The sequence below is a fragment of the Acinetobacter sp. YH12094 genome, assembly GCF_013419295.1.
GTDB lineage: Bacteria > Pseudomonadota > Gammaproteobacteria > Pseudomonadales > Moraxellaceae > Acinetobacter > Acinetobacter amyesii.
Genome location: NZ_VPAK01000022.1, coordinates 1 through 55,834 on the forward strand (window position 1 = coordinate 1; position 55,834 = coordinate 55,834).

A 55,834-nucleotide genomic window follows, 5' to 3' on the forward strand; every position below is an offset into this window, starting at 1 on the left:
CGCGACTCATGAGTGCTCGGTTATATGCGGGCCAATTGGTTGTGCGGTAGATTTTGTGTGTAGGCTTCTTCATTTGAAAATTATATCGCTGAAAAACCCTTTACAGATAGGTTTGTGCAACAAAGCCCATTAAAGGTAAAACAAAAATTAAAACAATAAAATTAGAAACTTAAATTAATTTAAATTTTATTGACTGTTTATTTTAAATCGCACTTTTCGCGTTTTATTCAAACTAAAAACATGACCAAAAGAAATATTCATTTACATAAGACCTAAAAAACTGGGTTTAATTTTCTTTAAATACATCACAAAAAATAGTGAGTTTTATGACTATTCTATGACCAGATTACTCATCAGGATGCTCGTTTCAGTCAGCTACACTAAATGAATCTATTATTAATCCTTTCTATTAGACTAATTTATTAGTTTTTATCAGTTGTGTGTGTCATTTGAGCATTAAACCATACTTGCTCGCTTTTACTTTATTAAACTGAGCTAAACATTCGTTTCATGCTTCTAATGCACATGAACTCATTCACCCAAATGACTGAAGCTGAAAAAGTGCCATGCCTTATTCATCAGATATATAAGTTATCGCATAAACATTCAGCGACCGTTCAAAGTCAAACGGAGCATCAAACTCACGTCGTTCTTTAATAAAGTCCCCAATCCTGACTAATTTTCGAACTTCTGCACCAAATCTACACCTAAAAGTTAAGGCATTCGGTTTGACCTATCAAACGCTTTGCTTTACAACTAAAACTTGAACGAGCCATAAAGAACAGATCAGCCCCAAAAAAATGATATAAATTTAATTGTTCAATAGCTTTAAGCTATGAATAACAAGCTTTCAATATTTCCCTTCTCGGTTTTGCGCTAAAATTGGGCGTCAAACTGCACTTCTTTTGTATCATTTTTCTACGAAATGACCACATCACAGGATCTTGCGTTGACTGAAAAGCAATGAACCCCGATACTTTCATAGTTTTATTTAAGCAAATCGGTTCATAGAGGCGAGCCACAAGCTCGGACCTCAAAGACACAATCTAAAGCAAGGGGCTATATATGGCTGGTGGAAAGTCAACTATCATCTACACACTGACCGACGAGGCGCCATTATTGGCGACTTACTCTCTGCTGCCGATCATTGAAACCTTTACTAAACCTGCTGGCGTTGAAATCGTTAAACGCGATATCTCAGTTGCAGCACGTGTACTCGCTGAATTTTCAGACTATCTAAGCGAAGAACAAAAGGTGCCAAATAACTTGGCAGAGCTTGGACAATTAACCCAAGATCCAAGCACAAACATTATCAAACTTCCGAACATCAGTGCTTCAGTTGGCCAATTAACTGCTTGCATTAAAGAATTACAGTCCAAAGGTTTTGCAATTCCGAACTACCCAGAAAACCCAGCGACTGAGGAAGAAAAAGAAATCAAGGCACGTTATAGCAAATGCCTAGGTTCTGCTGTAAATCCTGTACTTCGTGAAGGTAACTCTGACCGTCGTGCGCCTACTGCAGTAAAAAATTACGCGAAGAAACATCCGCACTCTATGAGCGAATGGAAACAGTGGTCACAAACTCACGTTTCTCACATGGACGAAGGTGACTTCTATCACGGCGAAAAGTCGATGACTTTAGACCGCGCTCGCAATGTAAAAATGGAATTGATCACGAAGTCTGGTGAAACTGTTGTTCTTAAGCCAAAAGTTGCGCTTCAAGAAGGCGAAATCATCGACTCAATGTTCATGAGCAAAAAAGCACTTTGCGACTTCTATGAAAAAGAATTAGATGATTGTAAAGAAGCAGGCATTTTGTTCTCTCTACACGTAAAAGCGACCATGATGAAGGTGTCTCACCCAATCGTTTTCGGTCACTGTGTGAAGATTTACTACAAAGATGCATTCGAAAAACACGGCAAATTGTTTGATGAGTTAGGTATTAACATCAACAACGGTATGTCTGGTCTTTACGAAAAAATTGAAACTCTTCCGACTTCTCTTCGTGAAGAAATCATTGCTGACTTACATGCTTGCCAAGAACACCGTCCTGCACTTGCAATGGTTGATTCTGCAAAAGGCATCACTAACTTCCACTCACCTAATGACGTAATTGTAGATGCATCTATGCCTGCAATGATCCGTGGTGGCGGTAAAATGTGGGGTGCTGACGGCAAACAGTACGACTGTAAAGCTGTAATGCCTGAATCTACTTTCGCGCGTATCTACCAAGAAATGATCAATTTCTGTAAATGGAATGGTAACTTTGACCCACGCACTATGGGTACTGTACCTAACGTTGGTTTGATGGCGCAAAAAGCTGAAGAATACGGTTCACACGACAAGACTTTCGAAATTCCTGAAGCGGGTGTTGCCAACATCACGGATCTGGAAACAGGTGAAGTGTTGATGTCTCAAAACGTGGAAGAAGGCGACATCTGGCGTATGTGTCAGGTGAAAGACGCTCCGATCCGCGACTGGGTGAAACTTGCAGTAACTCGTGCACGTAACTCTGGCATGCCTGCGATCTTCTGGCTTGACCCATACCGTCCACACGAAAACGAATTGATCAAGAAAGTTCAAACTTACTTGAAAGACCACGACACTACTGGTTTAGACATTCAAATCATGTCTCAAGTACGTGCTATGCGTTATACACTTGAACGTGTTGCTCGTGGCCTAGATACAATTTCTGTAACTGGTAACATCCTACGTGACTACCTAACAGACTTATTCCCGATTATGGAATTGGGTACTTCTGCGAAAATGCTTTCTATCGTTCCTCTAATGGCTGGTGGCGGCATGTACGAAACTGGTGCGGGTGGTTCTGCGCCTAAACACGTACAACAACTTGTAGAAGAAAACCACTTACGTTGGGATTCTTTAGGTGAGTTCTTGGCGCTTGCTGTTTCTCTAGAAGAAATGGGCATCAAAGAAAACAACGCGAAAGCGAAACTTCTTGCAAATACGCTTGATGCTGCAACTGGTAAATTGCTTGACAATGACAAGTCTCCATCACGTCGTACTGGCGAACTTGACAACCGTGGCAGCCACTTCTACCTTGCTAAATACTGGGCTGAAGAACTTGCTGCGCAAGACGAAGATGCAGAGCTTAAAGCAAAATTCGCTCCTCTTGCTCAAGCACTTGCTGAAAACGAAGAAAAAATCGTTGCAGAACTTGCTGAAGTTCAAGGTAAAGCCGCAGACATCGGTGGTTACTACGCTGTAGATACAGCAAAAGTAAATGCTGTAATGCGTCCAAGCGCAACTTTAAATGCTGCTCTTGAGGCTGCTCAATAAGTTGATGCAAAACTAACTTAAGTTAGTGATGTAAAAAAACCAGCGCTTCGGCGCTGGTTTTTTTATACCCTCATTTATATAGTGTTATGCCAACTATTTCATTTAATGCTTAGATCTAAATTTTATGAATGTGAGTGATCAAAGATTAGGATTTTTCATTCAACTATAGTTTTTTTGGTGTTTCGGTAGTCATGTTATGTATTCGACTCAATAAATTGTTTTATTCCTATGACAGTAGGTTATCAAACCAATTAAATGATTAAAACAGAGATATTATTGCTAAAGTTGATCGAATTCAGCTATATGAAATTAAAGAATATTAGGTAATATTAGCCAATATAATTTTAGAATTTACGCAGAATTAAAATGGTAAAAAAAGACAGAATAGCTATCGTCATAACTGTAATATATTCACTGTTTCCTTTACTGCTTCTATTTGATGGAACTACGGAAGAATTTGTAATTTTTCTGCTACCAATTTTTCTATACTGGGGATTTAGATTCATAAAAGGCGATATTAGCTTTCTCAAACAGAAAGACGATTAATAAAGAATGATTGGATATTGATATGAAAAGAGCAATTTTTTTCCTAATAGTCTTAAGTGCTGTAAGTTTAGAAGTAGCCGCAGGAAACTCCCTATTGACTGAATTTAATAAAGAAATAGCACCTTATCAAAAAGGTATAAAATACAATTCAGCAGCTATGGATCGTCTAGCAGATAAAGAGTTAAGTGGTGCTAAATTAACTGATTCTGACTATAAAAAAGTCTTCTTTTTGAGTTGTAGCTCTTTAACATATATGAATAAAACAACTGCGGTAACAAAAAAAGCTAAATATAAAAATTTAGAAAAAGCTAAAAAACTTCAGAAAATAATTTCAAATTCTAAAGCTGTAATGGATGTGACGGAAAGAGATTGTAATAAAGCAGGTATGCCTGTTTCTTAACAAGAGTTAGCTACATGAATAGGAATTAATTTGAATGGTAGTAGTACTGTTTCATTTACATAGAGAGAGTATATACGGCATTGGCGGAGATGCTTAACTACACTAAAAAGTTAGTAAATATATCATTGGACTACAGCCATAAAATAAGGAAAACCTAAAATGGCAAATTCATGGGGAATACCAAAGCACATAGAAGATGCGGTCTCGGAGCGAGACCTGTGCTGTGTATATTGCGGCAAAAAGTTTGGCACTGAAAGAGCCAACAAGAAGTCTTGGGAACACATTATCAACGATATAAGAATTACAACCTTAACCAATATTGCATTGTGCTGTGTTGGCTGCAATGCATCTAAAGGCAATAAAGACTTAGCAACTTGGTTCCACTCTGAGAATGCTCGAAAAAGAGGTGTCAACACTGAGACAATTGCAGATGTCATCAAAGTAGCTTTAGATAGTTAATAAAGCTTTTAAATACTACAAGCCCTATAAGACACCCAATCAATCACATTTGATTATTGTATTGATCTAATAATTTAAGCTTAGCATCTGATTCCACCATGAGCACCCAAACAAAATTCAGGTACTCATCCAAGTACTCATTTTACGAAGTGACAACCTGAAACGTGGCTAGTGAAATCATTGGAAATTTTCTAGGAATTTTATATATGTCATTACTTTTAGACATAAAAAACCCCAAGTCTTAATAAGCTTGGGGTCTTTTAGAATTTTGGTCCCGAGGGTCGGACTCGAACCGACACATCATCTCTGATAGTGGATTTTGAATCCACCGCGTCTACCAATTTCACCACCTCGGGAAGGTGTTGAAACGTATAATAAACTGTTTCAAAAACTTGTCAACGCATGATGTTCTCATTTGATTAAAAATAAACCGTATAAGAATTTTTAGATGGATAATCCATCAATTTCAGCGTTAAAACCTAAAAAAGCTTATACTAAGCCAAATTTCATTATCTCCTTTTCAGATTTCTTAACATGCAACTTTCTGACTTTAACTTCAATCTCCCTGACGAACTCATTGCCCGCTATCCGCTTGAAACACGTAGTGCATCACGCCTGCTCCATCTCGACCTCAATGGCGAATATCACGACCATCATTTCACTGACATTTTAGACTTGCTCAATGAAGGTGACTTATTGGTACTAAACGATACCAAAGTGATGAAAGCCCGCTTGAAAGGCAAACGAGCAACTGGCGGTGCAGTTGAAGTCTTAGTTGAACGTATTCTTGACCCAAAAACCGCACATTGCCACATTAAAGCCAGTAATACGCCTAAAGAAGGTGCGGAGTTATTTATTGGTCCAGACGAAGTTAAAGTGACCGTTCAAGGCCGTCATGAAAACTTATTTGTTGTGGAATTTTCACAGCCTATTTTACAAGTTTTAGATTTATACGGTGCTTTACCGATTCCGCCTTACTTTAACCGTGAAGCAGAAGCGATTGATACCGAACGTTACCAAACTGTTTTTAACGATCCGACCAAATTGGCTTCAGTTGCAGCACCAACAGCAAGCTTACATTTTGATGAAGCGCTACTCAAAAAATTGGCGGACAAAGGGGTAAATAAAACCTTTGTTACCTTGCATGTGGGTGCAGGTACATTTTTACCCGTGCGCACCAATGACATTGAAAATCACATCATGCACAGCGAATGGTGTGACGTGTCAGAAGAATCTATGGCTTTGATCCGTGAAACAAAAGCACGTGGCAATAAAGTTATTGCTGTCGGTACTACAGCGACTCGCGCGACTGAAAGTGCAGCTCAAGCCAATGGCGGCGAACTCAAGGGTTGGACTGGTGATACACAGATCTTTATCTACCCAGGTTATGAGTTCAAAGTAGTCGATCGTTTAATTACCAACTTCCATTTACCTGAATCTACCTTGCTCATGTTAGTGTCAGCGTTGTCCAGTCGAGATAATATTTTGAATGCCTATCACCATGCCGTCGAAAGCCAATATCGATTCTTTAGTTATGGTGATGCGATGTTAATTGATAATATTAACCACAAATAAAATTACGCCGAAATCATCCCTATGCCGATCGATTCTGTAAAGCACTCCATCCATATTCGTCGAAAAAAGAATGCTGTGGTTTTTCAGAATATCGCTCGGCTCTGGGATATAGGCCGAAACGCCAAAACTCACCAAGAGCTCCTCGATGGACTGCATCCATGGAATGCTCCCATTACACTCAAATTTGAAAATTTACTCCCCCTAGCTTTAGCCGCACTGGGTATCGGATTCATGCTGTTTATTGTAATTCAGCCCGATCATGGCTGGGCACAGCTCTGCTTTGCTGTGGGGTTGGTCATGGTGTTCTGGGCCTATATCAGCTATGAAAAAGATGACCCGCTCGAAGATGTTATTGCGTTTTTGGAAACCGAATGCATCGCAAAAAAATACCAACTGGCTTTTAACCGACAGCCTCAATACATTTCAATGCCGCTGAATAATCTACAATTTATTGGCAATCTTAAACGTATGTTCCCCGTATTTAAGCAAGGCAGCCTTTCGAATGATATTCAGACCTTCGCGAGCACCGTTTGGGAAGATGAAAATCAGCAACAGCATCAAGTCATGGTCTTTCATTATCACTATGTGAATGAACTGAAAGTACGTGACAAAGACGGTGATGAAGTCACGGTTAAAGAAATTCATAAAGACCTGTGGGGCGTATTTGTTTTTGATATTGGCATCCATGGACTAGCCGTATCTACAACAGGCAAAAACTTTGGCTATCCCTATAGTTTTCCTTGGCACAGCAGCGACATTCAAACCAATCAAAAATTAAAATTTTATGGCGAGAACCAAATGGAAATCGCTAAATTGCTCAGCCCGGGCTTTGTCCTCCGACTAGCGGATTTTTTTCAAAACCGTGAAGGTGATCTGCTATTTCATCCGAGCCACCGAATAATGTGCTATCTTGGCTCTACAGATTTATTTAAAGTCAGTAGTAAAGCAAAACGAATTCAAGATGTTTCGGCATTGCGTGGGCATCTTAGAACCTTTAAATTAAATGCTTTAGAAAATTTGAAAAACGACTTAGCGCAGTTTTTAAAATAGATTTCATACAATAATGTTTTAAATTACGACCTTTTATCTTGAGGATAAAATTTTATGGGGCTTTTGATCTTTGTTTTAATCATCATTGCATTGGTGATTGGTGCAATCATGATTCGCAACAACATTGTCCGACATCACAATGCAACCATTCGTGCATGGTCAGATGTAGCTAGCTATGAACGTCAAAAAATCAAAATTTTAGATGGATTACAGCCTTTGGTTGAGCAATATTCCAATTTTGAACAAGGGACTTTGGCAAAAGTCACTGAACTCCGTCAAAACATTATGAATTTGAACGTAAACAGTACCGATGTCAGCCAATTACAGCGTATTGAAGCCTTAAATCAAGATCTAATGCGCAGCCTGAATGTTGTGGTTGAAAACTATCCAGAGCTCAAAGCCAATGATATTTATCTGAAAATGATGAATGAAATTGAAGAACAAAACGAAAATGTCGGTGCGGCGATTACTATTTTTAACCGCAACGTCGAGTTGTTCAACAACCACATTCAAGTGTTTCCTAACAATATTATTAATACGCTATTGCTGAGTAAAAAAGCGGTTCGCCCTTTCCGCGATCAAGCTGCCAGCCAAAATTTTGATTATCGTCCGAACTTTTAAGTTCGGGCTTTAATGCACAAAAGTAAAAAAAATAATGATGAGGTGCTCAAGTACCTCCAAAACTAGAAAGAAAAATAAAATATGCAAAATCAAATTAATGCACTGAAAAATGTGCTGATTCAGGAGTTTTTCAAACTCTATGAGCAGCACCAAGACGACCATATTTACGCATGTACGTTGGTGTTCAATCCCTATTTTTCCATGGACTATATCGCAGTCTCTACGCAGCGTAGTATTTTTACCGAAGATGAAGATTCTGCTCAATATCTTGCAGCGCATGATCGATGGAATGTCTCGAAATGGCGCTATCGTAGCCTACTGGCTTTAAGTCAAGACTTGGCGCAGTTTAAACTGACATCTGTAAATGAAGTGGGCCATTTAAACCTTGATCCATCTTCTATAAAAATTACGATAAAGTCTGAATCGGCTAACCATCTTTCAATCTTGCTCAATGCCATACAACAAACAAAATTCGACTTGGTTCAGTCCTACGGCATAGAACTGGACAATATTCTGTTTTTTATCACGGTCCCGACACAGCCCGAAATAGAAATTTATTCAGCTCAGGTTTTAAATCCTCCAAGTACACAACTTGACGATTTTCTCAAATCCAAACAACCCCTCAAGCTCGACAGTTTACCCAAGCGTATGAAGCTGTCTCAGTATGATAAAGACCTGCTGATTGATTTAGCACAAATCGTTGAAATACAACCTTATAACTATTTACATGTAGCTAATGAAGTCTATCTTTTAAGCTTAGAAAAAAGCTATGCAACCACGAATCCTTATATTCAAAAGCTTATTGACAGTATCGTGGCCATGACATCGGACCCGAAAGGCACATTTGCGATGGAAAAAGAAGAAATTTTGCAGCGAATTAACCAGTTCTATTTTAATGCCAAGAGTTCAGATGAAGCCTTGTCACAAGACGCAATCTATAAATTTACAGACTTAACACCCGACAAAGCTAGCGTTTAACCGCAGAATCAAGGAAAATAGAGCACTTTTAGCACTCTTACCATCAGCGAACTGTTTTTTCGCCTTGATCTGGACCTTGTATGAAGTTTGAAAAATTGGCGCAATCGGGCCGTGCTCGTCGCGGCCGTTTAACCCTTGAACATGGTGTTGTTGAAACACCTATGTTCATGCCTGTCGGTACTTACGGTACTGTAAAAGGCATGCTCCCACGTGACATTAAAGAAATTAAATCCCAAGTTATTTTGGGCAATACCTTCCATTTATATCTTCGCCCAGGCCTAGATGTCATTCGTGAACATGGTGGTTTACACCAATTCATGAAATGGAATAACCCGATTTTGACAGATTCAGGCGGTTTCCAAGTCTTCAGCCTTGGCGCTATGCGCAAAATTAAAGAAGAGGGCGTGACTTTCCGCTCTCCGATTGATGGCTCTAAAGTCTTTTTATCTCCTGAAATTTCGATGGATATTCAGCACACGCTGAATTCAGACATCGTGATGATTTTTGATGAATGTACGCCTTATCCTGCGACACATGAAGAAGCGCAAAAATCACTGCAGCTTTCATTACGTTGGGCGAAACGTTGTAAGACTCAACATCATGACGTGCTGAAAAACCGTAATGCACTATTTGGTATTATCCAAGGCGGCATGTATGAAGATTTACGTGATGAATCTTTAAATGGTCTGAAAGAAATTGATTTTGATGGTTATGCCATTGGCGGCTTGTCTGTTGGCGAACCTAAAGAAGAAATGATCAAAGTATTGGATTATCTTCCAGAGAAAATGCCTGCGGATAAACCACGTTACTTGATGGGAGTCGGTAAACCAGAAGATATCGTAGAAGCGGTTCGTCGCGGTGTCGATATGTTTGACTGTGTAATGCCAACACGAAATGCACGTAATGGTCATTATTTTGTGACTGATGGTTTAGTGCGTATTCGCAATGCCAAATATCGTCATGATCAAAGTCCGCTTGACCCACATTGCGACTGCTATACCTGTACAAATTTCACCAAATCTTATCTCTTCCATCTTGAGAAATGCGGCGAAATGCTCGGTTCGATGCTCGGTACTATTCATAACTTACGTTATTACCTGCGTCTGACTGAAGCGATGCGTGATGCTCTCGATCATGGCACTTTTGATGAGTTTGTTGAAGACTTTTATCGTCGTCGCGGCATGGAAGTGCCACCTTGTCCTCAAGATTAATTCTTTCAGCATTTGCGCTGAAGAAAAAGACAAGGTAAATTGCTGAACAAGTCCAATTTATTTATCAAAGTATTGATAACCAGTTTTTTTAGTTTAGGAAAATGAAATGAGCCTTTTTATTTCTACTGCTCACGCGGCAGGTGAAGCTGCACAGCAACCAAGCATGATGGCAAACCTGTTGATGATTGCGGTATTTGTCGCAATCTTCTACTTCTTGATCTGGCGCCCTCAATCAAAACGTGCAAAAGAACATCGTGCACTAATTGAAAGCCTAGGCGTTGGCAGTGAAGTTGTTTTTGCGGGCGGTTTAATGGGTAAAATCACAAAAATCGAAGGTGATTTTGCAGTTGTTGAACTGAACCGTGGCGTAGAAGTAAAAGTACAACGCGCAAGTGTGATTTCAGTTCTGCCTGAAGGCACTCTAAATAACCTTTAATCAAAAAATAAGTCGTGCACCCGCACGGCTTTTTTCATTTTAAGAAGAAAACGAATGCGTTACCCAGCATGGAAATATCTACTGATTCTAGTGGTACTAGTCATCAGTACATTATATGCCCTGCCAAGTTTGTATCCTGATGAACCTGCTGTTCAAATTTCAGGTGCCAAAGCCGGTACCCAGATTGACCAAAGCATCGTACAAAAAGCAGAGCAGATTTTAAAATCTGAAAATATTGCCAGCCATGACAATAGCTTCACCAATAATGCCGCTTTATTACGTGTTGATTCGAGCGAACAACAATTAAAAGCGAAAGAAGCACTGCGTCGTGGGCTCGGTGAAAATTATGTCGTCGCACTGAACCTTGCGCCTACTACGCCAGAATGGCTACAAAAAATTGGTGCTAAACCAATGAAGCTGGGTCTGGATTTACGTGGTGGTGTACATTTCCTACTCGAAGTGGATATGGATAAAGCCATTTCACAACGTATGGAAACGTCTGCGGCTGACTTACGTCGCCAACTTCGTGACAATAAATTAAAATTCAATAGCTTATCTTTGAACAACAACACCATTACGATGCAATTTGCAAATAATGATGACCGTTCTGCAGCTATGGATTTCCTTCGTCGTAACGGCAATGAATATACTCAACAAGCGGTTGCAACAACTGAAGGTTCGACTCTTCGTCTAAGCTACACAGATACACGTAAACAAGAAATTCAGTCTTATGCTGTCAACCAAAACTTAACAACTTTACGTAACCGTATTAACGAGTTAGGTGTAGCGGAAGCATTGGTGCAAACTCAAGGTAGCAACCGTATTGTGGTTGAATTACCGGGTGTACAAGATACTGCTGAAGCAAAACGTGTACTTGGTCGTACTGCAAACCTTGAGTTCCGCTTAGTTTCTGACTTAAATGATCAATATATCGATCCTTACACAGGTCAAGCAAAAGGCTCATTACCGCCAGGTACAGAAGTATTTGCTTATGAATCTTTGGACAGCGGTCGTCAATTATTGCTTAACCGTAACCGTATCTTAACAGGTGAACGTGTACAAAATGCGTCATCAGGTTTTAGCCAAGATACAGGTGGTGCTGAAGTAAATATTACTTTGGATACTGCGGGCGGTAAGTTGATGTCTGAAGCCACTCGTAATGCTGTAGGCAAACGAATGGCAGTTTTGTTCATCGAGAACAAACAAAAAATTAGTTATGTTGCAGATCCTACAACAGGCACACAAACTGAAGTTCGTACACCTTATACCGAATCTGTGGTCATCAATGCGGCAACGATTCAAGCCGTATTGGGTTCTCAGTTCCGTATTACTGGTCTGGATTCACCTCAAGAAGCGTCTGAACTTGCATTGATGCTACGTGCAGGTGCATTGGCAGCGCCAATGTACTTCGTGGAAGAACGTGTGATTGGTCCGAGTCTCGGTCAAGAAAACATCGATAAAGGCGTATTATCAACTCAAATCGGTTTCTTATTGGTTGCGATTTGGATGGTGGTCTTCTTCCGTGTGTTCGGCTTGATTGCCAACTTTGCACTCGTGGTTAACCTTGCCATGATTTTAACCATCATGTCTTGGATTGGCGCGTCCCTCACCCTTCCGGGTATTGCAGGTATCGTGATTACCATTGGTATGGCGGTCGACGCCAACGTACTGATCTGTGAGCGGATACGAGAAGAAATTAAATGGGGTGCCTCGCCGAAACAGGCGATTGTTGCGGGTTATGATCGTGCGTATAACACCATCTTTGACTCCAACTTAACCACATTCTTGGTTGCTTTCATTCTGTTTGCAATTGGTACAGGCCCGATTAAAGGCTTCGCGGTTACCCTAATGATTGGTATTGTGTGCTCGATGTTCACAGCGATTACCGTGACACGTGCAATCGTACAAATCATTTATGGTAAAAAACGTAACCTGAAGAAGTTGAGCATTTAGGAGATCGAAGATGACTGAAAATACTCAACCGAAACAATACGGCCGTCCGGACAACGAGCGCATTATTCCGTTTATGAAGATTGCCAAATCGGCAGCCTTGATATCGATTGTCTTAACGCTCGCAAGTATCTTTTTTATTTGCACCAAAGGTCTAAACCTCGGTTTGGACTTTACTGGCGGTGTAGCAGCAGAGTTGAACTATAGTCAACCAGTAAAATCTACCGATGTGAGCTCAGCGCTGACAAAAGCTGGTTTTAAAGATCCTGTAGTACAAACCTTAGGATCTGACCGCGACCTGATGGTTCGTATGCCAGTTCAAAAAGACATTGAAGCTGAAGACTTAACCAAAGCCATTACGACTGCTGCTCAATTGCCAGGCAATAAAGCAGAAGTACATAAAGTTGATGTGGTTGGTGGTCAAGTCGGTAACGAACTCTATGTGCGTTCTGCGGGCGCTGTAGGTCTTGCCCTACTGCTCATGCTGGTTTATGTCACTATTCGCTTTGAGTTCAAACTTGCAATGGGTGCTGTATTGTCTTTATTCCACGATATCGTGGTGACCATTGGTATCTTTGCCATGATGCAGTGGCCGTTTGACTTAACAGTTTTGGCTGCGCTACTCGCGATTATTGGTTTCTCGCTCAACGATAACATCGTTGTATCTGACCGTATTCGTGAAAACTTCCGTAAGATTCGCGGTGCTGAACCTCTTGAAGTTGTGAACAGTGCTTTGACTGAAACACTTCGCCGTACCATTCACACCTCTATGACACTGTTACTGGTTGTTGTGGCGATGATGGTACTGGGCGGTGATGGTCTGAAATGGTTCTCTGTTGCAATGTTTGTTGGTGTATTTGTGGGTACATATTCATCAATCTACATTGGTACAGCCTTCGCGCTATGGCGTGGCCTGAACCGTCAAGACTTCATTGTACAAGTGAAGCCTGAATTTGAAGAAGAAGAGATTCCTTAAGCTTTTCGACTTATAGTTCAAATCAAAACCCATCTTCGGATGGGTTTTTTTATGCGACTACCTTAAATAAATGAGCTAGGCAAAATCGCAATAATAGGATGTAACTTTTCAATATCGGATTGCAGGAATTCCACCTGTCGTTTTTGGTCTAGACTTGCAAATTGCCATGTATCATCTGTTTGCTGTATCACGTTTAAAATTAAATTTAAGCCATTTCGCAAATATACACAGGCTAGATCCGATCTCTCTACCCCTCGCCGTTCATCACAGACTACAAGCCAACCCTTTTGTAATACAGGGGCATAATACGATGCTGTGATGCGAATCAAATACAAGTCTTGAATGTTTTTAAATAATGCTGAATATTGAGATGAATCATTTGAAATCAGTTTTAACGAAAATGCCTGTGTCTCAACTACCTGCATTTCAAAAAGAACCAAGCTTTCTTGCTCCTTAGAGCGCTTGCCTTGTTCCATAAACTGAACTTCATCATCTAAACTTCCCTTAATGAGTCCCAATTGTGACTCTAATTCACGTGCAAATTTCTCTCCAATCTGCCGATGACTATTTAATAATTGGGAAATTAAAGGAACTGATAAGCCAAAATGTTCACATACGGCTTTACCATTTTTAAAAGGGCCAATTGACACCCAATGATCGATAGCTCGTGTTAAATTCTGTCGACGCTTTTCAAAAAGCTCTGAAGGCAGCATAAGCACTCAATTTTATAATTTCTCTCTCCCAATATAATAAAAAAACCCGCGCGCAGCGGGTTTTTTATACAACTTTATTTTTAGCTACCTTGTACCAATCGACGTGCGCTAATAATGCCTGGTTGTTGCTCTAAACGTGCCAACAGTTTCGACAACTGCGCCAAGCCTTTCACTTCAATCAACAGCTTCATATTGGCAATACCATCACTCTCGGAAATGGTATTCACCTGACGAATATTGATTTGGTCTGAGAAAATCACTTGAGTCAGATCTTTAAGCAAACCACGACGGTCATAAGCTTCCACCACGATTTGCACACTTTGACCACGAGTTGGCTGCATTTCCCAATCCGCTTCAACCGCACGTTCAGGCTCTTGCCCAATCATACGGATATAATCCGGACATGCGACCTTATGGATACTTACGCCACGATTCAGGGTGATATAACCAGCAATCGATTCACCATGCACAGGCTGACAACACTGAGCAATGTGTAGTTCTACATTGTCCAAACCATCAATCAAAATACCATGCGCCGAAAGCGTATGACTTGCACGTGGGTTCAAGGTTGGTTTTAACACCAGTTCAGGTTCATCCTGATCGAGGTGCATATGACGGTTAACCTGATTGATTAAAGCATGCAAGCTAATGTCACCACTCACCAAGCCAATCAATATATCTTCACCCAATTTCACATTAAAATGATTGCAGTAATCATTCAAATCGATACTTTTCGGGTGAATCGCCAAACGTGACAATTCTTTATTAAGAATCTCACGTCCCACTTCCAAGTTTTTACTACGGTCTTGCTGACGGAACCAATGACGCAACTTATCACGTGCACGAGCCGTCTTGATATAACCCAGCGAGTTTACCAACCAATCTCGGTTAGGCTCACGATCTTTCTTGGTTAAAATCTCGACCTGTTCCCCAGTTTTTAGGGTATAGGTTAAAGGTACATAACGTTGGTTCACCCGTGCTGCATAGCACTTGTTGCCCACTTCAGTATGCACATGATAGGCAAAGTCGAGCACAGTCGAACCGCGTGGTAATTCTTTGATATCACCATCACGACTAAACACATAGATTTTCTCAAAATCTTCAAACTCTTGGATTTGTTCGAAGTTTTCAGAAGCCTCATCTTCTTTATGGGCGCTAGCATCATTTCGTTCTTGATAATGTTCAAGCACTGCACGCAAAGAATGTAAGCGATGATTAAATGAATAATCTGTGGTTTTAGAACCTTCTTTATAGTTAAAGTGCGAACACACCCCGAGCTCAGCTTCTTCGTGCATATTATGCGTACGAATTTGCACTTCTAAAGATTTGTTCTCTGCAATCACGGCCGTATGTAGTGAGCGATAACCATTGGCTTTCGGGTTGGTAATATAATCATCGAACTGATGCGGAATATGACGCCAAATCTGATGAACGATCCCCAGTGTGTGATAACACTCAGGTACATTATCCACCAAAACGCGAACTGCTCGAATGTCATAAAGCTGATCAAAGCTCAGGTTCTTACTCTTCATTTTTCGATAAATCGAATAAATGTGTTTAACCCGACCATTAATCTCGGCCTCAATGCCATGATCTAACAGTTCTTTACGCAACTTTTCTGTTACGAACTGAATATATTGTTCACGCTCTAAACGTTTTTCATTCAGTAAAGAGGCAATTTCTTTATAGCGTTCAGGTGCTAGATAACGGAAAGCGAGATCTTCAAGCTCCCACTTAAGCTGTGCAATCCCTAAACGGTGCGCGAGCGGCGAGTAAATGGTTAAAATTTCTCGTGCGACACGCTCTTGACGCTCTTTGGTTGAGTGCGCCAACTCACGTAATGCATAGGTACGTTCAGAAAGTTTGATTAATACAACACGAACATCTTCGGTCACTGAGATCAACATTTTATAAATGCCGGTCAAATGTTCACGCTGGTTATTATTAAAATGATCTTCTAGACGTTTATTTTGCTCGATCAGGTCAGACAACTTACCCATGGCAAGCGTGCCTTTCACCAAAGCATGCACTTGATCGCCAAATTTGCTTTGGACTTCTTCTAAACTGGTTACGCCTTCACGAACACTTCGATACAGCATAGCTGCTGATAACGTATCTTCATCCGCATACAGATGAGCAAGAATATCCGCCATTTCAATACCGGTATAGAAGGTATTCGAGCGATGGTTGACCGTTGTTTCAAGTTCATTCTGTAAGGTCAGATGGGCAACTTCTTCGAGTTGCTTTAGAGGAGCCCCGTCAAACATGCCACTCACACGCTCTAGCCATTCAGCCAAATCATGCTGTGCTTGCTCGGCATGTTCTACAGTCGTTTCCTGAGACAGCTCATTGAGACGTCCAGGTAATTGTTCACGTACTGTGACCATACCCTACTCCTAGTTTTCTACGCTTCATAACTTTTGATCGTTTATCTGATTTTCTTTTTCGAACAAAGCAATCGATTCGACATGCCCTGTATGGGTAAACATGTCCATGACACCCGCTTTTTTCAAACGGTAGCCTTGTTGTACCAGCATTCCAGCATCGCGTGCTAGTGTTGCAGGATTACATGACACATAAACGATTCTTTTTGCACCAAATTTGAGCACATAACGCATTATTTCTTCTGCACCAGAACGTGGTGGGTCTATCAATAATGCATCAAATCCTTGTTTTGCCCAAGAATGATGCGAAAAATCTTTTGTTAAATCTTGTGAATAAAATTTCAGTTGCGAAAGGCCATTGTTTTGTGCATTTTCTGCACCACGCTGAACCATTTCTTCACTCCCTTCAACTGCAACGACTTGACCCGTTGAACCCACACATTGAGCAAGTGGTAAAGAAAAGTTTCCTAAGCCACAAAACAGATCTAGAACTCGCTCACCCTGTTGTAACTGAAGCAATTCACATGCCAGTTTCACCATTTGCGGATTAATCGTGGAATTCACTTGCGTGAAGTCTTGAGGATTAAAGCCAAATTCCACACCAAAGTCACTTAGACCATAGTGCAGACGCATCGGTGCATCGGGATGATCCACGCGATGTAAGCTGTCTGGCCCTTCAGGTTGTAAGTACAGTTGCCACTCTTTATGTAACGCAAATTTTACTAATTGGTTGACATCTTCCGCGCAAAGTTCCGCCGTATGACGAATTAGGAGGGCAATTTCTTGATCTCCCATGGCCAGTTCCATATGCCCAATATCTGCTTTACCTTGTAGACCTTGTAACAGTTGTTTGAGTGTGGTGATGGAGCCAAACTCACGATCCAACACCATACAACGGTCAATCGAAGTCAGTTTATTTGACTGGCTTTCACGAAAGCCGACCACGAGCTTATCTTTTGCAGGTAGGTAACGCACACCGATACGCGCTTTGCGACGGTAATCTTCACGCAATGAACGTAACGGAGCTAACCATTGATCAGGTTGTATCCCTGCAAAATGTTGCAAATGTGATTGTAAAACGTCTTGTTTTAAACGAATTTGCTCGTCGGGATGAATATGCTGCATGCTACAACCACCACAGACCCCATAATATGGACAGGCTGGTTTTACCCGTAGAGACGACTCTTCACTCAGCAATTCCAGACTGTCTGCTTCTTCAAGACGCTTAACGACATTGGTAATACGCGCACGCACTGTTTCACCCGGCAAGGCATAACGGATAAAGACTTTCTTACCGTGTTTTTCTGCAGGATGATCTGGATGCGTGCCAAAATGCGCTATGCCTCGCCCCTCATGTGAAAGCGATTCAACCTGAAATGTATAAATGGGTTGTTGGGCTTTTTGGGGTTTGGCTTTGTGTTTCATGCGTACCTAATGTGTGGAAGATGGGAAATCAGATTGGGTGAATTCGGTACGTTGCGAGGTTTGCTGCCATACCGATAAAAAATCAGCGTGTTGCGGCTGAGTTTGTAAATATTGAATCGTGCTTTGAATCAGGTGCTGATGATCATTTAACAATAACTGTCCTTTCAGCAACAGCCAGCGTAAATAAATCAACCATGTATTGAGCACATCACCTTCACAGTAGCTGGTCAGTTCCATCCACTGTTGTTCACGCACATATTCAGGCACATGGTAGCCACCATCACCACGTTTACCGGGGAAACCAAGTAAATGTGCTGCATCGTCGAGCTTTTGAAAATGACGACCATGGAACATGGCCATGACATCCATCAAATCTACATGACGATGATGATAACGATTCTGGTAGTTATTATAGCGCTTTTGCGTATCAATCTCGCCCTGATCGAACAAACTTGGTGCAGATAGTCCGTGATACATGGCACGGAACAAAATCACAGGCAAATCAAACTGTGAACCGTTCCAACTGACCAAGGTCGGATGACGCTTTTCAAAAATAGAAACGAATTTTTTTAAAATTTCAGCTTCGCTATTGTCTTCACGGCTAAATGAAAACAACTTCATGCCCTTTTCATCAATCCATAGTCCAGAGATACAGACAATTTCATGCAAGGCCAAACGCTGAAAATCCGTGCCCGCCTCTTGGCGACGCAGTTTATTCAGCGCAGCATCTAGATCCACCTCAGGCAGATCCAGTCCATACAAATGCGCACCTGACTTCAAATCTGTCAGTGTTTCGATATCAAAAATTAAAACAGGTAAACGCATAAGTACTCACCAGTGCCGATCGGCCACTGTAATTATTCAGGATCAACAACAGAGAATAGACCAGTCGACAAGTAACGGTCACCACGGTCACATACGATGCAAACAATCACGGCATCCGGATTTTCTTCAGCCAATTTAACTGAAGCCCATACAGCACCACCCGATGAGGTACCTGCACTGATACCTTCTGTACGTGCTAAACGACGAGCTGTTTTTTCCGCTTCAATTTGCGGAATATCCATAATACGGTCAACGCGTGAAGGATCAAAAATCGTAGGAAGATATTCTTGTGGCCAACGGCGAATACCAGCAATGTTTGAGCCTTCAGACGGTTGTAAACCAACAATTTGAATATCCGGATTTTGTTCTTTTAAATATTTCGAAATCCCCATAATGGTCCCGGTGGTTCCCATTGAGCTGACGAAATGTGTAATTTTACCGCCTGTTTGTTTCCAAATTTCAGGCCCAGTAGTAAGGTAATGTGCTTCCACATTGTCTGGGTTACCAAACTGGTTTAGGACTAAACCTTTGCCGTCTTTTTCCATTTGAAGGGCAAGATCACGTGCTTCTTCCATGTTTTCTGATTCGATCAGTTCAGCACCGTAGGCACGCATGGCATCTTTACGCTCTTGGCTAGAACTTGCAGGCATGATCAAGGTCATTTTATAGCCACGCATTGCTGCAACCATAGCTAAAGCAATCCCTGTATTTCCGCTCGTCGCTTCAATCAACGTATCACCCGGTTTAATCTGACCACGCATTTCTGCTTGCATAATCATGTTATATGCAGGGCGATCTTTGACCGAACCCGCTGGGTTATTGCCTTCTAACTTGGCTAATACTGTTGCTTGAGTATGACTTGCCAGACGCTGTAAACGCACTAACGGCGTGTTGCCGACGTAATGGTCTAATAAAAAATCGTCTGCTTGAAAATCAGGGGTTGTATTACTCATTATTCACACCTATATCGAGGTGCGCCTATTGTATGAAAAAATGCCTTTGCCTGCACCCATTTGCCTCGCTTTTTCGCGAAAGTGATTAAAGCACAATCAGTTTTAAATAATCCATGCTAATATTCGGGGCATAAGGAATAAACTGCTTAAACCATGTCAAATATCAACAAAAAGCTTTTTAAACGCCTACACTTAAATCATGCCTATGGTCAGTTGATTGCACTTATTTTCGTGCCGATCACCATTTTGGCTTGTGTCGGTGCGATGTTGGTAATAACAGAAACCTCCAATGCAGCCAAAGCACAACAAAAACAAATGGCTGTCGCGATTCTGACACGCTATCAACCCACGTCAGAATCTGCGATTGATTTGCTGAATCATTACCCTTGGCAGTTTGATCAAGCTCGTAATGCCATGCAAAGCATGTTGAACGAAAAACATTTGATTCGTGCCGCGATTTTAGATCTCAAAGGTAACAACCGCCTGAGCATTGGCTTTCAAGATCAAGATATTTGGCCTGCTTTTGACAGTAAAGCATCTTTTATCGGACCGATTGCACATCAGGGCAACCATATTTATGCCCTGAAAATTTCAGACTCAACTCAGACGCCGGCATGGTTAAGCATTGAACTGGACAATCAACCGCTGCAAATTGCCCGCTATCGCGTGTTAATCGTGTTGATTGCAACGGGTTTATTGACGCTCTTATTACTTTTGCTGTGTTTGAATTTTTATTCACGTCGTTGGATCGCACCAATGTACGAAATTCGCATGCAGTTACAACGTTTAAATGCCGACACTCTAGATCAGCACATGATCATTAACAGTACTGGAGAACTCCGGTTATTACAGCGTGATATAGCCAATGTGGTTAAACGCTTACATTTCAGTTTCTTAGAGCTACGTGAACATACCGAACAAACGGAAGATGACTTAAGACGCACGCTTGATACTTTAGAAGTGCAAAATATTACCTACCGTCAAGCACGTGACCAAGCAATTCAAGCCAACCAATCAAAATCGGTGTTTTTGGCCAATATTTCCCATGAACTGCGCACACCGCTGAACAGTATTGATGGCTTTATTCATCTTTTACTGCGCCAAGGCAACCTCAGTAATGAACAAAATTTATATCTACAAACGATTCGTAAATCTTCTGCGCATTTATTGGCTTTAATTAATGACGTGCTTGATTTCTCGAAAATCGATGCAGGCAAGCTAGAACTCGAAACTGCGCAATTCGACTTAGAAGAAGCCGTCTTTGATGTGATGGATATGTTGTCGCCATTGGCAGCACAAAAACACATCGATATGACCTTCTACTATGCGGACAATGTGCCGAAATTTGTTGTTGGTGATGTCCTACGCTTCAAGCAAATTTTGACCAACTTAATTTCAAATGCAATTAAATTCACTCCAGATGGTGAAATTATTGTCCGTGTCCGTATGGAGCATGATGACATCGGTCAATGTCTGCTGCACTTTAGTGTACAAGACAGTGGTATCGGCCTAAGCGGTACCGACCGTAAGAAACTGTTTGAATCCTTCTCGCAAGGTGATGCATCTGTTACCCGCCAATTTGGTGGTACAGGTTTAGGTCTTGCCATCTCCAAACAATTGGTCAGCCTAATGCATGGACAAATTGGTTTTGAAGATAACCAAGAACGTGCCCCAACAGAAAAAGGTTCAACCTTCTGGTTTACTGCGCGCTTTGTGGTCGATGAAGAAATTGAAATTGTGCATCCACAATTTAGCAATCTACAAGTCGTTTCCTACTTAGCACATCCAGCAACCGCCAATGTCCTGCGTCATTACTTAGAAAATTATGATGTTGAACATATTGAAACGCAGTCAATCCTAGATTTATTTAGTCGACTCAATCAGCTAAAAACCAATGAAAATACTTGGTTAATTGTTGACCATAGTGGCGACTCTGAAGCTTTACTGAAAGAAATTCGTCATCGTTATAGCGGTAACTTAGCAGTTTATGGCTACCAAATGATACTCGATCCAAGCATGTTGAACGAGTATCGTGCTCGCCCATTGCATCAACCACTTAGCCGTACAGCATTGGTTCATTTATTGAGTAATGAGCCGTGGTTTGATCAGGAGCAACATGAAGAATTTAATGGTCAAGGTCTGCACATTTTAGCTATCGACGACCATTTACCAAACCTGATTGTGCTTGAAGCCCTGCTCTCTGAGCTGAATGTGAAAACCACCAAGGCTTTGAGTGGACAAGAAGCCATTGAAATCATTCAAGCTCGCCAAGAGCAAGGTTTGACGGCTTTTGACCTCATCTTTATGGATATTCAAATGCCAGTGATGTCAGGTGTCGATACCACGCGCGCCATTCGTTCACTTGAGTCGACTTTTGAAAATCATAAGCGCCTTCCAATTATCGCTTTGACGGCACATGCGCTCTCCGATGAAAAACAAAAGCTCCTGCAAAGTGGTATGGATGACTATGTCACCAAGCCCATTCAAATGGATCAAATTATTCAAATCTTGACCCAATGGACTACCGATAACTTTAAGAAAGTGCCGGTTTTAGAGCGCAGTTCAGTGATTGAAGCCCTAGAGCCGAGTATTTTAGATTGGCAACAAAGCTTGCAGCTGGCCGCGAATAAAGAAGACCTTGCAGTCGATTTACTAAAAATGCTCGTCGATAGCTTTGAGCAAGAAATCCATGAAATGGCACAGCTCATAGAAGATGAAGATTTTCCACAATTAGAGCATGTACTACATCGGCTTTATGGCGCAACCCGCTATGTGGGCGCTCCGACCCTCCAAGAGGTTTCAGGTCAATTTGAGCAATTTGTATCGACCTTACGTAAGGAACGCCGTAAAGCGGATGACGCATTTGTTCAAGAAACCCTGAACCGTTTTGATGAGTTAAAAAATGTCATGGCGCAAGTTGAACACGCAGCTCAACAAATCTTAGCCAAACAAAATAATTAAGCGCAGTCCGACTAAAGTCAGTGCCGTCTAGCTTCTGTTGTGACTGCACTGTCATGTATCCTGTCAGGGTGCATGCTATGCTCGGGCGCAGAAACAACGAGAGTAATTACCATGGCTTTATTACGTGTAGAAAAAAATAATGGCATTGCAACGGTTTACTTAAACCGTCCAGAAAAACGTAATGCAATGAGCTTTGCATTGCTCAAAGAATTGGTCAGCACCGCTGAAAAATTAAAAAAAGATCGTAGCTTACGCTGTGTCATTTTAACGGGTGAAGCCAATGTATTTAGTGCTGGCATTGATTTGGCTGACCTCAATGATCCGAAAAATCGTGCCTACGCCGCATGGGAACTATTAAAACCCGGTCAAAGTTTATTTCAAAAAGCCTTCCTGATTTGGCAACAGCTTCCTGTGCCGGTGATTGCTGCACTTGAAGGCTTTTGCTTTGGTGCAGGCATGCAACTTGCCTTGGCTGCCGATATCCGTATTGCCCACCCGAAAACGCAAATGTCGATTATGGAAAGTCGTTGGGGCTTAGTTCCTGATATGGGCTTAACTCGCTCACTCAAAGGTGTGATAGGACTGGATTTAGCCAAAGAATTAACCTTAACAGCACGTATTTTTGACGCAGAATATGCCAAGGAAATTGGATTGGTGACACATTTAAATGAACAGCCTTTGCTTCAAGCGCAGCAGTTAGCCGAAGAATTATCACAACGTTCACCAGATGCCTTGGCAGCGGCAAAACAAGTACTAGATGCCATGGAACATAGTCCAAAACGTTCTTTACGCTTAGAAAAAATCTGGCAATTAAAATTACTGCTCGGCAAAAACAGCCAATTGGCACGTAAAAAAGACAAGAACCCAGAGGTTCAGTTTTTACCACGCCAATATAAGTAAAATAGTCACACAGGATAGATTGAGTACAGCAAATGGCGTTTGATCGTAATACAAAAATTGCATTTCTAGGTATGGGGCTGATGGGTAGCCGTATGGCCACGCGTCTCATTCAGGCAGGATTTGAAGTAGCGGTGTGGAACAGAACTGCTGCTGCGTGTGATGAGTTGATTGCGATTGGCGCGACAGCGCTTCAATTGGAGAAGATTACCCATTATCCTGTGGTTTTATCTTGTCTCGCAGACGATGCTGCTGTTGCTGCGGTATATGCAAGCATCGAAAATCATTTAGCGGCAGGACAAATTATTGTCGACTTCTCGAGTCTTTCTGTGAATCAAACTCATCAATTGGCTCATGCTGCAAAGTTGAAACAAGTCACTTGGATTGACTCTCCTGTTTCTGGAGGCACAGCCGGTGCTGAACAAGGCACTTTGGTCATCTTTGCCGGTGGTGATGCTCAAACGATTCAAGATTTGAGTCTGATCTACAATGTTTTATCTCAACGTGTTACTCGCATGGGCGACTCAGGTACAGGTCAAGCCACCAAAATTTGTAATCAGCTGATCGTCGCTGCCAATAGCACGTTAATCGCAGAAGCTGTCGCATTGGCCGAGAAATCAGGTGTAGACACCTCTTTATTAGCACCAGCACTTGCCGGTGGTTTTGCAGATTCAAAGCCTTTTCAGATTTTAACCCCACGTATGGCAACGCATCAGTTCGAGCCTGTGCAATGGAAAGTTCAAACTTTATCTAAAGACCTGAATAATGCAGTCCAACTAGCTGCCCAGTTTGAATTAAGCATCCCTGTTGCCAGCCTAGCTTTATCGCAACTCAAAGCCCATCAGGACAATGGTTTTGCAGAAAAAGATCTAGCTACCATCATTCAACATGTCGAACAAAACTAACAACACTTTAGAAGTGAATTGCTTCAAGGACGATATACATGACTCAGCTCGCGGTTAACTTATCCATGATTTTTACCGAAGTGCCGTTGTTAGAGCGTTTTGCTTTGGCTCGTGAACACGGTTTTAAGCATGTAGAAATTCAGTTTCCTTATGAGCTGAGTATTGAGCAAATCCAAACCCAACTCACCATCAATGATTTAAGCCTATGTCTAATCAATGTCCCTGCGGGTGATTTGATGCAAGGCGGTGATGGTCTTGCGGGAGTTCCGGGGCGTGAAAATCAATTTCATCAGGCCTTAGAACAATGCATTCGCTATGCCACTGCGTTAAATGTACCGAGTGTCAATATTTTAGCCGGCAAACAGCCACAAGATGCCGACTTGCTGCCATGTTTAAATACCCTGTCGAGCAACCTTAAATTGGCGTGCCACATGTTGTCTGAACATCATATTCAACCGGTATTTGAAATAATTAATGGCACTGATATGCCTCGTTTTTTGGTTCAAAATATTGCCCAAGCTCAGGAAATGCTTGAAGCTGTACAAAACTCTGCCCTCAAGATGCAATATGACTGCTACCACATGGCGATGATGGGTGAAGACATCCTCAGTACTTTGGCAGAAAATATTCAGAATATCGGTCATATACAGCTTGCTGACTGTCCGGGGCGACATGAACCTGATTCAGCGCAAATTCCATTTGCAGAGATTTTTAAATGGTTAGATCAAAGCCAGTATACAGGTTACATCGCTGCTGAATACCGACCACGAAGCAACTCATCACATTCTTTTGCGTGGAAAGACAAATACTTCCCTCATTTAGCCAATGGTCAATGACGTGTTGATTTGAAATTCATCAACAAAACCGCTATATTAGAACATGTAAAATTGTCAGGAAATCATACCCTCTATGAATTTAGAACCATCGCCCAGCGCTTCTAATTCTCACGATCTCGCAAATATCAAAGATGTACAAGCTTGTTTAGCTGTTGTACGTGAAGCACTTGAAGATGTAAAAGCCAAAGATATTGTTGAACTTGATATCAAAGCAATCAGCAATGTCGCAGATGCGATTGTAATTGCGAGCGGTACTTCAACTCGTCACATTAAGTCTCTTGCAGACAACGTGGCAGAAGAAGCACGTAAAGCTGGATTCCGCCCTATCGGTGTTGAAGGCGAACGTGATGCAGAATGGATCCTGATTGATCTCGGTTTTGTAGTGGTACATGTGATGTTACCTACAGCACGTAAATTCTATGATCTTGAAAGCTTATGGCGTACAGCTCCAGAAACTGTAGCTTAAGCTTCCAGAAAAAAGCGACCTAAATAGGTCGCTTTTTTTATCCCTTGATTTCATACACGGACAATCAGCTTCATGGTGTTTTACCCCCTACATTAAAGCAGTTGGTGTAAATCCACCTCAGGATAGTTGGCTTTAATTTTCAGCTTGGTTTGTGCATAAACTTGGTCCGCACGCATCGGTCCATAAAAGTCACAATACACTTCATAAATGCTTGTTAAAACTTTGGCATAACTGGTCAAGGACAAAAACTCGATAAAACTCGCCGTATTAATTTGTGCATTTGCTGCAATTGCCAGCCCAATTTCTTCTAATTGCTGAATCACATCTTGGATGAAATCAGCTTGATCTTTAGACTTCACCGTCAGCATGACTGACTCAATAAAGCCTAAAAAAGGCCTCACTAATGGTCTCTGCAATGAGCTCGTCTTCTTGCACCTGCTTCTGCGGTTTTTCAACCCTTAACAGTTCCTGCTTTTCTAAGGTAGATAACTCATACAAGACTTGCTTCAGCATATCTTTACGATAAAAGCGAAGCTCCTCTGTGGTACAGATATCATTTAAGAAGCGATTCAAGACAAATGACGGTTTCATACTGTACTGCTGCTCCCAGTGCCGTAGCGCACTGTCGAGTAAAGTCCCATGAATAAATTGTTGTAAGCCTTTTTCTAAAGCTTCGCGGCGTTGTGCCAAATTCAAGAGTTCGGTACTCATTGCTTTACTCCTGTTAATGACGCTTGGTCATATCATCCGTTTCAAAAGTCACATCTTTTTGAAACTCGGGATAAGACAATTCAGCATGTTCGGTATAGTCCAAACCACGTTGTTCATGTTGCTTACTCACACGTAAGCCACCCAACAATTTGTCCAAGACCTTAAATACAATGAACGCAACGCCAAAGCCCCATAAAAAGGCTGCAATCACTCCAAGCCCTTGTATCGCGATGACATCGCCATTAAACATGTTATTTTCAAGGAATATCCCTGCCGCCAATGTTCCCCATGCGCCACAGAAACCATGTACCGTCACCGCATCCACCACATCATCCAGTTTCATTTTTTCCATGAGCATTGGCAGGAAGGTCACCATGACACCTGCACATAAACCGGTGATGACCGCATACAGTGGAGACATCGTTGCACAGCCTGCCGTAATGGCAACCAAGCCACCCAGTGAGGCATTGATCGTGCTGCGGATCAAAATCGCTTTAGATCGGATGAGGCAGAGCAACATATATGCAACCGCTGCCGAACACGCTGCAAGATGCGTATTTAAAGCAATACGTCCTACGCCGACATTGGCATTAATGGTCGAGCCTGCATTAAAACCAAACCATGCTAACCATAAAATAAAACTACCTAATGCCACTAAAGGTAAGTTATGCCCCGGTAAATAATGGCTTTGCCCATTGCGTCCAAATCGCCCCAAACGTGGGCCCAGTACGATGATGCCAGCTAAAGCCACCCAGCCGCCCATAGAATGCACCACGGTCGAACCTGCAAAGTCGATAAACCCGAGTGCTTTTAACCAACCGTCTCCGCCAAATAAACTGCCCCATACCCAACTACCAAAGACAGGATAAATCAGACCGGACACAACGGCCGCACTCACCACATAAGCCACAAAATGAATCCGCTCCGCCATTGCACCACTGGCAATAGTGGTTGCCGTTGCAGCAAACATCATTTGGAAAAATAGAAGGTTCCAGTGCCAGTCATCCAGTTGATCGGGTGCAAAATGACTTAAGCCAAACCAGCCCGTGGTATTAACCCCAAACATCAGACCAAAACCCATCAACCAAAACACCAGCCCCCCCCCCAAGCAGGCATCCATGTAGTTTTTCATGAGTACATTCACGGTATTTTTACTGCGAACTGAACCACTTTCGATCATGGCAAATCCAGCTTGCATAAAGAACACCAAGATGCCGCCCAGTACCACCCAAATACTGTCGAGCGAAATACGAATGTCTTGAATATTACTGGCGATTTGCGGGTCAACTGCCCATGCAGTCGATGTCAGGACACTCAGAAACAGTGCCATCAAGTATGTTTTTTTCATGATTATTCCCCCAAGAATAACCATGCTGTGCAAAAAGAATACCAAATTTCAGACAATTAATTATTTTTCAATGCATTGCGTCACAATATAAGTTCGCGACAATATTTTGAATCACTGAGATTGAATTTAATGAAACAAAACAGCGCATCAATCTGCACCTTTGTTTCAAAACACGCATCAATTTGATTCAAGCACCTGATGCGCTAAATATTTGTGCACTTTTAGTGTGAAGCATCAATTAATCAAAAGCGAAGAAAATAAAAGCGAAGAAAACAAAAAACCACCCGAAGGTGGTTTAAATCTTCCTCAATCCCGCTTTATCACAGCGGGACTTTGGGAGCATGGATTAATGACCGCCGCCATTAATGGCTTTTGTCATATCTTCCACAACTTTCTTCGCATCACCGAAGATCATCATCGTTTTATCATTATAGAACAAGTCATTGTCTAGACCTGCGTAGCCTGTAGCCATAGAGCGTTTGATCACCATAATGGTACGTGCTTTATGCGCTTCAAGGATTGGCATACCGTAAATTGGAGAACTTGGATCGTCTTTTGCCGCTGGGTTGACAACGTCATTCGCACCAATCACTAGTACTACATCTGTTGCTGGGAAGTCTGAGTTGATCTCGTCCATTTCAAGAATGTCTTCATATGCAACATCAGCTTCAGCTAAAAGTACGTTCATGTGACCCGGCATACGACCTGCCACTGGGTGAATCGCAAAACGAACTTTTACACCTTGCTCTTTTAAGATTTCACACAATTCTTTCACGGCATTTTGTGCACGACCTTGCGCCATACCATAACCAGGTACGATCACCACGCTGTCCGCATTTGACATCAAGAAACCAGCATCGTCTGCAGAACCTGAACGGTGATTACGCTGTGCTTTTTCACCATTATCCGCTGCAGCTACTGCTGTACCACCCATTGCACCACCAAACAAAACGTTGATGATTGAACGGTTCATGGCTTTACACATGATGTAAGACAGAATTGCACCTGATGAACCAACCAGTGAACCTGCAACAATCAGCATGTTGTTTTCAAGCGTGAAACCAATCCCTGCTGCAGCCCAACCTGAGAACGAGTTCAGTAGCGATACCACCACTGGCATATCACCACCGCCTACTGGCGCAATCCATACCCAACCAAATGCAAGTGCAAGAACAGTCATTGCCCAGAAAGCATTCATGTTGCCTGTGGTAAAGAAGTAGATACCACACGCCAACATCGCTAGGAAAATTAAAGCTTGAACAGGTTTTACCCATCCACCTGAAATGGTTTTTGCCCATTTCTTCGCAGCCAATTTACCGTAAGCAAATACCGACGCTGTGAATGTAATCGCACCAACGAAACAGCCTACAAACAATTCAAATAAATGAACTTTGCTCATGTGGGCATGTTCTACACCCGCTGCTGTTAATACCGCTTCATTCTCCGCGAATGCCGCAGTCAATTGGTTGTTATGTAGAATCGCAGCGATCGCAATCAGTACCGCAGCCAAACCGACCAATGAGTGCATCAGTGCCACAGTTTCAGGCATTTGCGTCATTGGAACTGTTTTTGCACGTGCAATACCAACGACCGCACCCAACACCATTGCACCCACAATCATCCAAATCACTGGATGATCTGCGACAAAGAATGTAGTAATTACAGCAATTGCCATTGCGATCATGCCATAACGGTTACCTTGAATCGCAGTTTTTGGACCAGACAAACCACGCAACGTTAAGATAAAAAGAACGGCACCAATCAGGTAGAACCAATCCGCATATTCTTTAATGAATTCCATGGATTAACCCTCTTTTTTCTTTTGCTTAGGTTTGAACATTTCAAGCATACGTGCAGTCACCGCAAAGCCACCAAAAATGTTGATACTTGCTAGGAAAACGGCAATCGCACCTAAAATACTCACTACGTTAATGCTTTGGAACTGTACGCTTGCATCCACAATACCTGGGATACCAACGGTTTGAATCATCGCACCAACGATAATGATCGATGACAAAGCATTGGTTACAGCCATTAATGGTGTGTGTAGCGCAGGTGTTACCCCCCAAACCACGTAGTAACCAACAAAGATTGCCAAGACAAAAATAGTAATCGTTTCAACCATGATGATTCTCCTTAACCACGTTTCAGCAGCACTTGGCCGCCATGAGTGACAAGTAGTGCTTTTTGAATTTCTTCTTCAGGGTTAATTGCGAAGTTCTTTTCGCTATCAAACAGGGTTTCAATGAAATTCAAAACGTTACGTGCATACAGTGCCGACGCTTCAGTCGAAACTGTTGAAGGAATATTTGGAATACCGAGAATTTTCACGCCATTTGCAGTCACAACATTTTCGCCGCAAACAGAACCTTCAACGTTACCGCCAGTTTCAACCGCCATATCTAAAATGATTGAGCCCGGTTTCATTTTGGCAACGGTTTCTGCTTTGATTAAACGTGGTGCATCACGACCCGGCAATAATGCTGTCGTAATCACAATGTCAGCATTCGATACGGCTTTATCAACAATAATCGCTTGATCACGAATGTAGTCTTCACCCGGCATCCAACCATAACCATTTTTCGCAGCATCGGCTGCTTTTTGTTGCTCTTCTGGTGACATTGGTACGTCTAACCATTTACCACCCAAAGATTCAACTTGGTCACGTGCTGTAGGACGTAAGTCAGTTGCTTCAACTACGGCACCTAAACGTTTTGCTGTTGCAATAGCTTGTAAGCCTGCAACACCTACGCCCATGATCACAACACGTGCAGGTTTCACTGTACCTGCTGCTGTCATAAGCATTGGGAACATACGTTGATATTCTGCCGCAGCCAAAAGCACAGATTTATAACCTGAAAGGTTGGCTTGAGATGAAAGTACGTCCATGTTTTGCGCACGAGATAAGGTCCGTGGCAAAAGTTCCAATGCAAATGCAGACACGTTTTGTGACGCAAATTGGTCAAGTTCGGTGTTGCGGTAAGGGTCAAACATCCCCACAACGGTGGTACCCGCTGTGAGTTTTTGAATTTCGTCACCTTTAGGTGCACGAACTTTCAAAATCATTTGACTACCGGTATAGGCATCATCCGTAATTTTGGCACCAACTTGTTCATAGGCACTATCGATGTAAGCAGCGTTTACCCCTGCTCCACGTTCAATAACGACGCTATGACCAGCGCTGATCAACTTCTTTACTGTTTCAGGCGTCGCAGCGACGCGATTTTCACCGACAACAGTTTCGGCTGGAATTCCGATCTGCATGAGCGTTCCTCAAGCTAATTTTTCTTAAGTAAACATCGCAATCCGCGATGTCTCCCCTCAGGATGTGTTTTTGTACAATTTTTGGATTCTAATTGAACTTTTTTAAAATACTACCCAATATTTATTTAATAAATACCCATATTTTGAACTCATGATTCATGAAAAGAATGGTGCGATATTTTATTTATGCAGTTTTATTTGTCGATTTATTACTCATTTTTATCCTATTTATAACTTTTTAATATTACTTAAGACCAAAAACATAAATAATTTCGTTAGTTTTAGTGCAGATTGTTTCACTGTGTTGATCATTGTGACATTTTCATTCAACACAGAATGACCTGAACGTGTCGTGAAAAATCGACTTAAGTCAGGTAAAGCCACTCTTTCATCCAAACTGCATCAGCTCGTTGACTCATTTGACAGTTTTGACGTGCTGACCTGTGTTGAAAACTGACTTTTTTCTGCCACAGTCTCGTCAAATCGGTCAGCTTGAATATCCGATGGATTTTTGCGCACGTTTCGGGTTTATTGAGATCTTGCCCTCCCCACCTGATGCTTCGCCTTAAGTCTTAGAATTGACTTTTTTAGCTAAAAAAATAATTTTTTGAATATTTAGCATTATGATATCGCTACTGACTTTCTATCCCAAAAAAACACTATTGCACCATTTATGTGCAATTTTCACCTTAAATGTTTCAGCCTGATATATTTGACCTGCCGAGTCATGTTGAGATTAAAAAATTCAAAACCAAATTGCTCATTTCTTCCGCTGTTTTTCATGTTTGATCTAGCAATCCCTTATGCATAAAGGAATAAGTCCTATTCTTTTTTTGCATTTTTACTCACACGATGCATTTTTTATAATCAAAATGACAGTTCAAATTTATCGGAACAATGCTGTCGAATTCGTTCAGTCGTCATGAGGCACACCTTAACTTATGTCAAGAAACCTTAGTCCGCACTTCATCGGTGCAATTTTTGCGCTGATTGCTGCCTTCTTGTTTAGTACCAAAGCGATTTTTATTAAGCAAGCCTATGCACTTTCTCCTCTTGTCGATGCTACAGTCCTCATGGCTTTACGCATGATGAGTGCATTGCCGTTTTTCTTGGTCATTGCATGGCTGAGTCGATGTTCCTATCAAACGATTCAACGAAAAGATTGGGTGCTCTTGCTCATTTCAGGATTAATCGGCTATTACTTTTCGAGCTGGCTCGACTTCCGTGGCTTGATGTATATCAGTGCTTCGCTTGAACGAATTATACTTTTCCTATATCCCACATTAACCGTGCTGGCTTCCGCTGTTTTATTCAAAAAGCCACTGAGTTTTAAAACCATCCTTGCCCTGATTTTAAGTTATGGCGGGACAGTTTTAGTGATGCTACAAGAACAAAGTGCCACACCACATGATCAGTACTTTTGGCTCGGATGTAGTTTGGTTTTTGCCAGTGCCGTGTTATTTGCGATTTATTTATTACTCACGCCAGGCCTCATGCAAAAGTTTGGTTCTTTACACTTTACCGGTCTAGCTCTGAGCATTGCCTGCATTGGGACGATTATTCATTTTCTATTTGCAACACCACAGCCCATTGCCTTGCTCCAACAACTCCCGAGTCAAGCCTGGCTGTATGGTTTAGCGCTCGGACTATTGGTTACAGTGCTTCCAACCATTTTAATGATGCAAAGTATCGTCCGACTTGGGGCTGCACAATCGGCTATGATTGCCTCTATCGGGCCCATTTTAACGATTTTACTGGCTGTCGCGTTGTTGAATGAACATTTAAACCTATGGCAATGGGTCGGTTGCGGTCTGAATATGCTGGGTGTCTTGATGATCAGTCTCAGTAAGAAATCCTAATCGCGAGCTTGGATACTATTCACAGAGAAACACTTTAAGACCTGTTTGATTTTCCTTATAGTGACCACAACAGCGTGGCAGCAAATTCTTTGCATACGCTTCCCCCAAAATCTGGACAATTTATGAAAGCCTCGATCGACATTAGCCATGATAAAACCCTGTTGTGGCTTATGGCTGCTGCATGTGGTTTATGTGCGGGTGCCAATTATTATTGCCAACCTTTAGTGGCTTCCATCCAACAAAGCTTTCAAATTTCACAATCAGAAGTGGCGCTAACCGTCACTTTCGCGCAAATTTCTTATGCTTTGGGTCTACTGTTTATTGTGCCGATTGGCGATATTGTGAATAAAGCCAAATTTATTCCACTGCTCATGCTTGGAGCGACTGTGGGTTTAGCCCTCTGTGCTTTTTCAACCAATCTATACATGCTTTGGGCAGGAACCATTATCACCGGGCTATTTTCAGTGGCTGCTCAGGTCCTCATCCCTTTGGTCACGGTTGCGATTCGACCTGAAAAAATTGGGGCAGTTGTTGGCTTTTTAATGAGTGGGTTATTGGTCGGCATTCTGTTATCAACCAGTCTCTCTGGCTTATTGTCCTATCTGTTTCATTGGAAATCGATTTACATCCTCAGTGCGCTCTTGATGTTGGTATTAGCCGTCTTACTCAAAAAACGTTTGCCCGTGGTCAGCATCACACGGATGCCCTACAGCCAAGTTTTCCAATCCATGGGTGCATTACTCAAACATGAGCCACGGTTAATTTTCCGATCTCTGATTGGGGGCTGTGTCTTTGCTGCGATGAGTATGCTGTTTTCCACCATTGCCATGTTACTGACTGAGCCACCTTTTCATTTGGCAGATGTTTGGGTCGGTGTTGTAACGTTAGTTGGTGTGTTTGGTGCCCTATCAACACAATGGATTGGGCGTCGGGCGGATTTGGGCTTTAACCGAAAATTAACCTGGCTCGGTTGTAGCATCTTAGCCCTGAGTTGGGGACTGCTGTATATGGGTGGAAGCTCCCTCGCCTTTTATATTTTGGGCTATGGTCTAATCAACCTCGGTTTGGCAATGGTGCATAGCTGTAATCAAAATATTATTTTCCAACTCAACCCGATTGCACGATCTCGAATTAATTCAATTTACATGACTTTTTATTTTGTCGGTGGTGCATGTGGCTCAGCTTTGGGCGTATTTGCATGGCATCATGGCGGCTGGACCACCACCTGCATGACAGGGATTGCCTTAGTCATTGCTGCTGGATTTTTTGTATTGATCGATCAACTCTATACTGCGCGGCAACTAAAATATCCACAATGAGAAGTATTCATCACCGCAATAAAGCCACATTACTGTGGCTTTATTTTTGCAAATTAACTGACCTGCACCACAGGATAAAAGGGTTTGCCTAAATCCAAGGTTTCTGCATTTTCCAAAAGAATCACCATAAACACCGGTAAGAGTGCCAACAGTATTGTGCAGCCGTCTTGAAGCTGTTTCCGATTGACCGAACTTTTATAGGTCGCGCCGCCATGAACCATTTGATTGCGTAGCGTATACATGCGATTGAACAGCACCATTAAAATATCAACGGAATCTTTTTCTTTAAGCGCGCGTAGTACTTTCTGTTTTTCATGCGCCAGGCCCTCTTTGCATGCGTCATGGCTAATTTTTTGATTTTGATAATCACAAAAACCTTGATAAACATAGGGATTATCTAAAAATAACCGTATCGGCTGGCTAAAACGCTCCCATAAAATATTATAGATTTTATGCTCTGCATCCTGTTGGCAAATCACATATAAAAACTGTCTTAAGCTTTGCTTGTCCTGCGCAATCTGTAAGTCTTGCGCATATATTGCGTTGAAGGACACCCACAAACTGATAAATTGCAAATCGAGGTCATCTTGAAGATCAATCGACTTTTTCAGCCAACTTAAACCTCGATGAATGCGTAAATTAAATTGGTCGGTATGTTCCGACTTTTTACTTTTGAATATTTCTTCAAGTAGCATCATGCCTGCTAAATTCCAATGGATAATTCGTTTATTTTTCTACCATTTGAACTTAGCGCAATTGCTTACCAGCATGCAATCAAAATATCTCTGTATTCAACTATTTGGTTTCATCTTGTGTAAGATAGGTATAACGTTCTAACAGATCATTTTTATCAAAAATCAATTCATAGGACATTTTCTTTCCATTAAAAACGGATTCGGCAGGTGTTCCTAAAAGTTCCCATAACCCCACGGTCGCCACATCTGCAGCACCATGCCAAAATGCACGTCCGACTTTACTGGCAGTCGAATAACCTTGGGTAAAAGTATAAATTTCATGTCGTTTGCCATTTTTATATTCAGAGGTGATTGGTGCACCAAATTCAGCAATCACCAAGTTACGAGATAGCCCTTGTTGAATCATTTCGGTATTTTTCTTGTTTGGCTGCTTGCTTGCCATGACAACTGAACAGCCTGTTGTGCCTGACAATGTAAAAACTAACGCTATTCCTAAGCAGGTCTTTTTCATCATGTGGTATTCCCCAAATTCTTCACATTTCTATTTTTAATTTTTGATTTTCATCTGCTGTTGATCTTAATTGTTTCTTTCATCTTTTTCATTTTTTTATACGACTATTCGTCTGATTTTTAGAATGATTAGCGCCTGAAAGATTCACATTTATAAAGTTTCAGACTGAATAATGCTTTAAGTGAATCAATGTTCTGTTGGTGGCGATGTCGGTGGAACGAACCAGTTTTTCCAAGAACTACTGTGCCGAGTTTCAATTGCAACGGTAGGGATGAGCTCTTGCTTCAGCATTTTTTCTTGACCGACGGCTTTCGCCAACCGCGCTTTGACCGAGTGTATACACTCACGGTCTTCAAACTCACAGCGGTCAAGGCTTGAGCCACCACAGGGTCCATTGGCTAATCCTTTGGGACAGGTTTCAGGACAAATATATAAGGTTTCGCCTAAACGACATTGTCCACAACTTTCACAGCCCACGATACCATGTTTACTAATAAATTCTGTTTTCAGCAAGGCCGCATCAGCTTTCGGTTTTTGCCATAATTTGGCCGAAAAAATATAAGATCCCGCCCCTTTGGCCAGTTTTGAACTAAAAAATAACTCATGCATGACATGCATACTTTTATATTTCAAAACCTGTTCAACTGGAGCCTTATGGTTATTTACTCCCGTCGGTTGGAAGTTCACCTCAACACTTGAGCGCCAAAGCATTTTCCATTTTGCTAAACACTGTTCATACGTTAATGTCGCAAATTGCAAAATTGCTTTTTGCAACTTCTCTTGTTCTTCCGCTTTATGACAGGCCGATAAATGAACCCCTGCATAGCCCAAATGCTGACACATTAAAATTTGTAAGGCACAGCGAGCATAAACATTTTGTTCAGCTTGTATGGCGTCAGTTTGCTGTTCTTGTTGCAAAAAATTTAATACATCTGCTGAAAGCACGATGCCTGCGACTTTTTGCTTGGCCATAAAGCGGGCACGGGTAAAGGTCAGCGGCATGACACACGCCAATACAGGTACATGTGGATAGTATTGCTGCATATAGTGTTGGTAACTGCTCAACACATCCATGTCAAAGCCCAACTGTGTAATCACATAGTCTGCGCCAGCTTGAATTTTTTTATCCAGTTTAAAAAACTGCGCATCCTTTTCTGCTTCTGCATATTTAAAAGGATTAAATGCTACCCCTAAATAAAACCCGCCATAGTCTTTGGCTGCCATGACTTGATTGACCGACTCTAAATAACGGCTCCGTAGAGTCGGATCATTTGCCCCATCCTGATGCTGCTTGAGTTTATCGCCACTGAGTAAAAGTAAATTCTCTACCCCGTGCTGCTGAGCATCTTTCAGAAAAGTTTGAAAATCTGAGATATCTCGACCTTTCCCCGAATAATGCAGAATTTTTTCAATGCTTTGAGGGTAGTCTTGCATTGCTTCTAAAGGAGCAATATCCGTGTCACTTTGTACTCGGTCAGCTAATGTCATGCACACAGGAAAGCCTGCAAATGTCGTTGGGACCAGATGCGTTTTTTGCGTCGTTAGATATTCAAACGAGATACAAAACTGGCGTTGCAATAGATATTGGGAAAATAAAGACATAAAGGCAGGCAGTTAAATCTGCTGAGAAACCATACAATAAAGTTTATAAAATTATAGATTAATCACATAAAAATTTAAATTACTTAAGCCACACTTCCGACTTTTTCTAGCCTGACCTTGAATATGTCACGCTAGCAAGACCATGCCCCAAACCACAATTTATGCTAATATTGCGCGCGTCTTGAAATGCGGTTTTTTTCATCGTATTTCAGACAGCTTTTGGTATTTCTTCACCATTTTCCATTTCGTTCTTCCATCTTGTTCTTTTAAGGCGTGTTTTTTTAATGACTGATCTCCAACCCATTGAAAATAAACTTCAACCACGAATCAGTGTTGCGCCAATGATGGATTGGACGACTCGTGACTATCGTTTCTTTGCACGTTTGTTTAACCCTAATGTGATTCTCTACACCGAGATGGTCACCACAGGTGCGATTTTATTTGGTGGTGCGAATCGTCATTTGGACTATAACAACGAAGAACACCCGATTGTGTTACAGCTTGGCGGTTCAAATCCTAAAGATTTAGCAACCTGTACCAAGATGGCACAGGACTGGGGTTATGATGAAGTGAACCTCAATGTCGGCTGTCCGAGTGACCGCGTTCAGAACAATAAAATTGGCGCATGCTTGATGGCAGAGCCTGATTTGGTTGCAGAATGTATTACTGAAATGCGAAATGCTGTTGATATTCCAGTGACCGTGAAACACCGCATCGGGATTGATGACATGCAGTCTTATGAAGAAATGCTGCATTTTGTTGATACGGTTGCAAAGACTGGCTGTGACAATTTTATCGTGCATGCGCGTATTGCCCTGCTGCAAGGTTTGTCACCAAAAGAAAACCGTGATGTACCACCTTTACGTTATGAAGATGTTTATCGTCTGAAACAAGAACGTCCAAATTTATTGATCGAAATTAATGGTGGGGTGAAAACCTTTGCTGAAACACAGCAACATTTACAACATGTTGATGGCGTGATGATTGGCCGTGAGGCTTATCACAACCCATACTTATTGGCTGAGATCGGTCAGCTTTGGGATCTCGAACTACCCAACCGTTTCGATATTATCGAGCAGATGCTGCCATATATTGCTAAACGCATGGAAGAAGGTGCGCCGCTTTCTATCATTACCCGTCATATTTTAGGTTTATTCCAAAATCTACCAGGTGCTCGAAAATGGCGTCAGGCTTTAAGTGGTGGCAATGCCAAAACCTTTGCCGATGTGGAAAATGCCATCCAAAATATTAAAGATGCAATGCAACGTACAGAAGACTATTTACGTGATCATCCTAAAGTCGTTTTAGAAGATTAATTCTGTAAAAGTAAAAGCCCGCTATTTTGCGGGCTTTTTTATTTTCATGCCTCACCAAGTACGTGTTTGGCAACATCGTCACAACTCAGCTAAATCATCTAAGCAATCAGAATCATCACTCAATGACTATTGACCGTAATGTTCCCTTTGGGAAAAGGTTCATCATCATAGCCAGTCCATTGATAATCGGATGGATCTTCTTCCTCACGCAAACCCACGTAACTCTCAGGCGTCGATGTAACAGGTTCAATTTCCTCGGTTGGTTGTTCCAATTCTTCAACCAAATGATTCAACTCTTGATCTAACTGCGCCTGATATTTTGCAATTTCAGCTTCGTCAATGAAGGCAAATTGTTCTTCATCTATTTTCCATGCATAACCTTGCAAATCTTTGTAAATCTCAACCAAAACAGTGTAAGGCTGACCATCGTATTGCAACGTCGCCTGAGCCTTAAAGCTTAATACCTTACGCTCTAATACTTTTATATTTTGAATCCGTAAATGGTACTGCCGATAATCTGGATTCTGATCAAACTCGTGCTGCATCTGCTGCTCAATCTGCCGAGATAATTCATCTGTCGAGACAAAATAACTACAACCAGCCAAACTCAACAGTAAAAAAATGGTGAGCCATCGAAACATATTGCATCCCCCATGATGCATTTATTCTTGATGAAAAAGTCAGACCGATCACAGATTCCGATCCAAACATTCCTCATTGTTTGCTTCATAATAGCTAATAAAACACACAGTACAAGCCAAATTATCAAGATTTCTCAATTTTATATTTAATTTTGATATCAATCACTTAAATTGCATTTTTGATGTTTTAAAACACTGACAGCCTTGGTCTTTTGCTGACATATTTTTGTTGAAAATGACCATTTTGGTAGTGGTTTCCTAGCCTTCAAATTTTCAACATGAAACTGAACCCATCGTAATTTATCCAATATAGAGCCTTAAACAAAACATCATAAAAGCGCCATAAAAAATCCCCGAACATTGCGGGGATTTTGAGGAATCAACTGAAATTATTCATCATCCGTTTCAGGCTCATGATGTAGCGCATCATGTATAGCTTCCACCAATTGCTGTGCAATTTCTTGTTTTGACGCTTTCTCTAAATCACGCTTTTCCATTTGATATTGATCTGCGAAGAACACGGTCATGGCGTTTTCATCAGAAGCAAAACCAATATCTTTACGTGAGACATCATTGCAAGCGATCATATCGAGTTTTTTCGCCACAAGTTTGCCTGCAGCATACTCCTCGACATTGCGTGTCTCGGCAGCAAATCCAACCATAAATGGACGTTTTGACTGCTGCGCAATTGTTGCAACGATATCTGGGTTTTTAATTAATGCCACATTGAGTTCATCACCAGCTTTTTTGATTTTATGCTCTGCAACTTCTGCCACGCGATAATCGGCAACAGCTGCTGTTGCGATAAAAATATCACAGCCTTCATCCAACATTTGCAGACTGGTCTCTAACATTTTAATTGCAGACTGCACATTAATCCGTCGCACACCATTTGGTGTATCTAAACTGACAGGTCCTGCGATCAGCGTTACTTTAGCACCAGCCGCATAACAAGCCGCTGCCAGTGCGAACCCCATTTTACCTGTGCTGTGGTTAGAAATATAACGTACAGGATCTATCGACTCACGTGTAGGACCAGCTGTAATCGCCACATGTTTGCCTGCAAGCATGCCAAATTTTTCAGCAATGGCTCGCTGTGCTTGATGAAAATAGGCCGTCACTTGATCCGCCAAATCTTCTGGCTCAGGCATACGTCCTAAGCCTACATCTCCACAGGCTTGAGAACCGGCATCGGGCATAATCACATGTACGCCATCTTCAACCAGTGTATTTAAATTACGCTGTGTCGCTTTGGCTGCCCACATTTGCTGATTCATCGCAGGGGCAACCCAGACGGGTGCTTTTGTAGCAAGATAAAGTGTCGAAAGAAGATCATCTGCTAAACCCGCCGCAAATTTTGCCAGCGTGTCGCAACTTGCAGGAGCAACCAACACCAAATCAGCCCAACGTGCCAATTCAATATGCCCCATGCCCGCTTCTGCTTCAGGATTGAGTAATTCGGTATGTACAGGGTTGCCTGAAAGCGCCTGAAACGTTAGCGGGGTCACAAAGGCTTGCGCACCTTGAGTCATCACCACGCGCACATCAAATCCGGCATCTTTTAACCGACGGACAAGAATGGCACTTTTATAGGCTGCGATACCACCAGTGACACCTAAAAGAATATTTTTTGTGGGCATTACACTTAAATCAAAGCTCACGAACAGGCTACCTATCTGTTGCAGTGGCGCTCACAATAGCATTAAATATGCACTGACCCAAGAATCTGCTGTGAAAAAGCCGATTGACTGATAATAAAAAAGTCTAAGAATAATGAATAATTCAATTAAAAATTGGCCTGAACAAGAGCGCCCACGTGAGCGCCTGATTCAACAAGGCGCACAAAGTTTATCCGATGCTGAGTTACTGGCTATTTTCCTACGCTCTGGTTCCCAGCAGCATTCTGCTGTCGAGCTCGCACGACTCCTGATCCAACATTTTGGCCAGTTGCAAGCACTGATGGATGCTTCACTTGAGGATTTACGCCAGTTTCATGGCATTGGAAACAGTAAATATGCGCAGCTCATGGCAGTAAAAGAACTCGGCAAACGCTATGTGAGTCAACATTTTCAAAATGAAGCCTTAGAATTGCAACATTCTGAACAATTACAAAATTTTCTTCGCTTTGAATTTTTATCGGAACGTCAAGAAGTCTTTGGCGTGCTTTGTCTAGATGCGCATTTAAGAAAAATAAACTTTAAAAAACTTTTTTATGGCAGCCTCAATACCTGTGAAATTTCCATCAATCAACTGCTGCGTTATGCCATTTCTGAACACGCCAGCAGTATTGTCATTGCACATAATCATCCTTTCGGTCGTGCAGAACCCTCTGCTGCCGATCTGGAATTGACTCGACTTATTCAGCAGGCTTGTCAGCTGGTGGAAATTCGACTGATCGATCATTGTATTATCTCAACAGAAGGGAGTTTTTCCTTTGCTGAACATGGCTTGCTCCAAGCACACTTATCTGCATGAAACAGTTATTGACAAGCGCTTGAGCAAACCCGAAGATCATCATAATTTTTTAAAACTAGAAATTATCATTCGAACATGATCGTCCGTGACCAACCGAGTATTTTTAAACTGCTATTTTCTTGGCGAGGAACGATTTTACCTAAGGTTTTACCACCGCTCGGGATCGTTATGTTGCTGTCTGCCATTGTGGGCGGCTTATCCTATGTCGATATCTTCCATTTTACCGAATTTCCTTTGGTCGGCTTTACCCTAATTGGTGTCGTGCTGTCGATTTTTTTAGGCTTTAAAAATTCAGCTTGCTATGACCGTTGGTGGGAAGCTCGGCGTTTATGGGGCATTTTGATTGCCAATGCACGCCATTTTGACCGTGACTGCCGTTTACTCAGTCAAGGCCGTCGTGAACGTGTGATCCAACATGTGATTGTGTTTGCCAATGTTTTGCGTGACCGACTCCGCCATCAAACCGCCAACCCCACTGAACTAGTTGAAACCAGCGGCATGAGCGCGAATGCCATCACTCAGTTATACCAACAAGCCAATGCACCGCAGTACACATTGAGTTTGATTCAATGGGAGCTGATGCAGGCGCTCAAAGATGGTGAAATTTCAGATATTATTTATACCCAGATGAATCAGCATGTGATGGAACTCAGTACCGTACAAACCGGCTGTGACCGTATTGCCACTACGCCATTACCGTTTGCTTATTCGGTCTTGCTGAATCGAACCGTTTATTTTTTCTGTTTTGTCTTACCCTTTAGCTTGGGGTCTACTTTAGGTCTAGCGACTCCCCTTTTAGTGGGGATTTTGGCCTATACCTTTTTAGGCTTAGATGCGCTGAGTTCAGAGATTGAAGAGCCCTTTGGTACACAAAGTAATGACCTTCCTTTGGACTCGATGGTGCGTACTATTGAAATTGAATTACTGGGGACTTTAGGAAAACCCACCCCACCACCGATTCAAGCCAAAGATCACAATTTACTGTAATTGATCAATGGGTCTAAACCCTCGCTTACATAGCTTTGTCGTACACTTTTTTGGTATATCGAAGATATGTAAGTGAGAGCATTTAAGCAAAGCTCTCCCAGATTCCAACTTGCCCTTCTTTCACTCGAGGGATGTTGCCGAGTTTAATCCATGGCATATTATCACCATGAAAATCACTCCCAACAGAAACTTTTAAGTTAAAGGCAGCAATCATACGATCCACCATTTGACGAGTCGATAATGGCTCAATTGCCGGTGGTAATTCCACTGCATCACCGCCCGCTTCAGCAAAGATTTCAATCAAATAACGAATATTGGTCGCAGATAAATCATAACGCGTTGGATGCGCCAACACTGCAAAGCCACCACTGGCATGAATCACCTCAATGGTTTCAGCAAGACTCGGACCTTCAAATTTTACAAAAGCTTTTTTACCTTCTTTAATATATTTATCAAAAGCTTGTTGTGGACGTGAAACTACCCCCTTTTCCACCAAAGTTTTGGCAATATGCGTACGTGTAACCCGATCTGGTATATGGTCAACCTTGGCAATCACATCGCTATAAATATCTTGACCAATTAACGGTATCAGTAAGTCACAAATCTGCCGAGCACGTTCCGCTCGAATACGCTTTTGATCCATCAATAAGGCTTGTAAGGGCGCAGGATTTTGCATATTTAAAGCGACGATATGCACACCATAACTTTTTTTGGTCGCAGGTCTCGACCACTGGCTAGAAATCTCCACACCAGAGATTAATTGCAGCTTTAATTCATGCGCAACCTGCTCTGCAGCCAACAAACCGTCCATCGTATCGTGATCAGTCAAAGCCAGCGTATGAATTCCAATAGCACTTGCAGCCTGCACCAGAGCCTCTGGTGACAAAGTACCATCAGAAATATTACTGTGTGTATGTAAATCTACGCCTTGCATCTCTATACTATGTCATTTATTTGATCAGATTTAGATACTCTAACATGAAAGCACTTTTAGACTTTGTGCCACTCATTATTTTCTTTTATTTATATAAAACTGTAGATCCAAAAGATACACAGCACCCATTATTACAATTGATTGGTTCTGCTGGGGGTGTCGATAACAATAACATTCTTGTGGCAACATCAGGTCTCATCATTTCCATGCTTGTGGTTTATGGTGCATTGTTTGTCATGCAAAAATTCCGTCTAGATAAACAACAATGGATTGTGTTGTTCATGACCGTGATTTTTGGTGGTATTACCCTGATGTTAAGTGATGATTTTTATATTCGCTTAAAAGCCGTTTTACTGAACTTAGTTTTTGCAGGGGCGTTTTTACTTTCTCCACTGTTTAGTAAAGATAAGAAACCGCTCATCGAACGTTTATTTGGTCCAGTCTTAAATTTAACCGCTGTCGGTTGGAAACGATTGAACTATGCATGGGCTGCAATGTTCGTGGTGATGTCATGTTTACACACCTTTTTCGCTTATTTGTTTGCAGACGGAAAATATTGGGGTGAATTCACTGCTTTTGGTGACATGATCGTGATGTTTTCCTTTATCATTATTCAGTTTATTGTATTACGTAAATACTTTAAGACCTCAGAATAATCCATTCGGTCAAAAATCAGGAAAAGTCATGCCATTATTCGTCGTAAGCTGTACAGATAATGAAGGTACAGTAGAAAAGCGCCTTGCGGTTCGTCCTCAACATCTTGAACGTCTACAAAAACTTGATGATGAAGGTCGTCTGATTGTTGCAGGTGCGATGCCTAAAGATCCGGCAAACCCACAAGCTGGTTTTTATGGCAGTACGATCATTGTCGATTTTGATAGTCGTGAAGACTTAGACCAATGGTTGGCAGATGAACCTTTCCTCAAAGAAGGGATTTATGGCCAAATTGATGTCAAACCATTTAACAAAGCATTTCCTAAAGGATAAGGTTCATGCGCGTCGTTGTTTCTAGTTTACTGGGCTTATCTTTAATTTGTTCAACTGCATGGGCTGAAGAACCGGCTCCTGCACCTGCTGTAGCCCCTGCTGCTCAAGCAACGACTGCAACACCTCCTCCAAATCCTGTGCCGCATACCATTCCTGCCAATAAACCGGGCATCATTAAAGTGGCGGCAACCGTCAATCCTAATGGTCAACCTCAAGATGCAAATCCATTGACCATTGAGCAATTGGCAAAAAATAAAGCGCTACAAGATGCCAAAGTCAAAGCGATGGTCAAAGACCAATCTGTACGCTTACAACAGTTAGAAAAAGCTAACCTTGAAGCCTTGGCGCAAAACCAAGAATTACAACTTAAAAATGATAGCTTGGGCGTACAAGTACAAGTGCTACAAAGTGAACGTAGCGCGCAGATGTTTTTATATGGCGGGACCACACTTGGTGTTGGCGTGATTTTAGGTTTCTTGTTGGCCAGTTACGTCTATACCAAACGTCGTCGTCAATGGTAATTCGTTTTTCTACTTCAATTTAAAGGGTGCTTGAGTTTTGTCAGGTGCAATTCAGACTGCCGATCTCGATTGGCAAATGATCGATGGCATTGATATTCCAGTGTCTAAACAGTTTGGTGATGTGTATTTTTCGAAGGATAACGGCCTACTCGAAACACGTCATGTGTTTTTAAAAGGGAATGACCTCGACACTCGCCTTGCGGCACTGACTGATTTTGAATATTTCAGTGTCGGCGAAACAGGTTTTGGTACAGGCTTAAATATTTTGGCCTTGTGGCAATTATGGCAACAGGTTCGTCCAGATAATCACAGTCATCTGCATGCCATTTCTGTAGAAAAATTCCCTTTATCTAAAGTAGACCTCATTCGTGCATTAAATGCATGGCCTGAATTACAACCTTTGGCACAGCAACTGATTGCGCAATATCCTGAACCTATTGCGGGATGTCATCGACTCAATTTTCCAGAAGAACGTTTTTCAATTGATCTTTGGTTAGGCGATGCACACGACGTTTTTCCCGTCATGGCAAAAACTGCTACGGTCAATGCATGGTTCTTGGACGGTTTTGCACCCGCCTGTAATCCTGACATGTGGGAAGAAAACGTACTCAAAAATATCGTGCGTCTATCAGACATTGGGACGACCTTCTCCTCATTTAGTGTGGCAGGTGTACTGAAACGCGGCTTACGTGAGCATGGTATTACCATTACACGACCTCGTGGCTTTGCTCATAAGCGTGAAATGCTCAAAGCTTTTTGGCTCGCACCTGAAAAGTTAGATGATCAATCCGTAGTTGCTGACATACCCACTTTAGACGAAAAAAAAAATTCTGAAATCACTGTAGGTCATAAGCCCCGTCAAATTGCGATTATTGGCGCTGGCATAGCTGGTTTGAGCTGTGCTTGGGCATTTGCTCAACGCGGGCATCAAGTGCGTATTTACGAGAAATCAGCACCACTCAGCGGTGGATCGGGTAATCCTCTTGCCCTACTCAACCCTAAACTCTGTCCAATTGAACAAAGTGCTGAACATTTGATGACCTTGAGTTGGTTATATGCGCTCAAGCATTATCAAAACTTCAAGGCATTTCGTCCCTTACAGATTCACCAATCTATTTTAAAAAATAAAGCAGAACACCTTGATTTAGCTCAAAGTTATCCTGCAGAGGTATTAGCGGCTGAAGAAGGCACGCTAAATCAATTAGCCTCAACATATCCAACCCTGCTCCTCAAACAAGCAGGCGCAGTCAGTCCACATCAGCTTCGTGACCAAATCTTGGCGCATTCACACATTGAGTTGTTACAAGCAGATATTCAACGCATTGAGCAGCAACACAATGGCGTTGCGCTATTTACACAGGATCAGCAGCTTCCATCTGCCGAGCATGTCATTCTCTGTGCTGCACGTGAGAGCATGCAGCTACAAACAGATTATCCAGAACTGCGTGCCATTCGTGGACAAGTCAGTTGGTTGAACAATCCCGCTCAACAAATGGATATGCGTACCGCCTATAGTTATGGGGGCTATTGTATGCAACTGGATGCCGAACAGATGATTATGGGCGCGTCATTTTATCCCGGCCGTGATGACACCGACGTTCTCACAGAAGATCATGTGCATAACTATGAACTTATCCACAGTGTGTTCCCTGACTTTGCCAAAACCTTAGCACCGATTGAGCAATGGCAAGGACGTGCCGCAATTCGCGCACAGACAAAAGACTTTTTCCCAGTAATTGGTGCAGTCCATGAAGATCAGCAAATTTATAGCTGTAGTGGACTCGGTTCTAAAGGTTTCCTGTATGCCCCGCTCTGTAGTGAAATCATTGCCGCGTTGGTCTTAAAAGAAGCCTGCCCTATTCCAACACAGCTACTCGATAAAATTCATGCAGCACGTTTTATACGACGCGCCAAAGCCAAACAAAAAACTAAGAAGCCTTATTTTCAGGGTCAGATGCCGTCATCTCCACCTCAAAAAAATAACCTGCAATAAAAAAGCGCCTTTCGGCGCTTTTTTTGATTCGATCTCATTTCCCTTGTTCCAAAGGAAGACCGGCATCACGAGCAGCACGCGTGCCGCCCATTAATATTACATATTCACGTGAGCTGTCAAAACCCTCTAGTAACTCTGCTGCACGTGGAGCTTTACTTCCACCACCACATAAAATGTAAATGGGTTGATCCGTTGACACCTGAGTCAGTGCATCTGATGACAATGCGTTGATCGGTCGGTTAACCGCACCTTTCACATGTGCTTCAGCATACGCACTTGCATCGCGAACATCCCAGATAATCGAGTCTTCTGGGAACTCAAATGTTGTAATTTCTTGTTTACGGATCATTGCACACTCCTTTTGATGTAAACAACACTTGGCAAATGAAGAAAACATCCCTAGCATCTCAGATATTCTTTCCCTTTGTAAAGGTCTAATCTATGCCTTCTTTTGATATTGTTTCCGAATTAGAAGTTTTTGAAGTAAATCATGCAGTTCAAAACACGCAAAAAGAAATAGCGACGCGTTTTGACTTCCGTGGCCAAGACGTTTCAATTGAGTTAAATGAGAAAAATAAGGAAATCAAAATCTCAACAGAAAGCGATTTCCAATGTGAGCAAGTGTATACCATGCTCGAAAATCATTTCTTCAAACGTAAAGTAGACATTCAAGCATTGGATCCACAAAAAATGACAGCTTCTGGTAAAAACGTTATTCAAGTGATCAAACTAAAAGATGGTCTTGACTCTGATACTGCAAAAAAAATCAATAAAGCCATTAAAGAAAGCGGCATTAAAGTGCAATCTTCTATTCAAGGCGACAAAATTCGTGTGACTGACAAGAAACGTGACACTTTGCAACAAGTGATGGCGTTCTTAAAAGAGCAACAGTTTGGTGTGCCGCTTCAATTTAACAACTTTAAAGATTAAGGCAGCACAACTGCCATTGAGGTCAATATGGCACGTCCAAATCGTCTAAATAAACTGGTCAAAGCAAGCTCTAAATTACCCAAAGGTATTCAAAGTCGTTTGCTCAGTCGAGCTTTTGGTCGTGTCGTGCCCATGGTTGGAACAGCTAAGATCCAATATCAACATGTCAGCCCTGAGCGTGTTGAGGTGAGCATCGCCAATCATAAGGCGATGCAAAACCACATCGGGCAAGTACATGCCTGTGCCATGGCGCTGATCGCAGAAACAGCCACAGGCTTTGTCACAGCAATGAACGTCCCAGACAGTGCCATTGTCCTGATTAAAAGCTTCAAAGTTGATTTTAAACGTCCAACCCAAGGTGGGATGAAAGCCATCGCAACGCTTACACCCGAACAGCAACGACAAATGCAAAGCACAGAAAAAGGTGAAACCTTAGTACAGGTCTTAGTCACCGATGAATCTGGTGAAGCACCGATTCAATGTGAAATGCTTTGGGCGTGGGTGGCAAAATCCGCTCTGAAAAATAAATAAATGTAAATAAAACTTACTTTTAGGTAAGTATAAGCTTTACCAAATTTCAGCAAAATCAAGACTGTTTTTTACTATTTATACGCCGTAATTCCGCTCAATATGCTTGCACGACACAAATATATTGAGCACTTTATGAAAAAAATCATTCCCCTTTCATTCATCAGCATGGCGGTGTTTTTAACTGCTTGCCAAAGCACAATTCCTGCAACGCCAACGACTTCAAATCAAGCGGCTGATAGCAATATTCAAACCAGCCAAGCAGCGGAAAATAAGAAAATCGTGATTGATTTTTATGAAGGTGTCTTTCTTAAACATCAAGTTAAGACATATGCTGACCGATATATTGGCAATCAATATATTCAACATAATCCGCATGTACCTGATGGCAAAGCGCCTTTTGTCGATTATTTCATCCAGTATTTTAAACAAAATCCTGAAGCAAAAAACCAGATCAAACGTGCCGCTGCCGAAGGTGATTTGGTCTATTTACATGTGCATTCTACGCAAAATAAGCAAGACCGTGGAGAAGCCATTATTGATATCTTCCGTGTTGAAAATGGCAAGATCGTCGAACATTGGGATGTGCAACAGAGCATTCCTGAAACCAGTGCCAATTCAAATACAATGTTCTAATTTCTCAGTCACTATTCATAAAAAAGCCACTCGATTGAGCGGCTTTTTTTTTTGCGTCTAACTTTAATTAAGCTTGATCTGCAGCAAATTTAGCTTTTGCATCCGCAGGAATTTGACGCTTAGCACCTTTCACATCGACAGCGACAAATGTAAATACACCTTCGGTTACGCGAATTGGATCACGTGAACTGTCGTGACTATCCCAAACTTCAATCTGCATTTGGATAGAGGTATTACCCACTTTTAAAATTTTGGTATATACACTGATGACATCCCCGACTTTCACTGGAACGAGGAAGGTCATTTGGTTAATTGAAATCGTTGCACAGCGTCCTTGACTGAAACGCTCTGCGTGAATTGCACCGGCCAAGTCCATTTGTGACACGATCCAACCACCGAAAACATCACCACTCCAGTTGGTGTCTGCAGGCATCGCGATGGTTTGTAGGGAAAGCGTTCCTTCAGGTTTTACATGAGTTTCTGACACTTTAGCTCCTGGCGCTGACATTTATTGAGGTAGATTTAACTGCTGGTTGAGCCATTGTTGTAACTCACCAGCACGCATTGCACCACTTATTCTAGCAATTTCGTTGGTTTTATTCATCAAAACCAGTGTAGGAATACTACGAACATTAAATGCACCGCTCAATCTAGGGTTTGCTTCGGTATCAATTTTGGCAAAAACCACCTTCGGATTTGATTTTGCAACTTGTGCAAAGTGTGGCGCCATCATCTTACATGGTCCACACCATTCAGCCCATAAATCGATCAGCACAGGTAAATCACTATTGCTAATAAAATTTGCAAAGTTCTTTTCATTCAACTCGATGGGAGCCAATGGAATCAATGCTTGGTGACATTGACCACATGCAGGTCCAACTTCGAGTTTTTCTTCAGGTACACGGTTTTTTGCACCACATTCAGGACACACAACGATCATTTAGCTGACTCCAACATGTTGATGTAAAAATTCTAATTGGGTTGCCATGGCTTTTTCAAACCATTGCCCGTGATAAATATCAAAATGTTGCATTTCCCACTCATAATACTGCACATACGGTGCAATATTGGTCGCAGTTTCTCGGCTTGATTCGATGGGAATCAAACTATCTTCTTTGGCTGCAATAAAAAGTACTGGTATGCTAATTTTACGGACATCCAATATTGGGCGATAACGGATTAACTTAAAAAAGGCCCGAGCCGGAATTTCGCCACTCCAATAAAAATCAGGATTTACAATCGATAAATAGCCCGCATAACTGTCTTCAGACTGTAAAAAACACAATCGATGCGGATCAACTACGGGTAAAGTCGTTGGGCTCATCCCAACTTTAGAGCCCATATAGTCCTGACTCGATAATTTTAACGCTTTGGGTAATTGCTGTAAGGGATACAATTTTGCACTTTCAGCGCCATCGACAAATGGAACTTGTACCATCACCGCTTTAATATTTTTAAGCTCTGCCGCCAAACTGAGTACATAGCCACCACTCAGCGATGTTCCCCATAATACAATGCGCCTTGAATCAATCGATTTACGCTGCTGTAAATGATCGATCATGGTCCGCCAATCTTCAAGTTGAGCTTTAAGGTTCACTAATTCTCTCGGACGCCCCGTACTGCCACCCCAATAGCGATAATCAAACAATACGACAGCATAGCCCGCTTGTACAAAGCGCTTGGCATATTGCACTAATTTAAATTGGCGTAACGCAGCCAAACCATGCGCCATGAGAATGACTGCAGGTTTTTCAACAGATTTTGGACGATAAAAGTCAGCAGCTATAACATCTTGTCCGCTTTTGACATACAGTGGTTCGACTGTATAGGCGTGCATACGCGCTCCATTGCGTTATTTTATGGTTGTAATCGCTTATAAAAATTTAAGAACATTCTGCTCAAGTTTGTGCTTAATGCTATCATAAAGCATAAATCTATGAATTAAATTATGGAGTGACTCAATGAGCGAAAATGTTGGTTTTGCAGGTCAAATCGGCCCAGAACATGTAGCGCAAGTGGTTGAAAAAGGCTTTAAATCGATTATCAATAACCGCCCTGACATGGAAGGTGGTCCGGAGCAACCAACCAGTGCTCAAATTGAAGAAGCAGCACGTAGCGCTGGTTTAGACTATGTTCATCAACCTGTTGTTGCAGGTCAAATTTCTGAGCTAGATGTCCGTAACTTTGCTAATCATTTTAATGAATTGCCAAAGCCAATTCTAATGTTCTGCCGTACAGGTAATCGTTCAAATAACCTATATCAACTAGCAAAACAGATGGATCTTTTGGATGACTAAGGCTTTCATTCAAAAAGCTTTATTGATCGCAACATGCATCTTTTCGGCACCCACATTTGCTGATAATAGCAGTCAGCCCTTGAATGCAAATTTAAGTGTCTCTGGGCAAATGACCACAGATAAGTTTTCAAGTTTACTCAAACAACTTAAATTTAAATCTGTAATTGTGAATCGACCAGATAATGAGACAGGCAATGAAGTGACTGTTTTACAGTTAAGAGGGATTGCTGAAAAATCTCATGTGAGTGTTGTGTATCAACCAGTGCAAAGCGGTAAAATTTCTCAAAAAGACGTGAAGGAATTTGCCAAATACTATAATGAGCTTCCTAAACCCATTTTGATGATTTGTCGCAGCGGCTCTCGTTCGACAGCTCTTTTCAATCAAGCTAAGGCTCAAGGTTTGCTCAATGAATAAATTCGTGTTTACCGTTTTATTTACAACGTTGTTGCTAACAGGGTGTAATTCTATGAATGTACGTCCAACCGTTGGTGTAAGTGTCGGGACTGCACTATAAAATGACGAATATAAAGATGGCGCTATTTGCGCCATTTTTTATGTGTGGTATCTTTACGCAATATAACTTTTTCTATACATAAATAACTATTTTGGGGTACTTCATGAAATTCGTTTAAGGGACACTTGTACTTACTTTAGCCACTATACTTACAGCTTGTGGTGGTGGTGATGGATATTTTAATAACGAAGGAACAGATTCTTCTAATCAAAACAATAATAATAACAATGGTGGTACAACAACCCCAACTGAAATTGCAAAAGCACAGTTAGATATTCTAAAACGTGAAGGGCAATATTTATTCGGTAATTATGATCCTAACGATGCATCAACAGCAAAAGGCTATATTGATCATTCAATGGATACATTTGCGCAAGGCCCATTACAATTAAGTTTAGATATTAGGAAAATAAATTTAAACTCATTTAAAATACCTATCACTACAGAGATAAATGTTTCTATTTAAGTAAGACTGACTATAGAGCATGTTATGTTTTTATTGGCGAAGATATTAAAGATATCTTACCGGGTTATGACAACTGGGATTTCGACATTACAGCTAATGATCTAAAAAACATCAAATTACAGCATGATGAAGTGACACCAAACTTAGAAGAATATGAATCAAATACTCGCATTTACGTATTTGAAAATGAAAATGGAGATAAAAATTTCCATGATGTAACTATTACTGGTGCATTTGCTTATCCATTTCAACAGTCTTGGGGAATACAACAAACTCAACAAAAAAGGTTTGTTTTAATAAATGGTAATACAAGCGACTATAAAATTACCACAACAGCAATAGTTACGGATCCGTCAACTGGTGAAGATATTGAACGTGAAGTTACAACAGGTGCAATTAGTATTTACAAAGATCTCTCTTCTCTCGATGGAGATTTATACAATATTCAATCTGGATCAGGATTTAATGTATTAATTAACGATAACCCAAATATTCCTTTTGCAGAACCAATTTCATTCGTATTAAACTCAACACCAGGTACCACAAGTTCAGCAAGTTATCGTGTGAAAGCTTCAGGAGAATAAGAACTAATTTTACCCAGCATCACAACAATTGATGGTACTCGAGTTGAGAATGAAGCCTCTAATTTAAATAGCCAGACATTTACTGGAAGCATTAAATTAACAGGGACAAACATTTTGAAATTTAAGCAAGCTACAAGTGGGAGCCTTAGTTTTGAACATGCTATTAATGGAATTACATTCAAAGGTTCATCTACTAATAATGCAGGAACTGTAAGTACAAGTTTAACATTACCTTCTGGTCTTAAATTTTAAGTGTAAAGAAATGCAATTAAACCCTCTAGACTGAGGGTTTTTTTATATATTTAATTATAATTATTTAAAATGAAATTTAGCAAATGTACGACATCATCATTATCGGTGCAGGAACAGCAGGCATTTCAGCCTATAAAGAAGCAATCAAAAAAACACAGAATATTCTTATCATTAATGATGGTCCTTGGGACACCACCTGTGCACGGGTCGGTTGCATGCCAAGTAAAATACTCATCTCTACTGCCAACCGTATGCACGAAATTGGAAATGCAGATAATTTAGGCCTTGATGTCAAAAGTGAAATTGATACCTCTAGCGTCATGCAACATGTTCAAACTTTACGTGATCGTTTTACACGAGCCACTTTAAAAGATGTTGAAAGTTGGCCAAGCCAACATAAAATTTCAGGAAAAGCTGAATTTATTAATTCAAATACAATTCAAGTAAATAACCAAACATATCAAGCCAAGTCATTTATCCTTGCAGTAGGTACAACGCCTGCTATAGATACTGAACAAAAACAAATATTAGGCGATAAATTAATTACGTCCGATCAAATATTTGAGTTAGAACAACTACCAAAATCTGTCGCAGTTATTGGAAGTGGCGTGATCGCTTTAGAATTGGCTCAGGCTTTAACACGCCTCAATGTAAACACTACTGTTTTTGCACGTAGTCGAAAAATTGGCTCATTGACTAGCCCCATATTACAAAAGCTCGCACAGGAAGAGTTAAGTAAAGAATTAAAGCTAAAGTTTGAAATTTTACCTGAACATTACTCTCTTGAAGGCGATCTAGTTCATTTAACCTATACTGAAGAAAACGTACAAAAGTCGCTACAAGTTGACTATGTTTTAGCTGCAACTGGCAGACGTACATTATTAAATACCTTAGGTTTAGAACGTATAAGTGCAGAATTTAAAGATATTAAAAATTTACCGATAAATCCGCATACAAAGCAACTAGCTGATTATCCAATTTTTATAGTCGGTGATGCACATACCAATACCCCTATCCAACACGAAGCAGCTCATGAAGGTAAATTTACAGTACAAAACTGTTTAAACTTTCCACAAATTAAATCCATCAAGACGCTAACCCCTTTAGGCATCTTATTTTCTACACCACAAATGGCAACTATTGGTCAAAGCTATAAGCAACTACAAGATAAAAACACAGAATTCGTCATTGGTTTCGTTTCTTACGAAAAACAAGGTCGTGCGATTGTTGCTGCTAAAAATAAAGGGGCTGCCGAAGTATATGTGGATACAATTAACCATACACTATTAGGAGCTGAGCTATTCTGTGCAGAAGCTGAACATTTAGCACATTTGCTAGCTTGGATGATTTCAGAAGAACTAAGCATACATGAAATTTTGGATAAACCTTTCTATCATCCAACTTTAGAAGAAGGGTTAAGAACAGCACTGAAACATGCGAGACGACAGCTCAATCAAGCTTAGTCTATAAATGTCTCAGGGAGTATAGTAACCACTCATATTCCCTGCAGAAAACCCTGCGATAAAAGCATATTCGATATAAAATTGAGTCAGATTCAATCCATATAAAACCAAACAAACCACTACAAAGACCACCAATGCTGACATCACACGCGCAGCTTTATGTTCTGCCTGATTATATTTTGATGTTTGAATTACCACATTTTTCAATTTATTTCGATTGATATAAAACTGCTTAAAAATAGGCAATCGAATAATCAAAATATGCATCAGCACAATACCTATAAACCAATGCAAACCTGCAACCCAATAATTAAATAACAAATGCTGTGGATACATGACCACACCGATCAGAATCAGCGATAAGACTAAATTAGGTGCTGAGCTATTCTGTGCAGAAGCTGAACATTTAGCACATTTGCTAGCTTGGATGATTTCAGAAGAACTAAGCATACATGAAATTTTGGATAAACCTTTCTATCATCCAACTTTAGAAGAAGGGTTAAGAACAGCACTGAAACATGCGAGACGACAGCTCAATCAAGCTTAGTCTATAAATGTCTCAGGGAGTATAGTAACCACTCATATTCCCTGCAGAAAACCCTGCGATAAAAGCATATTCGATATAAAATTGAGTCAGATTCAATCCATATAAAACCAAACAAACCACTACAAAGACCACCAATGCTGACATCACACGCGCAGCTTTATGTTCTGCCTGATTATATTTTGATGTTTGAATTACCACATTTTTCAATTTATTTCGATTGATATAAAACTGCTTAAAAATAGGCAATCGAATAATCAAAATATGCATCAGCACAATACCTATAAACCAATGCAAACCTGCAACCCAATAATTAAATAACAAATGCTGTGGATACATGACCACACCGATCAGAATCAGCGATAAGACTAAATTTAACAGTAAGTAGTTCGGATAAAATTTTCTGTACATCAAGAGTTTATAATTATTTTATGAATGATTTCAGACTATATCTTTTCCCGGCATAAAAAAACACCCCCTTCGCTTTGAAGGGGGTGTTTTCGAATAATGAGCTGGCGATGACTTACTCTCACATGGGTAACCCCACACTACCATCAGCGCTAAGAGGTTTCACTTCTGAGTTCGGGAA

54 protein-coding genes, 1 tRNA gene and 2 pseudogenes are annotated in these 55,834 nt (G+C 41.4%); 33 read left to right on the top strand and 24 right to left on the bottom strand.

Features of this window, described 5'->3' with window-relative positions; all coding sequences use genetic code 11:
• Nucleotides 1–1,065 precede the first annotated feature (1,065 nt).
• The 3 genes from FTU34_RS13815 (at nucleotide 1,066) to FTU34_RS13825 (ending at nucleotide 4,705) form a co-directional block, all read left to right on the top strand.
• On the top strand, nucleotides 1,066–3,300 hold the full coding sequence (locus FTU34_RS13815) for an NADP-dependent isocitrate dehydrogenase (protein WP_180035960.1): 2,235 nt from the start codon (nucleotides 1,066–1,068) through the stop codon (nucleotides 3,298–3,300).
• A 568-nt stretch (nucleotides 3,301–3,868) separates the two neighbouring features.
• Entirely contained in the window at nucleotides 3,869–4,246 is a 378-nt protein-coding gene (locus FTU34_RS13820; RefSeq protein ID WP_168378736.1) for a hypothetical protein, read from the top strand.
• Between the two features lie 159 nt (nucleotides 4,247–4,405).
• The gene (locus tag FTU34_RS13825) at nucleotides 4,406–4,705 is read left to right on the top strand and encodes an HNH endonuclease (protein ID WP_168378735.1); all 300 of its coding nucleotides are present in this window, start codon (nucleotides 4,406–4,408) and stop codon (nucleotides 4,703–4,705) included.
• Between the two features lie 269 nt (nucleotides 4,706–4,974).
• On the opposite strand, the gene FTU34_RS13830 is transcribed toward FTU34_RS13825, so the two are convergent.
• A tRNA-Leu gene (locus FTU34_RS13830) sits at nucleotides 4,975–5,061 on the bottom strand.
• A 178-nt stretch (nucleotides 5,062–5,239) separates the two neighbouring features.
• Here FTU34_RS13830 and queA point away from each other — a divergent pair.
• The 8 genes from queA (at nucleotide 5,240) to secF (ending at nucleotide 13,502) form a co-directional block, all read left to right on the top strand.
• The gene (queA, locus tag FTU34_RS13835; protein WP_180024560.1) at nucleotides 5,240–6,280 is read left to right on the top strand and encodes a tRNA preQ1(34) S-adenosylmethionine ribosyltransferase-isomerase QueA; all 1,041 of its coding nucleotides are present in this window, start codon (nucleotides 5,240–5,242) and stop codon (nucleotides 6,278–6,280) included.
• 21 nt (nucleotides 6,281–6,301) lie between these two features.
• Complete coding sequence (locus FTU34_RS13840; protein ID WP_180035961.1) at nucleotides 6,302–7,330, top strand: hypothetical protein; 1,029 nt, start codon at nucleotides 6,302–6,304, stop codon at nucleotides 7,328–7,330.
• A gap of 54 nt (nucleotides 7,331–7,384) precedes the next feature.
• Nucleotides 7,385–7,951 (top strand): LemA family protein, encoded by a 567-nt coding sequence (locus FTU34_RS13845; RefSeq protein WP_078191268.1) that lies wholly within the window; start codon nucleotides 7,385–7,387, stop codon nucleotides 7,949–7,951.
• A gap of 81 nt (nucleotides 7,952–8,032) precedes the next feature.
• Nucleotides 8,033–8,929 (top strand): DUF4303 domain-containing protein, encoded by an 897-nt coding sequence (locus tag FTU34_RS13850; RefSeq protein ID WP_180035962.1) that lies wholly within the window; start codon nucleotides 8,033–8,035, stop codon nucleotides 8,927–8,929.
• Nucleotides 8,930–9,009: 80 nt separating this feature from the next.
• On the top strand, nucleotides 9,010–10,140 hold the full coding sequence (gene tgt / locus FTU34_RS13855; protein WP_078194179.1) for a tRNA guanosine(34) transglycosylase Tgt: 1,131 nt from the start codon (nucleotides 9,010–9,012) through the stop codon (nucleotides 10,138–10,140).
• Between the two features lie 106 nt (nucleotides 10,141–10,246).
• Nucleotides 10,247–10,576, top strand: a complete 330-nt coding sequence (gene yajC / locus FTU34_RS13860) for a preprotein translocase subunit YajC (RefSeq protein ID WP_078191271.1) — start codon at nucleotides 10,247–10,249, stop codon at nucleotides 10,574–10,576.
• Between the two features lie 54 nt (nucleotides 10,577–10,630).
• On the top strand, nucleotides 10,631–12,529 hold the full coding sequence (gene secD / locus FTU34_RS13865) for a protein translocase subunit SecD (RefSeq protein WP_180035963.1): 1,899 nt from the start codon (nucleotides 10,631–10,633) through the stop codon (nucleotides 12,527–12,529).
• A 10-nt stretch (nucleotides 12,530–12,539) separates the two neighbouring features.
• On the top strand, nucleotides 12,540–13,502 hold the full coding sequence (gene secF, locus FTU34_RS13870; RefSeq protein ID WP_180035964.1) for a protein translocase subunit SecF: 963 nt from the start codon (nucleotides 12,540–12,542) through the stop codon (nucleotides 13,500–13,502).
• A 62-nt stretch (nucleotides 13,503–13,564) separates the two neighbouring features.
• Here secF and FTU34_RS13875 read toward each other — a convergent pair whose 3' ends face one another.
• The 5 genes from FTU34_RS13875 to cysM all read right to left on the bottom strand — a co-directional run bounded on the left by FTU34_RS13875 (nucleotide 13,565) and on the right by cysM (nucleotide 19,802).
• Nucleotides 13,565–14,215 (bottom strand): hypothetical protein, encoded by a 651-nt coding sequence (locus FTU34_RS13875; protein WP_180035965.1) that lies wholly within the window; start codon nucleotides 14,213–14,215, stop codon nucleotides 13,565–13,567.
• An 80-nt stretch (nucleotides 14,216–14,295) separates the two neighbouring features.
• The gene (locus tag FTU34_RS13880) at nucleotides 14,296–16,602 is read right to left on the bottom strand and encodes a bifunctional (p)ppGpp synthetase/guanosine-3',5'-bis(diphosphate) 3'-pyrophosphohydrolase (RefSeq protein ID WP_078194183.1); all 2,307 of its coding nucleotides are present in this window, start codon (nucleotides 16,600–16,602) and stop codon (nucleotides 14,296–14,298) included.
• A gap of 24 nt (nucleotides 16,603–16,626) precedes the next feature.
• Nucleotides 16,627–18,024, bottom strand: a complete 1,398-nt coding sequence (gene rlmD / locus FTU34_RS13885) for a 23S rRNA (uracil(1939)-C(5))-methyltransferase RlmD (protein WP_180035966.1) — start codon at nucleotides 18,022–18,024, stop codon at nucleotides 16,627–16,629.
• 6 nt (nucleotides 18,025–18,030) lie between these two features.
• Nucleotides 18,031–18,849, bottom strand: a complete 819-nt coding sequence (locus tag FTU34_RS13890) for a 3'-5' exonuclease (protein ID WP_180035967.1) — start codon at nucleotides 18,847–18,849, stop codon at nucleotides 18,031–18,033.
• 32 nt (nucleotides 18,850–18,881) lie between these two features.
• A complete protein-coding gene (gene cysM, locus FTU34_RS13895; protein ID WP_180035968.1) occupies nucleotides 18,882–19,802 on the bottom strand; it encodes a cysteine synthase CysM in 921 nt (306 codons plus the stop codon).
• 153 nt (nucleotides 19,803–19,955) lie between these two features.
• Between cysM and FTU34_RS13900 the strand changes: the two genes are divergently transcribed.
• The 5 genes from FTU34_RS13900 to rsfS all read left to right on the top strand — a co-directional run bounded on the left by FTU34_RS13900 (nucleotide 19,956) and on the right by rsfS (nucleotide 25,867).
• Complete coding sequence (locus FTU34_RS13900) at nucleotides 19,956–22,763, top strand: ATP-binding protein (RefSeq protein ID WP_180035969.1); 2,808 nt, start codon at nucleotides 19,956–19,958, stop codon at nucleotides 22,761–22,763.
• A 111-nt stretch (nucleotides 22,764–22,874) separates the two neighbouring features.
• Complete coding sequence (locus tag FTU34_RS13905) at nucleotides 22,875–23,663, top strand: crotonase/enoyl-CoA hydratase family protein (protein ID WP_180009005.1); 789 nt, start codon at nucleotides 22,875–22,877, stop codon at nucleotides 23,661–23,663.
• A 32-nt stretch (nucleotides 23,664–23,695) separates the two neighbouring features.
• The gene (locus FTU34_RS13910) at nucleotides 23,696–24,565 is read left to right on the top strand and encodes an NAD(P)-dependent oxidoreductase (RefSeq protein WP_180035970.1); all 870 of its coding nucleotides are present in this window, start codon (nucleotides 23,696–23,698) and stop codon (nucleotides 24,563–24,565) included.
• A gap of 38 nt (nucleotides 24,566–24,603) precedes the next feature.
• Nucleotides 24,604–25,401 carry a hydroxypyruvate isomerase family protein gene (locus FTU34_RS13915; protein WP_180035971.1) on the top strand — a complete coding sequence of 266 codons (798 nt, stop codon included), beginning with the start codon at nucleotides 24,604–24,606 and terminating at the stop codon, nucleotides 25,399–25,401.
• A gap of 73 nt (nucleotides 25,402–25,474) precedes the next feature.
• Nucleotides 25,475–25,867 (top strand): ribosome silencing factor, encoded by a 393-nt coding sequence (gene rsfS, locus FTU34_RS13920; RefSeq protein ID WP_086178424.1) that lies wholly within the window; start codon nucleotides 25,475–25,477, stop codon nucleotides 25,865–25,867.
• Between the two features lie 92 nt (nucleotides 25,868–25,959).
• Here rsfS and FTU34_RS17910 read toward each other — a convergent pair whose 3' ends face one another.
• From FTU34_RS17910 to FTU34_RS13945, 6 genes are all read right to left on the bottom strand, one after another.
• Nucleotides 25,960–26,235, bottom strand: a complete 276-nt coding sequence (locus FTU34_RS17910; protein WP_257226297.1) for a hypothetical protein — start codon at nucleotides 26,233–26,235, stop codon at nucleotides 25,960–25,962.
• A gap of 7 nt (nucleotides 26,236–26,242) precedes the next feature.
• Nucleotides 26,243–26,578 (bottom strand): hypothetical protein, encoded by a 336-nt coding sequence (locus FTU34_RS17915; protein WP_257226298.1) that lies wholly within the window; start codon nucleotides 26,576–26,578, stop codon nucleotides 26,243–26,245.
• Nucleotides 26,579–26,591: 13 nt separating this feature from the next.
• On the bottom strand, nucleotides 26,592–27,926 hold the full coding sequence (locus tag FTU34_RS13930) for an ammonium transporter (protein WP_180035972.1): 1,335 nt from the start codon (nucleotides 27,924–27,926) through the stop codon (nucleotides 26,592–26,594).
• A gap of 346 nt (nucleotides 27,927–28,272) precedes the next feature.
• Nucleotides 28,273–29,727 (bottom strand): NAD(P)(+) transhydrogenase (Re/Si-specific) subunit beta, encoded by a 1,455-nt coding sequence (locus FTU34_RS13935; RefSeq protein WP_078191286.1) that lies wholly within the window; start codon nucleotides 29,725–29,727, stop codon nucleotides 28,273–28,275.
• 3 nt (nucleotides 29,728–29,730) lie between these two features.
• Nucleotides 29,731–30,051, bottom strand: a complete 321-nt coding sequence (locus FTU34_RS13940; RefSeq protein ID WP_078191287.1) for a proton-translocating transhydrogenase family protein — start codon at nucleotides 30,049–30,051, stop codon at nucleotides 29,731–29,733.
• An 11-nt stretch (nucleotides 30,052–30,062) separates the two neighbouring features.
• Nucleotides 30,063–31,190, bottom strand: coding sequence for a Re/Si-specific NAD(P)(+) transhydrogenase subunit alpha (locus FTU34_RS13945; RefSeq protein ID WP_111885447.1), 1,128 nt, complete (start codon nucleotides 31,188–31,190; stop codon nucleotides 30,063–30,065).
• A gap of 941 nt (nucleotides 31,191–32,131) precedes the next feature.
• Here FTU34_RS13945 and FTU34_RS13950 point away from each other — a divergent pair.
• Nucleotides 32,132–33,049, top strand: a complete 918-nt coding sequence (locus tag FTU34_RS13950; protein WP_180035973.1) for a DMT family transporter — start codon at nucleotides 32,132–32,134, stop codon at nucleotides 33,047–33,049.
• A 122-nt stretch (nucleotides 33,050–33,171) separates the two neighbouring features.
• The gene (locus FTU34_RS13955) at nucleotides 33,172–34,368 is read left to right on the top strand and encodes an MFS transporter (protein WP_180035974.1); all 1,197 of its coding nucleotides are present in this window, start codon (nucleotides 33,172–33,174) and stop codon (nucleotides 34,366–34,368) included.
• Nucleotides 34,369–34,421: 53 nt separating this feature from the next.
• Here FTU34_RS13955 and FTU34_RS13960 read toward each other — a convergent pair whose 3' ends face one another.
• The 3 genes from FTU34_RS13960 to FTU34_RS13970 all read right to left on the bottom strand — a co-directional run bounded on the left by FTU34_RS13960 (nucleotide 34,422) and on the right by FTU34_RS13970 (nucleotide 37,176).
• Nucleotides 34,422–35,066 carry a HEPN domain-containing protein gene (locus FTU34_RS13960; RefSeq protein ID WP_180035975.1) on the bottom strand — a complete coding sequence of 215 codons (645 nt, stop codon included), beginning with the start codon at nucleotides 35,064–35,066 and terminating at the stop codon, nucleotides 34,422–34,424.
• Nucleotides 35,067–35,163: 97 nt separating this feature from the next.
• Nucleotides 35,164–35,574, bottom strand: a complete 411-nt coding sequence (locus tag FTU34_RS13965) for a hypothetical protein (protein ID WP_180035986.1) — start codon at nucleotides 35,572–35,574, stop codon at nucleotides 35,164–35,166.
• Nucleotides 35,575–35,760: 186 nt separating this feature from the next.
• On the bottom strand, nucleotides 35,761–37,176 hold the full coding sequence (locus tag FTU34_RS13970) for a methylenetetrahydrofolate reductase C-terminal domain-containing protein (RefSeq protein WP_180035976.1): 1,416 nt from the start codon (nucleotides 37,174–37,176) through the stop codon (nucleotides 35,761–35,763).
• A 284-nt stretch (nucleotides 37,177–37,460) separates the two neighbouring features.
• Here FTU34_RS13970 and dusA point away from each other — a divergent pair, with 284 nt between their 5' ends.
• Nucleotides 37,461–38,492: a tRNA dihydrouridine(20/20a) synthase DusA gene (dusA, locus tag FTU34_RS13975; RefSeq protein ID WP_180035977.1), complete on the top strand. Its 1,032-nt coding sequence runs from the start codon at nucleotides 37,461–37,463 to the stop codon at nucleotides 38,490–38,492.
• Between the two features lie 119 nt (nucleotides 38,493–38,611).
• On the opposite strand, the gene FTU34_RS13980 is transcribed toward dusA, so the two are convergent.
• Together FTU34_RS13980 and coaBC are read right to left on the bottom strand one after the other, a co-directional pair.
• Nucleotides 38,612–39,133: a hypothetical protein gene (locus FTU34_RS13980; RefSeq protein WP_180035978.1), complete on the bottom strand. Its 522-nt coding sequence runs from the start codon at nucleotides 39,131–39,133 to the stop codon at nucleotides 38,612–38,614.
• 389 nt (nucleotides 39,134–39,522) lie between these two features.
• On the bottom strand, nucleotides 39,523–40,794 hold the full coding sequence (gene coaBC, locus FTU34_RS13985; protein WP_078191307.1) for a bifunctional phosphopantothenoylcysteine decarboxylase/phosphopantothenate--cysteine ligase CoaBC: 1,272 nt from the start codon (nucleotides 40,792–40,794) through the stop codon (nucleotides 39,523–39,525).
• A 112-nt stretch (nucleotides 40,795–40,906) separates the two neighbouring features.
• Between coaBC and radC the strand changes: the two genes are divergently transcribed.
• Nucleotides 40,907–41,608 carry a DNA repair protein RadC gene (gene radC, locus FTU34_RS13990; protein WP_180035979.1) on the top strand — a complete coding sequence of 234 codons (702 nt, stop codon included), beginning with the start codon at nucleotides 40,907–40,909 and terminating at the stop codon, nucleotides 41,606–41,608.
• Between the two features lie 75 nt (nucleotides 41,609–41,683).
• Complete coding sequence (locus FTU34_RS13995; RefSeq protein ID WP_078191309.1) at nucleotides 41,684–42,595, top strand: bestrophin family protein; 912 nt, start codon at nucleotides 41,684–41,686, stop codon at nucleotides 42,593–42,595.
• 82 nt (nucleotides 42,596–42,677) lie between these two features.
• On the opposite strand, the gene FTU34_RS14000 is transcribed toward FTU34_RS13995, so the two are convergent.
• Nucleotides 42,678–43,529, bottom strand: coding sequence for a PHP domain-containing protein (locus FTU34_RS14000; protein ID WP_180008985.1), 852 nt, complete (start codon nucleotides 43,527–43,529; stop codon nucleotides 42,678–42,680).
• 44 nt (nucleotides 43,530–43,573) lie between these two features.
• Between FTU34_RS14000 and FTU34_RS14005 the strand changes: the two genes are divergently transcribed.
• From FTU34_RS14005 to mnmC, 4 genes are read left to right on the top strand one after another with little or no spacing between them, the layout of a single operon-like run.
• Entirely contained in the window at nucleotides 43,574–44,185 is a 612-nt protein-coding gene (locus tag FTU34_RS14005) for an inner membrane-spanning protein YciB (protein WP_078191311.1), read from the top strand.
• A 28-nt stretch (nucleotides 44,186–44,213) separates the two neighbouring features.
• Nucleotides 44,214–44,516: a YciI family protein gene (locus tag FTU34_RS14010; protein ID WP_180035980.1), complete on the top strand. Its 303-nt coding sequence runs from the start codon at nucleotides 44,214–44,216 to the stop codon at nucleotides 44,514–44,516.
• Nucleotides 44,517–44,521: 5 nt separating this feature from the next.
• Nucleotides 44,522–45,037, top strand: coding sequence for a hypothetical protein (locus FTU34_RS14015; protein ID WP_078191313.1), 516 nt, complete (start codon nucleotides 44,522–44,524; stop codon nucleotides 45,035–45,037).
• Between the two features lie 37 nt (nucleotides 45,038–45,074).
• Complete coding sequence (gene mnmC / locus FTU34_RS14020) at nucleotides 45,075–47,030, top strand: FAD-dependent 5-carboxymethylaminomethyl-2-thiouridine(34) oxidoreductase MnmC (protein WP_180035981.1); 1,956 nt, start codon at nucleotides 45,075–45,077, stop codon at nucleotides 47,028–47,030.
• 34 nt (nucleotides 47,031–47,064) lie between these two features.
• Here mnmC and FTU34_RS14025 read toward each other — a convergent pair whose 3' ends face one another.
• Complete coding sequence (locus FTU34_RS14025; protein WP_078194202.1) at nucleotides 47,065–47,379, bottom strand: rhodanese-like domain-containing protein; 315 nt, start codon at nucleotides 47,377–47,379, stop codon at nucleotides 47,065–47,067.
• Nucleotides 47,380–47,471: 92 nt separating this feature from the next.
• Here FTU34_RS14025 and FTU34_RS14030 point away from each other — a divergent pair, with 92 nt between their 5' ends.
• The 3 genes from FTU34_RS14030 (at nucleotide 47,472) to FTU34_RS14040 (ending at nucleotide 49,124) form a co-directional block, all read left to right on the top strand.
• A complete protein-coding gene (locus FTU34_RS14030) occupies nucleotides 47,472–47,960 on the top strand; it encodes a YajQ family cyclic di-GMP-binding protein (protein ID WP_078194203.1) in 489 nt (162 codons plus the stop codon).
• A 27-nt stretch (nucleotides 47,961–47,987) separates the two neighbouring features.
• Nucleotides 47,988–48,491 carry a DUF4442 domain-containing protein gene (locus FTU34_RS14035; protein ID WP_180012065.1) on the top strand — a complete coding sequence of 168 codons (504 nt, stop codon included), beginning with the start codon at nucleotides 47,988–47,990 and terminating at the stop codon, nucleotides 48,489–48,491.
• Nucleotides 48,492–48,623: 132 nt separating this feature from the next.
• A complete protein-coding gene (locus tag FTU34_RS14040; RefSeq protein ID WP_180035982.1) occupies nucleotides 48,624–49,124 on the top strand; it encodes an ester cyclase in 501 nt (166 codons plus the stop codon).
• A gap of 67 nt (nucleotides 49,125–49,191) precedes the next feature.
• On the opposite strand, the gene FTU34_RS14045 is transcribed toward FTU34_RS14040, so the two are convergent.
• Genes FTU34_RS14045 through FTU34_RS14055 form a run of 3 tightly spaced genes read right to left on the bottom strand, consistent with a single transcriptional unit; the run spans nucleotide 49,192 to nucleotide 50,961 of the window.
• Nucleotides 49,192–49,611 (bottom strand): acyl-CoA thioesterase, encoded by a 420-nt coding sequence (locus FTU34_RS14045; protein ID WP_078191328.1) that lies wholly within the window; start codon nucleotides 49,609–49,611, stop codon nucleotides 49,192–49,194.
• A gap of 21 nt (nucleotides 49,612–49,632) precedes the next feature.
• Nucleotides 49,633–50,064: a thioredoxin TrxC gene (gene trxC / locus FTU34_RS14050; protein WP_078191319.1), complete on the bottom strand. Its 432-nt coding sequence runs from the start codon at nucleotides 50,062–50,064 to the stop codon at nucleotides 49,633–49,635.
• Entirely contained in the window at nucleotides 50,065–50,961 is an 897-nt protein-coding gene (locus tag FTU34_RS14055; protein WP_078191320.1) for an alpha/beta hydrolase, read from the bottom strand. It lies immediately after the preceding gene.
• Between the two features lie 124 nt (nucleotides 50,962–51,085).
• On the opposite strand from FTU34_RS14055, the gene FTU34_RS14060 reads away from it, so the two are divergent.
• From FTU34_RS14060 to FTU34_RS14075, 4 genes and pseudogenes are all read left to right on the top strand, one after another.
• On the top strand, nucleotides 51,086–51,421 hold the full coding sequence (locus FTU34_RS14060; RefSeq protein WP_180035983.1) for a TIGR01244 family sulfur transferase: 336 nt from the start codon (nucleotides 51,086–51,088) through the stop codon (nucleotides 51,419–51,421).
• A complete protein-coding gene (locus tag FTU34_RS14065; RefSeq protein WP_180035984.1) occupies nucleotides 51,414–51,836 on the top strand; it encodes a beta-lactamase hydrolase domain-containing protein in 423 nt (140 codons plus the stop codon). Before FTU34_RS14060 ends, FTU34_RS14065 begins: the two co-directional genes overlap by 8 nt.
• A gap of 245 nt (nucleotides 51,837–52,081) precedes the next feature.
• Nucleotides 52,082–53,238 (top strand): annotated as a pseudogene (locus FTU34_RS14070) (hypothetical protein).
• 83 nt (nucleotides 53,239–53,321) lie between these two features.
• Nucleotides 53,322–54,701 (top strand): dihydrolipoyl dehydrogenase, encoded by a 1,380-nt coding sequence (locus FTU34_RS14075; RefSeq protein ID WP_180035985.1) that lies wholly within the window; start codon nucleotides 53,322–53,324, stop codon nucleotides 54,699–54,701.
• A gap of 12 nt (nucleotides 54,702–54,713) precedes the next feature.
• Here FTU34_RS14075 and FTU34_RS14080 read toward each other — a convergent pair whose 3' ends face one another.
• Complete coding sequence (locus FTU34_RS14080) at nucleotides 54,714–55,037, bottom strand: hypothetical protein (protein ID WP_257226299.1); 324 nt, start codon at nucleotides 55,035–55,037, stop codon at nucleotides 54,714–54,716.
• Nucleotides 55,038–55,071: 34 nt separating this feature from the next.
• Between FTU34_RS14080 and FTU34_RS14085 the strand changes: the two are divergent.
• A pseudogene (locus FTU34_RS14085) lies at nucleotides 55,072–55,248 on the top strand (dihydrolipoyl dehydrogenase); the annotation flags it as partial.
• Nucleotides 55,249–55,260: 12 nt separating this feature from the next.
• On the opposite strand, the gene FTU34_RS14090 reads toward FTU34_RS14085, so the two are convergent.
• Nucleotides 55,261–55,656, bottom strand: a complete 396-nt coding sequence (locus FTU34_RS14090) for a hypothetical protein (protein WP_180008967.1) — start codon at nucleotides 55,654–55,656, stop codon at nucleotides 55,261–55,263.
• Between the last annotated feature and the right edge of the window lie 178 nt (nucleotides 55,657–55,834).

Coding starts and splice junctions, on each gene's coding strand:
- FTU34_RS17915 (WP_257226298.1), bottom strand. CDS start 26,578: ATGAGTACCGAACTCTTGAATTTGGCACAACGCCGCGAAGCTTTAGAA.
- FTU34_RS14040 (WP_180035982.1), top strand. CDS start 48,624: ATGAAAAAAATCATTCCCCTTTCATTCATCAGCATGGCGGTGTTTTTA.
- FTU34_RS14030 (WP_078194203.1), top strand. CDS start 47,472: ATGCCTTCTTTTGATATTGTTTCCGAATTAGAAGTTTTTGAAGTAAAT.
- radC (WP_180035979.1), top strand. CDS start 40,907: ATGAATAATTCAATTAAAAATTGGCCTGAACAAGAGCGCCCACGTGAG.
- FTU34_RS14015 (WP_078191313.1), top strand. CDS start 44,522: ATGCGCGTCGTTGTTTCTAGTTTACTGGGCTTATCTTTAATTTGTTCA.
- FTU34_RS13880 (WP_078194183.1), bottom strand. CDS start 16,602: ATGGTCACAGTACGTGAACAATTACCTGGACGTCTCAATGAGCTGTCT.
- FTU34_RS13970 (WP_180035976.1), bottom strand. CDS start 37,176: ATGTCTTTATTTTCCCAATATCTATTGCAACGCCAGTTTTGTATCTCG.
- FTU34_RS13905 (WP_180009005.1), top strand. CDS start 22,875: ATGGCTTTATTACGTGTAGAAAAAAATAATGGCATTGCAACGGTTTAC.
- FTU34_RS14090 (WP_180008967.1), bottom strand. CDS start 55,656: ATGTACAGAAAATTTTATCCGAACTACTTACTGTTAAATTTAGTCTTA.
- tgt (WP_078194179.1), top strand. CDS start 9,010: ATGAAGTTTGAAAAATTGGCGCAATCGGGCCGTGCTCGTCGCGGCCGT.
- secF (WP_180035964.1), top strand. CDS start 12,540: ATGACTGAAAATACTCAACCGAAACAATACGGCCGTCCGGACAACGAG.
- FTU34_RS13890 (WP_180035967.1), bottom strand. CDS start 18,849: ATGCGTTTACCTGTTTTAATTTTTGATATCGAAACACTGACAGATTTG.
- FTU34_RS13825 (WP_168378735.1), top strand. CDS start 4,406: ATGGCAAATTCATGGGGAATACCAAAGCACATAGAAGATGCGGTCTCG.
- FTU34_RS13945 (WP_111885447.1), bottom strand. CDS start 31,190: ATGCAGATCGGAATTCCAGCCGAAACTGTTGTCGGTGAAAATCGCGTC.
- FTU34_RS13935 (WP_078191286.1), bottom strand. CDS start 29,727: ATGGAATTCATTAAAGAATATGCGGATTGGTTCTACCTGATTGGTGCC.
- queA (WP_180024560.1), top strand. CDS start 5,240: ATGCAACTTTCTGACTTTAACTTCAATCTCCCTGACGAACTCATTGCC.
- FTU34_RS17910 (WP_257226297.1), bottom strand. CDS start 26,235: ATGCTGACGGTGAAGTCTAAAGATCAAGCTGATTTCATCCAAGATGTG.
- rsfS (WP_086178424.1), top strand. CDS start 25,475: ATGAATTTAGAACCATCGCCCAGCGCTTCTAATTCTCACGATCTCGCA.
- FTU34_RS14010 (WP_180035980.1), top strand. CDS start 44,214: ATGCCATTATTCGTCGTAAGCTGTACAGATAATGAAGGTACAGTAGAA.
- FTU34_RS13965 (WP_180035986.1), bottom strand. CDS start 35,574: ATGAAAAAGACCTGCTTAGGAATAGCGTTAGTTTTTACATTGTCAGGC.
- FTU34_RS13960 (WP_180035975.1), bottom strand. CDS start 35,066: ATGATGCTACTTGAAGAAATATTCAAAAGTAAAAAGTCGGAACATACC.
- FTU34_RS13930 (WP_180035972.1), bottom strand. CDS start 27,926: ATGAAAAAAACATACTTGATGGCACTGTTTCTGAGTGTCCTGACATCG.
- FTU34_RS13875 (WP_180035965.1), bottom strand. CDS start 14,215: ATGCTGCCTTCAGAGCTTTTTGAAAAGCGTCGACAGAATTTAACACGA.
- FTU34_RS13915 (WP_180035971.1), top strand. CDS start 24,604: ATGACTCAGCTCGCGGTTAACTTATCCATGATTTTTACCGAAGTGCCG.
- FTU34_RS14035 (WP_180012065.1), top strand. CDS start 47,988: ATGGCACGTCCAAATCGTCTAAATAAACTGGTCAAAGCAAGCTCTAAA.
- dusA (WP_180035977.1), top strand. CDS start 37,461: ATGACTGATCTCCAACCCATTGAAAATAAACTTCAACCACGAATCAGT.
- FTU34_RS14005 (WP_078191311.1), top strand. CDS start 43,574: ATGAAAGCACTTTTAGACTTTGTGCCACTCATTATTTTCTTTTATTTA.
- FTU34_RS13815 (WP_180035960.1), top strand. CDS start 1,066: ATGGCTGGTGGAAAGTCAACTATCATCTACACACTGACCGACGAGGCG.
- FTU34_RS13955 (WP_180035974.1), top strand. CDS start 33,172: ATGAAAGCCTCGATCGACATTAGCCATGATAAAACCCTGTTGTGGCTT.
- FTU34_RS14055 (WP_078191320.1), bottom strand. CDS start 50,961: ATGCACGCCTATACAGTCGAACCACTGTATGTCAAAAGCGGACAAGAT.
- rlmD (WP_180035966.1), bottom strand. CDS start 18,024: ATGAAACACAAAGCCAAACCCCAAAAAGCCCAACAACCCATTTATACA.
- FTU34_RS13900 (WP_180035969.1), top strand. CDS start 19,956: ATGTCAAATATCAACAAAAAGCTTTTTAAACGCCTACACTTAAATCAT.
- yajC (WP_078191271.1), top strand. CDS start 10,247: ATGAGCCTTTTTATTTCTACTGCTCACGCGGCAGGTGAAGCTGCACAG.
- FTU34_RS14065 (WP_180035984.1), top strand. CDS start 51,414: ATGACTAAGGCTTTCATTCAAAAAGCTTTATTGATCGCAACATGCATC.
- FTU34_RS13995 (WP_078191309.1), top strand. CDS start 41,684: ATGATCGTCCGTGACCAACCGAGTATTTTTAAACTGCTATTTTCTTGG.
- cysM (WP_180035968.1), bottom strand. CDS start 19,802: ATGAGTAATACAACCCCTGATTTTCAAGCAGACGATTTTTTATTAGAC.
- FTU34_RS13910 (WP_180035970.1), top strand. CDS start 23,696: ATGGCGTTTGATCGTAATACAAAAATTGCATTTCTAGGTATGGGGCTG.
- FTU34_RS13850 (WP_180035962.1), top strand. CDS start 8,033: ATGCAAAATCAAATTAATGCACTGAAAAATGTGCTGATTCAGGAGTTT.
- FTU34_RS14025 (WP_078194202.1), bottom strand. CDS start 47,379: ATGATCCGTAAACAAGAAATTACAACATTTGAGTTCCCAGAAGACTCG.
- FTU34_RS13840 (WP_180035961.1), top strand. CDS start 6,302: ATGCCGATCGATTCTGTAAAGCACTCCATCCATATTCGTCGAAAAAAG.
- FTU34_RS13950 (WP_180035973.1), top strand. CDS start 32,132: ATGTCAAGAAACCTTAGTCCGCACTTCATCGGTGCAATTTTTGCGCTG.
- trxC (WP_078191319.1), bottom strand. CDS start 50,064: ATGATCGTTGTGTGTCCTGAATGTGGTGCAAAAAACCGTGTACCTGAA.
- FTU34_RS14080 (WP_257226299.1), bottom strand. CDS start 55,037: ATGTATCCACAGCATTTGTTATTTAATTATTGGGTTGCAGGTTTGCAT.
- FTU34_RS13820 (WP_168378736.1), top strand. CDS start 3,869: ATGAAAAGAGCAATTTTTTTCCTAATAGTCTTAAGTGCTGTAAGTTTA.
- FTU34_RS13845 (WP_078191268.1), top strand. CDS start 7,385: ATGGGGCTTTTGATCTTTGTTTTAATCATCATTGCATTGGTGATTGGT.
- FTU34_RS14000 (WP_180008985.1), bottom strand. CDS start 43,529: ATGCAAGGCGTAGATTTACATACACACAGTAATATTTCTGATGGTACT.
- FTU34_RS14075 (WP_180035985.1), top strand. CDS start 53,322: ATGTACGACATCATCATTATCGGTGCAGGAACAGCAGGCATTTCAGCC.
- FTU34_RS13940 (WP_078191287.1), bottom strand. CDS start 30,051: ATGGTTGAAACGATTACTATTTTTGTCTTGGCAATCTTTGTTGGTTAC.
- FTU34_RS13980 (WP_180035978.1), bottom strand. CDS start 39,133: ATGTTTCGATGGCTCACCATTTTTTTACTGTTGAGTTTGGCTGGTTGT.
- secD (WP_180035963.1), top strand. CDS start 10,631: ATGCGTTACCCAGCATGGAAATATCTACTGATTCTAGTGGTACTAGTC.
- FTU34_RS14060 (WP_180035983.1), top strand. CDS start 51,086: ATGAGCGAAAATGTTGGTTTTGCAGGTCAAATCGGCCCAGAACATGTA.